The organism is Alcaligenes sp. WGS1538 (assembly GCF_043187505.1).
GTDB lineage: Bacteria > Pseudomonadota > Gammaproteobacteria > Burkholderiales > Burkholderiaceae_B > Alcaligenes.
In genome coordinates this window covers 1,803,620-1,861,290 of record NZ_CP171109.1, presented here as the reverse complement: position 1 = coordinate 1,861,290, position 57,671 = coordinate 1,803,620, and the positions used below count along the sequence as shown (strand labels likewise).

At 59.9% G+C, this 57,671-nt stretch carries 30 protein-coding genes; 3 read left to right on the top strand and 27 right to left on the bottom strand.

The window, feature by feature from the left end:
- Nucleotides 1-95: 95 nt before the first annotated feature.
- Nucleotides 96-431, bottom strand: coding sequence for an STAS domain-containing protein (locus ACF3ND_RS08670; protein ID WP_394065672.1), 336 nt, complete (start codon nucleotides 429-431; stop codon nucleotides 96-98).
- A 34-nt stretch (nucleotides 432-465) separates the two neighbouring features.
- Nucleotides 466-1,950, bottom strand: a complete 1,485-nt coding sequence (locus ACF3ND_RS08665) for a glutamate-cysteine ligase family protein (protein WP_394065671.1) — start codon at nucleotides 1,948-1,950, stop codon at nucleotides 466-468.
- A gap of 163 nt (nucleotides 1,951-2,113) precedes the next feature.
- Between ACF3ND_RS08665 and ACF3ND_RS08660 the strand changes: the two genes are divergently transcribed.
- The 3 genes from ACF3ND_RS08660 to ACF3ND_RS08650 all read left to right on the top strand — a co-directional run bounded on the left by ACF3ND_RS08660 (nucleotide 2,114) and on the right by ACF3ND_RS08650 (nucleotide 4,634).
- Complete coding sequence (locus ACF3ND_RS08660; RefSeq protein ID WP_394065670.1) at nucleotides 2,114-2,692, top strand: hypothetical protein; 579 nt, start codon at nucleotides 2,114-2,116, stop codon at nucleotides 2,690-2,692.
- A gap of 244 nt (nucleotides 2,693-2,936) precedes the next feature.
- Nucleotides 2,937-3,530: an RNA polymerase sigma factor gene (locus ACF3ND_RS08655; RefSeq protein ID WP_394065807.1), complete on the top strand. Its 594-nt coding sequence runs from the start codon at nucleotides 2,937-2,939 to the stop codon at nucleotides 3,528-3,530.
- A 288-nt stretch (nucleotides 3,531-3,818) separates the two neighbouring features.
- The gene (locus ACF3ND_RS08650; RefSeq protein ID WP_394065669.1) at nucleotides 3,819-4,634 is read left to right on the top strand and encodes a universal stress protein; all 816 of its coding nucleotides are present in this window, start codon (nucleotides 3,819-3,821) and stop codon (nucleotides 4,632-4,634) included.
- A gap of 119 nt (nucleotides 4,635-4,753) precedes the next feature.
- Here ACF3ND_RS08650 and ACF3ND_RS08645 read toward each other — a convergent pair whose 3' ends face one another.
- The 25 genes from ACF3ND_RS08645 to ACF3ND_RS08525 form a co-directional block, all read right to left on the bottom strand.
- Nucleotides 4,754-7,411 (bottom strand): hypothetical protein, encoded by a 2,658-nt coding sequence (locus ACF3ND_RS08645; RefSeq protein WP_394065668.1) that lies wholly within the window; start codon nucleotides 7,409-7,411, stop codon nucleotides 4,754-4,756.
- 141 nt (nucleotides 7,412-7,552) lie between these two features.
- A complete protein-coding gene (locus ACF3ND_RS08640; RefSeq protein WP_394065667.1) occupies nucleotides 7,553-8,692 on the bottom strand; it encodes a hypothetical protein in 1,140 nt (379 codons plus the stop codon).
- A gap of 194 nt (nucleotides 8,693-8,886) precedes the next feature.
- On the bottom strand, nucleotides 8,887-10,068 hold the full coding sequence (locus tag ACF3ND_RS08635; RefSeq protein ID WP_394065666.1) for a hypothetical protein: 1,182 nt from the start codon (nucleotides 10,066-10,068) through the stop codon (nucleotides 8,887-8,889).
- Nucleotides 10,069-10,173: 105 nt separating this feature from the next.
- Nucleotides 10,174-11,316, bottom strand: coding sequence for a hypothetical protein (locus tag ACF3ND_RS08630; RefSeq protein WP_394065665.1), 1,143 nt, complete (start codon nucleotides 11,314-11,316; stop codon nucleotides 10,174-10,176).
- 283 nt (nucleotides 11,317-11,599) lie between these two features.
- On the bottom strand, nucleotides 11,600-12,580 hold the full coding sequence (locus tag ACF3ND_RS08625) for a hypothetical protein (RefSeq protein ID WP_394065664.1): 981 nt from the start codon (nucleotides 12,578-12,580) through the stop codon (nucleotides 11,600-11,602).
- A gap of 187 nt (nucleotides 12,581-12,767) precedes the next feature.
- A complete protein-coding gene (locus ACF3ND_RS08620) occupies nucleotides 12,768-13,817 on the bottom strand; it encodes a hypothetical protein (RefSeq protein WP_394065663.1) in 1,050 nt (349 codons plus the stop codon).
- Between the two features lie 138 nt (nucleotides 13,818-13,955).
- Nucleotides 13,956-15,197 (bottom strand): hypothetical protein, encoded by a 1,242-nt coding sequence (locus ACF3ND_RS08615; RefSeq protein ID WP_394065662.1) that lies wholly within the window; start codon nucleotides 15,195-15,197, stop codon nucleotides 13,956-13,958.
- 190 nt (nucleotides 15,198-15,387) lie between these two features.
- Entirely contained in the window at nucleotides 15,388-16,695 is a 1,308-nt protein-coding gene (locus ACF3ND_RS08610) for a hypothetical protein (RefSeq protein WP_394065661.1), read from the bottom strand.
- A 261-nt stretch (nucleotides 16,696-16,956) separates the two neighbouring features.
- Nucleotides 16,957-17,931, bottom strand: a complete 975-nt coding sequence (locus ACF3ND_RS08605; RefSeq protein ID WP_394065660.1) for a hypothetical protein — start codon at nucleotides 17,929-17,931, stop codon at nucleotides 16,957-16,959.
- A gap of 388 nt (nucleotides 17,932-18,319) precedes the next feature.
- Nucleotides 18,320-19,876: a hypothetical protein gene (locus ACF3ND_RS08600; protein ID WP_394065659.1), complete on the bottom strand. Its 1,557-nt coding sequence runs from the start codon at nucleotides 19,874-19,876 to the stop codon at nucleotides 18,320-18,322.
- A gap of 174 nt (nucleotides 19,877-20,050) precedes the next feature.
- Nucleotides 20,051-21,649 (bottom strand): hypothetical protein, encoded by a 1,599-nt coding sequence (locus ACF3ND_RS08595; RefSeq protein WP_394065658.1) that lies wholly within the window; start codon nucleotides 21,647-21,649, stop codon nucleotides 20,051-20,053.
- Nucleotides 21,650-21,835: 186 nt separating this feature from the next.
- Complete coding sequence (locus tag ACF3ND_RS08590) at nucleotides 21,836-24,487, bottom strand: hypothetical protein (RefSeq protein ID WP_394065657.1); 2,652 nt, start codon at nucleotides 24,485-24,487, stop codon at nucleotides 21,836-21,838.
- A gap of 219 nt (nucleotides 24,488-24,706) precedes the next feature.
- Nucleotides 24,707-25,177 (bottom strand): type III secretion system chaperone, encoded by a 471-nt coding sequence (locus ACF3ND_RS08585; protein WP_394065656.1) that lies wholly within the window; start codon nucleotides 25,175-25,177, stop codon nucleotides 24,707-24,709.
- A 312-nt stretch (nucleotides 25,178-25,489) separates the two neighbouring features.
- Nucleotides 25,490-28,141, bottom strand: coding sequence for a hypothetical protein (locus ACF3ND_RS08580; protein WP_394065655.1), 2,652 nt, complete (start codon nucleotides 28,139-28,141; stop codon nucleotides 25,490-25,492).
- 273 nt (nucleotides 28,142-28,414) lie between these two features.
- Nucleotides 28,415-30,595: a hypothetical protein gene (locus tag ACF3ND_RS08575; RefSeq protein WP_394065654.1), complete on the bottom strand. Its 2,181-nt coding sequence runs from the start codon at nucleotides 30,593-30,595 to the stop codon at nucleotides 28,415-28,417.
- Nucleotides 30,596-30,639: 44 nt separating this feature from the next.
- Entirely contained in the window at nucleotides 30,640-33,144 is a 2,505-nt protein-coding gene (locus ACF3ND_RS08570; RefSeq protein ID WP_394065653.1) for a hypothetical protein, read from the bottom strand.
- A 92-nt stretch (nucleotides 33,145-33,236) separates the two neighbouring features.
- Nucleotides 33,237-35,768, bottom strand: a complete 2,532-nt coding sequence (locus ACF3ND_RS08565; protein ID WP_394065652.1) for a hypothetical protein — start codon at nucleotides 35,766-35,768, stop codon at nucleotides 33,237-33,239.
- A 341-nt stretch (nucleotides 35,769-36,109) separates the two neighbouring features.
- Nucleotides 36,110-38,788 (bottom strand): hypothetical protein, encoded by a 2,679-nt coding sequence (locus ACF3ND_RS08560; protein WP_394065651.1) that lies wholly within the window; start codon nucleotides 38,786-38,788, stop codon nucleotides 36,110-36,112.
- 256 nt (nucleotides 38,789-39,044) lie between these two features.
- The gene (locus ACF3ND_RS08555) at nucleotides 39,045-41,657 is read right to left on the bottom strand and encodes a hypothetical protein (protein WP_394065650.1); all 2,613 of its coding nucleotides are present in this window, start codon (nucleotides 41,655-41,657) and stop codon (nucleotides 39,045-39,047) included.
- Between the two features lie 272 nt (nucleotides 41,658-41,929).
- Nucleotides 41,930-44,542, bottom strand: a complete 2,613-nt coding sequence (locus tag ACF3ND_RS08550) for a hypothetical protein (RefSeq protein ID WP_394065649.1) — start codon at nucleotides 44,540-44,542, stop codon at nucleotides 41,930-41,932.
- A 271-nt stretch (nucleotides 44,543-44,813) separates the two neighbouring features.
- A complete protein-coding gene (locus tag ACF3ND_RS08545) occupies nucleotides 44,814-47,399 on the bottom strand; it encodes a hypothetical protein (protein WP_394065648.1) in 2,586 nt (861 codons plus the stop codon).
- 231 nt (nucleotides 47,400-47,630) lie between these two features.
- Nucleotides 47,631-50,117, bottom strand: a complete 2,487-nt coding sequence (locus ACF3ND_RS08540) for a hypothetical protein (RefSeq protein WP_394065647.1) — start codon at nucleotides 50,115-50,117, stop codon at nucleotides 47,631-47,633.
- 202 nt (nucleotides 50,118-50,319) lie between these two features.
- Nucleotides 50,320-52,014, bottom strand: a complete 1,695-nt coding sequence (locus ACF3ND_RS08535; protein ID WP_394065646.1) for a hypothetical protein — start codon at nucleotides 52,012-52,014, stop codon at nucleotides 50,320-50,322.
- Nucleotides 52,015-52,630: 616 nt separating this feature from the next.
- Nucleotides 52,631-54,169, bottom strand: coding sequence for a hypothetical protein (locus tag ACF3ND_RS08530; RefSeq protein ID WP_394065645.1), 1,539 nt, complete (start codon nucleotides 54,167-54,169; stop codon nucleotides 52,631-52,633).
- Nucleotides 54,170-54,462: 293 nt separating this feature from the next.
- Nucleotides 54,463-57,246, bottom strand: a complete 2,784-nt coding sequence (locus tag ACF3ND_RS08525) for an AarF/UbiB family protein (RefSeq protein ID WP_394065644.1) — start codon at nucleotides 57,244-57,246, stop codon at nucleotides 54,463-54,465.
- Nucleotides 57,247-57,671: the final 425 nt, after the last annotated feature.

Genomic DNA, 57,671 nt, shown 5'->3' with positions numbered 1-57,671 from the left:
AGAATGAATCCGTTCGCCGGTGCGGCGCCGGCATGGCAGCGAACTCACGAAGCCATGCCAAGACTCGTCGGCGGCAGATTCGAGAGACTGACGATTTACGGCAGCGCCGCGAACGCCTGCTCCCGGGTATCGCAGACTTTGAGGATCACCAGAAAGCCGCTGATTTCGAAGATTTCCTTGACATTGGGCTGAGCGCCGAACAATACCAGGGCGCCGCCGGACTGTTTCATTTTCTTGGCCAGCAGCAGCAAGACCCGCAGGCCGGCGCTGGAAATATAATTGAGCCGCGACAGGTCCAGCACGATTTTCTGCTCGCCTTTTTCAAGATGCGTCAAGAGATCGGCCTCGAAGGCCGCGGCGTTGGCGCTGTTGATCTGGCCCTCGGGCTGGAAAACCGGGACGGGCCCGGATTTATCGATGGCAATAGGCATGTCGGGTCTGGTGAGGGATGGAACACGTTTCAAATCATACGCGAAACGACGGCTCGATGACACAGACGCGCCGTTGCTCGCCGATGCGCGCCAGGCGATCCGGCCTTCCTGCATATGCCTGCCACAGCTCCAGCAGCCGGTCGGCCCCGGTGCGCCTGGCCTGCACGGCCTGTTCGGCATAAGCCAGCCAGCGCTGTTCGTCCTTGGGCAAGCCGGCTCGAGCGACCGCCAGCACGTCCTGCGCCAGTGCGCGCACCCTGTCGTCGTCAAGGGCGGCGCGGATAGCCGCGCCGCGCAGTTCCCGCAGCGTTTCCCACCCCCATTGGCGCCAGAGCTGCTCGGCCTCGGTCAGATTGTTCAACAAGCCCAACTGCACCGCCGAGGGTGCGACCGGCGCCGTTGCGGCAATGTCGCGGCCCAGCTCGTCGATCAGCTGCGCATCCGCAAAGACAGCCCCGGGCGCGCGCCCCTCGATATAGCCCATGGCCCCGCAGGACTGCAGGAGCGTCTCTATTCCACCGGGACGATCCCAGGCTGCCAGCAAGGCATCCAGCGGAGGTTCTTGCTCCACCTGATAGCGCCAGCGGGCATCCAGAAAATGGGCGTACTGCGCATAGACGAAGTGGCCGCCCCTGGGACGCATCACCAAAGGCGTCGCCGTCGGTCCGCTGCGCCCCTCCCACGAACCGGAGCGCAGGAATTCGTTCAAGGCTGGATCGCCATCCAGATAAACCGAGGCCGCTGATTTGTAGCCCTGCCCCAGCTCCAGTGGCAGGGCGCGCGATGCGGTCTGCGCGCCGAACATCCACCGATAGTGATCTCCCAGGTCATCAAAAGGCCTGGCAGGCATGCGTTGCAGGAAGTGATCACCGCGGAAGCGTGAGTGCTCAAACATCCGATCCCAGATCGTCAGCCGGTTTTCCTTGAGACCCGTTTCGCGGCCGGCTTCCAGCGGACTGTTCGCAAACATCGCAATCAAGGCAGGCGCCAGCGCCAGCATCGTATTCAAGGCGGAAACGGCCTGACCCACCTCCACGGACGTGCAGGGACCATTCTGCGCTTTCGCATCAATGCCAACCTGATGCGCCCAGCCCCGATACCCCACGAGCTCCTGATAGATAGGCCTATCGACGCGCACGGCGGCATACCATTGCGGGTCCAGCGGGCAGTCGGGATGTTCGGACGCATTCAACAAGGCGGCGCCCTCGGCATCCAGGGCTTGAATGACATCCTTGAGTTCCTGATTCACCAGGCCGGCCAGATGATCCAGGCAGCCCGCGCCCCCCGGAACGGGCGCAAAAGCCGTCTCCAACAGGTTATAGCCATTGTCCAGGCCGCTGCATCCGGCCTCGGTGTCCAGACCGATCGTGCGCCCGTGCAGTTCAATGCGCTCGACCTGCTGCCCGTGCCGGCGCTTCACCTGCGCCAGCGCCTCGAAATATCGAGTGACGGCATGACTGCGACCGTCATGCTGACTGATGACCCCCATCTCCATTTCAAGTCCGATTCGCCAAGCCATTTGGGACGGTTCTCCTGTTACTGGTATATTGAAGCAGGATCGTAACGATCCCCGTTTACGGATCGACTGGAACCTTTTTCCGACCCGCTTTCACTAAGATACAAAAGCTGACTTTTGCCTTTACGCATTCGACGTACTAACGACAGCCTGGTCCGACTCACTTATGAACATCAATTCTTCTGTCCCTCAGACATCCCGTGAACGTCCTGATCTGGCAGACTTTGCCTCGGCCGCCTCACGCGGCGAAGCGGTGTATGCCTCGTCGAAGGGACGTTCCCTGCAAATTCTGGGTACTGGCACAACCCCCAATGGACGGATTGTTGCTTGGGTCGAGCCGGACATCGACACCACCCAGCTCTTTACCGACGCGCTGGCGCACAGCCACGGCATGGGCATCGCCAATACCGTTGCCCGGGAACTGGGCCTGATCTCCAATCCCGGCAAGCCCTTGGCCTCGCGTACCGTCACCCAGGCGCTGGAATTGGCTGAAACAGTGGCCCAGGTCCTGGCGGGCGTCGACTTCGTGACCCAGTTGAGCCATTCCGCCAAAGCCCTGGGAACCGGCTTCACGGCGCTGTGTCAAGAAATGGATATCAATATCTCCGACCTGTCGGCGGAACAGCGCAAACACATCGACCAGGCCATGCATGAAAAATTTGAACAGGCCGCCGCACAGGGAATAGGTCCGGTTTCGGACGACACCGCCCGGGAATGGCTGCGCGCGATTCTCAAGATGCAATGAACCACCCGGCACCGCATGGCCTTCTGGCGCTCTTGTTTCGGCCAGCAGCCGGCTTTGCGTGCAAGCGGCCCCGCCTGTCGGGCAAACCCTTAACATAAAGTAAATTCTTGAAATATACAATTTCGTGATGTAATGTTCCGGCACAGAGCCCTCACTTTTCGTGATGTAATGTTCCGGCCAAACGGCCTCACATTTTTTAGCCCGCTGATGATCAGCAACAGTACGTTCCGGCGCCCTCATGACAATACTTCCTGATCCAGACCGCGAAGTACCCGGCAAAATGACCCAGCCGGCCCCAGCCAATGCCCCCGCCATGGCTGATGAGCGGCTGTTTCGCGAATTGGTGCGACAGCACAGCGACCGGTTGCAGCGCTTCATCATCATGCATATCGGCAACACCAGCGACGCCGAAGACCTTGCTCAGCAAGCCTTTGTGGAGGCGGCCAAGTCGTATCAGTCCTTCCGCGGAGAATCGCAGCTTTCCACCTGGTTGTACGGCATCGCCCTCAACCTGATCCGCAACCACCTTTCACGTGCGCCCGAGCGCCGCTATCACTTCGTCGACGAAAGCAGCCTCGACAGCGTCCCGACCGAAGCGACGTCTCCCGAAGAAGCCGCCTCTCAGACCCAGATGCTGCACCTGCTGCAGGAATCCCTGGACGAGCTGCCGGAAAGCATGCGCACCATACTGTTGCTCGTAGGCCTCGATGATCTGTCCTACGAAGAGGCGGCTGCCTTGCTGACGGTGCCCATCGGCACGGTGCGCAGTCGTCTTTCCCGGGCGCGCACCGCCCTGCGCGAACGACTGCGTGAAAAAGGCCTGACACTCAATTTTTAAGGCCTGCTCCCAACGGCTGGCGCGTGACCATCATCGGCTGACGGACGCCCCTGACAACAGCGTTTTTCGTAGCGCTTAGTAACGGCCATGCGCCAAAAGTTCTCTTTGAACGTTGCATTTTTTTATTGTCCGTTACGCTTTTGTCATTTCACGAACCAATACGTTGCAGACAAAACCGTCAAACCATGCGTACAACTATCTGAATGGCGGCGGATTTCGCGCTCCCCTGCCTGGAAATCGCCCGGATTTTCATTGAGCGCCGCCGCAAGCGCCTTTCGGAGGCTCGCTATGTACGAACGCATACTGGTTCCACTCGATGGGTCCCGTTTTTCCGAAGAAATCATTCCCTACGCGACGTCCCTGGCTGCCGTTCACGGTACGGAACTCGTGCTGTTGCGCGTGGTCCGCAAGGGCGTCGGTCAGGACCAAGCCTTGGATGCCATTGAGCCGTTGCCGACGACCCATCCTGCCCGCGAACTATGCCTGCGGGACGCGGGCGAAGTCGCCCATGCAATTCTCGGGGAAGCCCGACGCGGGCCGCCCACCCTGGTGGCAATGACGTCCCATGGGCGCTCGGGTCTGGCGGAAATCATATTTGGAAGCGTGGCCCAACGCATCCTGCGCGGCGCCCGCGACCCGGTGCTTCTCTATCGTCCGACCGGAACGGATAGGCCGCAGGCGCCCTTGAAATTACGCAGCGTGGTGGTGCCGCTGGACGGCAACACGCGGCACGAAGCGATAACCGGCCATGCAGCCGAATTTGCCCGCTGGGCGGATGCGGACATGGAAGTGGTCAATGCCGTTGATGCCGACGTCGGGGCCGACATGGCCCCGGAGCATGGAAACGAGATAACCATGCTCGAATCCAGCTACGTCCGCTCCAGGGCGGCCGAGCTTGCCGCGGGCCACGGCATGCCGGTGTCCTGGGAGGTGCTGCATGGCGACCCCGCAAGGGCCATTGCAGAGCATGTCGCCAAGCGCCGCGATGTCATACTGGCCATGGCCACGCGACGCAAGGACGTGTTCGAAGCGGCTTTTCCCGGCAGCGTGGCCTTGAGCTGCCTGCGCAAGGCCGGCGTACCGATACTGATGCGTCTGACGTGAACCACCCCGGCCGTCATTGAAAACCCCGGCTCCTGGAACTGGCCTGCCCCTCCCCGTCCAGGAGCCGCTCACGCATGCGGCGGAAAAACCGGCAGTCATTCCGCCTTAAGGTGCGCTTCTTACACCGTTACGACTATTTCGCGCTTGACGAGCTCGAAATGGTGCCGAAACTGCGGCAGCCCGATCACCCTGGCCTCTTGTACGTCCGCCGATACATGCAGGACATAGCGCACCTCGGCCCAACTGGTCCATGGGTTCATGGTTATGACCGCATCCATGCCATCGGGCTGCCTCGCAGGAACAGCAGTCAAATCCGAAAACCGGACTGTCGACCTGACAAGGAAGTCGCCGCTTTCGATTTTCGCCACATCGAACACGACAGGCCCCGCCCCCGCTACATGAACGACGGTGCCGTCACGCAACTTGAACGGCGAATCCATGCCCATGTGCTTCAGCCCCCTGGCCACGGCGGCGTGTGTGTCTTCATGACGCATCAGGTGCATCAGCGCCTCAGCCTGCGGACCCGCCACCTCCACGAGCGCGTCCAATGCGCTCTCCAGGGTATGACGTCGATTCTCAAGTACTGAAGAGCCGGGCCACATGAAGCGTATGGGCTGCTCGCCGCTTCCGCTTCCCCGCACGGAGAACAAGATGCCGGCATCCTCAATCTCCTGCGCGCGAAGCCGTTCACGTACTGTCAAACCCTGATCGCTTTCATTTGCGGGCAACGCAGCCTCCAGAGCAACCGGGACAACGACGGGAAGAAGCGCCTCCAGCTCAGGCACCATCCTCGCCCGCGCCTTATCCGTCGCAAGCAGGGCGATTTCGTTGGCCGTCAAGCCATAGGCAACCCCATATAGTTCGCGCAAGCCGGGATAAAAAGTTCCTGGTGGAACGCGAGCACTCGATTCCGCTTTTTTGGGTGTCGACACGTGTTTATGCAACCCGCCAATGGCATCAGGATGGCTTTCCTGCGCCATGACCATCAGCCGCTGATGCAATGCCTCGCCCATGTCGTTCACCAAATAGCAGGCGGCGTCAAGCTGCTCCTTGGTCATTCTGCCGCCCTCTTCAAAGTCACCCTGAACAATAATCCCTTCCAGCTTGGAGGCGGTCGCGGAGTATTTGCTGGCCAACCCTCTTAGCAGCTCCATGTGCTTCATCGCATCCTGCTCCATGAATGCGGGGGCCTCGCGAAACAGCTCGCCTACCGCCCGCTCGCACATGTCTCGGACCAAGCCCCGGCGATCGACCAGAGCCGGTCCGCCGTCATCGAAATGCCCAAGATCTTCCAACTGCCGGATATAGTCCAACTCCACATCGGACAGGTCCTGAAGCCGCCGCATGAGCAGCGGCATGTCCATCGGATCCTTGGACAAGGCCCAGAACACGCCTCTCGCGCCCGCGTTGAATCGTTGGCGCAGAGGCTCCATCCGCTCCACGACGATTTGTTTGATGGCTTCAAAATCCAGCGTCAAGCCCAAGGGATGCAATTGCGTCGCGCGGCGCAGATTGACAAGAGTGATGTCATCGAGTTCGCGCAAAGAATCCGCATTCAGTGCGCCTTCCCGGTTTAGCCGCTTATTCCGGAACAGGCTGAAGCTATCCTGGAGCTGTTTGCTCACGCTGTAGACCATCTCCTCAGGCAACGCTCTGTAAGTCCGCTGGATCCGGTCCAGCAAGGCATTCATGTCAAGCAAAACCCGGGACGCGACAAGTCTTTTTCCCAAACTCACCGCAGACATCAGGGCAAGTTCCAGCCTCAGCATTGAAGGGTGGAGCCGAGCGCAGATCTCGCGCTCCAGCGCCGCGCGAAGATGGACCAGCATGGAGAAGGGAAGGTAGTCCTCGAAGTTAAACTGAAGCTTGATCAGCCATAACTCCTTCTGGGCCAGCGACGGATCATTGTTTTTTTTCTCCTTGGCCGCCTGCGTCGTCCGTGCGTCCCACCTGCGCGACAAAGCATCTTCGGCCGCGTCCAACGCATCAGAATGAATTTGAGCCAGCAACACCTCGAACTGATCATCAGGCAAAGACTGAAGATAGACATCCAACATATGGACGATCGATGCGCGGTTTTGTGTCCCGCTGGAATCCAGCATGGCCAGACCGGAGTACAGCTTGTCCAACTGTATCTCCAACTCCTGGGCGTCCAACGAAGAAGCGAACAGCAACCGGCCAATTCCCCACAAGGGGTTCAGCACAACCTCCTGGGCTGAACGCAGCTCGAGAGCCGCCTCAATCTGCTGAAGCAGATGAGCCGCCTGCTCCCGCAGACCAGGGCTCACTTGATTCAGCACCGCATTGCGAGCATCCGCATGGCCTAGAGCTCCATGGCGAAGGGCGACGAGATCCAGATAGTCCAATTCACTCATGTATGCGGTCAGGGCCTCCCGCCCTCCCGGCAGGGCGGCAAGATCACCCCGTGAAATCTTGCTCAGCCTCGCCAGGTCTTGTGCGATCGCCGCCAGCGCCCTGGCGTGGCCCGTCGGGGCCGTGAGCCTGCCCAGCAAATCGCCGATGCTCCGGCTGTTCGCGCGCACCTTGAGCAAGATCTCGCGCTGCTTGCGCGCTTGCACGGGCGCGCCGCTCAAGGCAAATTGGAGGTTGGCCCATGAGCTGGAGACATTGGCAGCCGCGCCAGGGGGAGCGACAGGCGCCGTGCCGCCCTGGCGCGGCGTGAAGCGCAGGTTACCGACTGTTCCGAGGGGGCCGACCGCCAGGTCTTGCCGCCGCACGCTCTGAGTACCCGTCTGGCCAAGTGGTTGGATATCCATGTTGATCTTCCTAGAAAAAATCAGCCTCCCACAAGACTTCAGTAACTGACGGGCTCTCGGCGTTCCTCCGGCAGCGACCCTGGCGCACCCTGACTCCGCTGACCTGCTTCGCGGCCGGCGGGCCCGCGCCGGGCGCGGCTGTCAAGCCTTTGACTCTCCCGGTTGACCGCTTGCCACCGCATTAATGATATTCATGCCTCTATGCGTCAGCTGCCGCATCTCATCCGCCATCTTCCGGGGCATCCATCCGTACGGCCTATGTTGATGCCAGAGATAGATCACATCGGAAATGACCCATTCGGCGTCAAGCTCATCCTGCGCCGCCTCCGCCCGATCCATTCCTTTTCGCAATTGCTCCAGTTTAGGTCGTGACCGCACATACATTTCCTGCCCCAAAGCCGCCTTCAGACGATCCAGCATGACGAGGGCCTGGTGCTTGCGTGAATCATCATCGAGCTGGGACAAGGCGCTGTGGGCAGCCGCCAGTCTTTCAAATCGCAACTCCATCAGCCAGACTTGCAAGTCGTACTTCCATAAATAGCGGAAATAGTCGTCCAGCATGGACATGGCCGGCAGACGGCCGGCAACCCCGCTGAAGTCCAGCATGGCCAGGCCTGTATGCCACTTGACCAACTGATCTCTCAACGCCTGGCCATCCACAGCGCCGGCGGACAGCAGCCTGACAAGCTCGGAAAGCGACTCCGTCACGGCTGCGTCGGCCAATCGCACCCTCAGGGCATTCTCCATCTGCTCCAACACAGCGGCGGCATGCTGCTGCAACTTGGGCTCAACCCGTGCCAGCACCTCGTCGCATGCGCCGGGACAACCCAATACCCCATCACGCAAGGCGGCGAGATCGGCGGACGTCATTCCGGCCAGATAGACTAGCAGGGACTGTTGCCCTCCCGGCATGGAGAATAAATCTCCCTGCGACAGCCTGCCGATCTGCCCGAGCTCCCCGGCAATTCTGTCCAAGACGCCGGCTTCAGTGAACCGGGCCGTCAAGCTGCCCAGCAAATTGCCGATGCGGCGGCTGTTTATGTTGATCTCGTTTTGATAGGCGCGGGCCATGCGCGCCTCCTCGGGCGCGCTGAAGCGGAATGTCAACTTGTCCAGAAAGTCGCGCGCATGCTGAACCAATCCTATGCGGTCCGCACGTACCGTGCCGCCGTCCTTGGCGCCGAACCGCAGGTTGCCCACGGTCCCCAGCGGACCCGGCGCCACTTGGTTCTGCCACGCTTGAATCAAGCCTCGCGTCGGCGTGGTGCGTTCAACGTTCATGGTGATTTGCCCCCATAAAATCAGGTCCCTGTACTGAAGAAACAGCACGCGGCACGCGCTGCAATGGCATCCGCGCTCCCGGAACGGCGCAGCCGCCTTCGCCGCAAACCTGATTGAGTAACCGAAGCATGCCAAGCGTTCCTTCGACCTCAGGCCCTGCGCATCACGGACTCGACTTCATGATGACGCCAGTGTCACGGCCTCCAACCGGCAGGCCTGCGGATTGGAGCGGGCGCCCGAGGCGGAACGTAATTTGAAGGCAAGGCGCACCATGCCATGAAGACACTCTTGGTGCGGAGCCTCTGCATCTCGTTGCGCGTGTTTTCCGGTATCCAGCGATAGCGATGCTCGCTGCCCCGCCGCAGGCGCTCCAGCTCGTAAGTAAACTTGAACGCGGCGCGCTGGTCTTGCGCCGCCTCTATCCGCCTCATTTTCTCTTGCAACTGCTGCAGGTCAGGTCTGATCCGTAGTTCTATTTCGCACTCCAGGGCCGCGATGAGAGAATCCAGCGCGCTGAGAGCCTGCTGCTTTTGCAGAGAATCCCGGCGCAAGGACAAGCTTTTACGGGCGACATGCAGCCTGTCGCAGCACAGCGCCGGCACCAGGGCCGCCGATTCGGTGCAGATCAAGGAACCGAAATAGGCATTCAACACGGAGACCGCCGCTGCATGAGCGTTCGTTCCGCTGCTGACGAAGTTCTTCTGTAGAGCCAGCAATTGAATGGCCAGCTCGTCTTCGTCCAAGGACGAACTGAGCGGCATCCGCGAAATCCGCGACAAAGGCTCCCGTGCGACCTTGCATGCCAGCTTCCGATCCGCGGCCTTCCCGATCAGATGCAACACGTTATCTGCACACCGCCTGACATTCCCGGATTCCCTCAGCAGCGCGTCTGATAACGCCTTCCGCGATTCAGCATTGCCCAGTACGCCGTCACGCAGGGCGGCGAGATCCTGATAGTTCATCGCATCCAGATGAACCTCCAGGAATAGCGGCCACCTCGTCAGCATGCTTGATTGGCCCAGCGATAGTTCATTGAGTTGCCGCAACTCTCGGACGACTCTTGCCTGGGCCTTGGCATCGCACGCCGGCGCTGTCAGGCTGCCCAGCACATTGCCGATGCAGCGGCTGTGCTTGCGGACCTTCTTTGCATATTCGCGCACTCCCCGCTCGTACGCGGTCGGAAAGCTGAGGTGAAACTTCAGCTCGCTCAGAAAACCACATATGTACGCAAGTACGGCGGCGGGCCGGCTGGCGCGAGGCGTACCGCCCTGCGTGGCGGTGAACCGCAGATTGCCCCAGTCTCCCAGGGGGCATGGAAATAGATACCTCGACTGCAAGTTCATGATATTTGGCCGGCCATGTTCTTGAACAAGCATGAGGACTCTCCTTGCGGCAACGAGGCTCGGATACCGAAACCTATAAAGCATGAAAGAACTGAAATATTGGCACAACAATGAGTGCTGACTGCAGAGCAAATAAATTCAACCTGTCGGGGCTGGCGTCAGGGCCGTATCGGCAACAGCTTCCAGGTTCAATCCCAATCGGTGCAAGCTTGAGGCGCGCCGCAGGTTCTCCAGCGTGTCCACATCCAGTCTGCGTAAGGACGCTTCACTCAACGGGCCTGCGGGGTTGCATTCAGGGTCCCGGAACACGTCCAGGCTGTTGCGCACCAGGTTGCTTACGCTTTCCGCCAGTTCTTTGGACAGCGCCCCACAGGCCTGTTCGGTACGCCTCACCAGGACGTCCAAGGCGCGCAAAGCCTGGGATGCGTGAAACGGCTCGCCCGCGTTCACCGCCGTCAGCAGGGCAAGTTCCACCTGCGTCAATGAAGGCTCAAACAACTTGTCGACCTCGCGCTCCAACAACTGGTGGAGGCGACTCAGCACGTCGAGAGCTCTTTTTCGCTCGGAGTGGTTGGAGATGGAAGTCAAGGCCTCCTTGACGTCATCCAGCCTTCGGGACCTCATTATGATCAGCAGCGCCTCCAGCTTCCTGGCATCCTCTGGCAGGGTGGGCGGCAACCTGGAAATCTGCGCCAGACGCTCCGGCAGGACATTCCGGATCAGTCCCTGCCGCAACACCGCCGCCATTTCGTCCAGCAGCCTGGCCGCTTGAGCGCGCAAACCCGCGTCCACCCGGCACAATATGGACTTGCGGGCATCCGCATTGCCCAAGGCCCCGGAGAAAAATGCAAAAAAACGTACATCGTCCAGCTCCCTCAGGCAAGCGGCCAGGGATTCCCGCATGCCCGGCACGCCGGCCAGATCGCCTCGAGACAATTCGCTGAGCCGCGCCAACTCTGCGGCAGCCCTGGCCCGGGCCCGGAGCTCGCTTGCCGGCATCGCCAGATCGCTTAAAAATGCATGAACTTGGCGGCTGCTGAGGCGCTCCTGGCCCAGGACCTTGTCCTGCGCCCTTGGTTTGGCAGACGCGCGGTGGGCAGAGAATGTCAGGGTCGCCAACGCACAGCCCAGGCGTGAGAATCCATGGACGCGACCGCCTTGCACCATGGCGTCCTCCTCCACCCGGAACCGCGGCGTGTCGCGTGTTTGCGCCGATCCCGGATCCCGGACACTTCGCGACGTACCCTGGTCGCCAGGCTGATCGCAAGATTGAATTCTCATCACAGTTTCCCTAGTAAATCAGGCTTCTTGTCGGGCCCGGGCCCGCGGCGCCCTCGCCCGTCGCACCGGCCTCGTCTGCGCTCCTGCTCAGCGGCTGGCTGCCGTGTCGATTTCGAGACCAGCAAACATCGGGCGTGACATGGGCTCCATCCACAGGCCTCGTCACAGTTCGCGTGGACAGTCGCCGGCCGGAGGGCGGATCCGGTGCCGGATGTGCGCCTTCCGCAGCGATGGGACTACAATCAGCCTGCGGGGATGCGGGCTGATCCAGGGCTGGCAAAGATCAGAACTGCGTCCCGCCGCCCTCTTCCAGGAGCTCGACCTCGGCATAGGCCACGGACCACAGCGACGCGCAGAGCCGGTGCAATATGGCTTGGACCTGTTGCGCTTCCGACTCGTTGCTGATCCTGGACGAGAGTACCTGCTGAACCTTATCCAGCGCTCCAAGCATCATCCGCTTACGCAGCCCCGCCAGCGTGGCCGGGGCCAACGATACGAGACAGATATCCATGCCATTGCCGCCCCCCAGTCCCGAGCTCGTCCGTTTGGCATCGAGCTCATTCACGCATCTGGCCAACTTGAGCAATGAAGCCTTCAACTTGTTTCCGTCTACGCGAGCACTGGAGAGCAAATGGTCGATCTCATCCAGAGACCTCTTCGCGGACTCTCTCAGGCAGCGCTGATTCAAAGTCCGTATGATTCGGTTTAGCAATTGGGCGGCCTGTTCATTTGAATCAGCAGGCTCGATCATGCTCAGCATTGCTTGGCAGGCATCTTCATCGTCCAACACACCTAGGTGCAACGCATCGAAATCCAAGATCTTCAGTTCATCCACGTACGTGATCAGGCAATAATCCAGGCCCTTCAGTTCGTCCAGATCGCCATTCGACAGCTTGACCAGTTGCTCCAATGCCTTGGCGGTTCTGGCCAGCCCTTTCCCATCGCCCGCCGGAGCCGTCAGCCGGCCCAGCAGATTGCCGATCAGAAGGCTGTTGTTGCGCACTTCATACCGGTCCTCGCGTTGAGCCCGCAGATCGGGCGGCGCGCAAATGACACAATCTTTCAGATCGGACAAGCGCTTGACCAGCGAGCGCCCCGCGCCAGACAGGGCCACGTGGACGTAACCGGCACGCGCCGTGCCGCCTTCCTCAGCGGTGAACTGCAGATTACCAATGGTTCCCAGAGGGCAGGCTTCCAAATCCTTGCGCTCCAACTTAAACCGCCCGACGGTCAAGACGCCGGAAACAAGAGCTTGAGTAAGCAATTCAACCCTCCTCGAGAAAAACACAGGCCCATACATCTACGCATGGAGGAAAATAGTGATACTTCACGACGCGAGCGCACCCTGAAGCTAGACATGCAAGCGACCATACCTAGCGCTTGGGTAACTGACGACTACCAGACGTTCCTTTGTCGGCCAGCTCGGCTCCCATCGGAGCAGGGGCGCCGGCCTACACCTCAAGCCCTGAGTGGATCACGCGCCACAGCGCCGCGCGAAGCTGATCCAGCGTCAACCGCATCTGCCGCGCTGCCGAGGAATTGCTGGTCTTGGACAGGATCACCTGCTGGGCCTCTTCCAGCCGCCCCGACCGCAACTGAGTCCGAAGCCGCTGCAACGACGTGGCAGGCAAAGACCGGAGGCAGCCGTCCAATGCACCGCCGGCGCTCGGCCTCGAACTTGCCTGCCTCTCGGCCCCGAGCTTGTTCATGCTTCTCGCCAGCCTGAGCACCGCCTTTTTCAGCTCACCCCTGTCCACGTCGGGGACCTGAAGCTGATCGGCGATGACACCCAGAGACTCCCGCGCAATCTCTCTGGCCCGTCGACGATTCAGGGCCGTCGAGACGCAATTAATCAATTCGCACGCCTGCTCATACCCATCAGCAGGTTTGATCTTGTTCACCACCGCCATGCACGCGTCTTTATTGCCCAATACCCCTTGGCGCAATGCCTCGAGGTCCGAGTCCTTCAACTCATCCACATAAATAGCCACGCAATAGTCCAGCCCCTTCAACGCGATCGACTTGCCGTCCGGCTGCCTGACGAGCTGTTTCAATGCCTCAGCGGTCCTGACCCGCCCTTCGAAGTCACCCGCCGGCGCCGTCAGACGGCCCAACAGATTGCCGATGAAAAGGCTGTTATTGCGTACCTGGTACCGATACTCGCGCAGCGCCCGCTTTTCAGCCGGCGTCGACATGAAGTAGTCTTTCAAGTCGGACAAGCGGTGGACCAAGGCCCGTCCTATGCCCGACAAGCTCGCGCGAATGCAACTGATACGCCCCGTGCCGCCCTGCTTTGCAGTGAACCGCAGATTGCCAATGACCCCGAGGGGACTGATTTCCAGATCGTTACGCTCCAGCTCGGGTTGGGATGCCGACGGGTGGGCGGGAGTATATGCTTGGGTACGCACGCGGCTCTTTCTCAAAAAAAAAATCAGGCCCTTATACCGCAGCCTGAGGAAACGTCCGAACGATTCACGTCGCGAATGCCTGAGCAGCACCATAGAGACGTGCCTCGGCTGAAACTCAACGTTTGAGTAACCGATAAACGCCAGACGTTCCCTTATCCGCAAATTCAACGCCGCAAATGGAGCTCAAGCGCGCCCGCATCCCGTTTCACGGACAATTTGCGGTGCTCACGCTCAACCCGGCCTCCAACCGGCGTCGACAAGCTCTTCCAGTTCCAATCCCAGCGAACGCAGACACCATGCGTTGCGCAAGTTAGCCTCCGTGGCGCCATCCAGCCTGCTCAGGGAAGCCGCATTCAAAGGGCCGTCGGGATTGAACGCGGGATCCCGGTACAGGATCAAGTTGTCGTTGACCAGCCCGCGCACAGTCGCGGCCACCTTTTCGGGCAGCCATCCATAGGCCTGCCGGATCTCGGCCACCAGGGCGTCCAGATCACGCAAGGCCTGGGATCCGGCAAGCTGATTTGCCGCATGCCTGGCCTGGACCAAGGCGAGCCCGAGTTTTCCAAGAGGAAGCTGAACCCGTTTGTCGATTTCGTTCCCCAAGTGCGTACGAATACACTCCAGCATGCGGAAAGCGCGCTGCCTGTCCTCACCATTGTCGAGCCGCCACAGAGCCTGCTGAGCGGCGTCCAATATTCCGCCTTGAAATACGGACGAACGCTCCTCCAGTTGATCCTGGGACAAGGAGCGGAAATAGAGGCCCAGCAAGGGTACGTTCGGCGGTTCCTCGGCATCCGGCACGGCCAGGTCCATGGATAAAGCGATCAAACGGCTCGCCAACTCCCGCTCATTCACAGACAGGACGCACATCAGATCGCAAATTTGCGACAAGGGCGCATGGATGAGCTCCTGGGCCCAGCGTTGATTCACGGCTTCCGCAACCTGGGCGAGTACGGCGATCGCCTGGCTTCGCAGGGCGGAAGGAATCTGGTTCAGCACCATGCCGCGAGCTGGCGCATTGCCCAGCACCCCGCCCCGCAAGGCATCGAGGTCAGGACGCTTCAACTCCCCCGCGTAGGTGAAGAGCGCCTCCAGCCCTCCGGGCAGATTATCCAGATTTCCTTGCGCCCATTTTCCTAGACGCTTGAGTTCCCGAGTGATTCCGATCAGTCCTTTGGCATCGTTCGCCGGCGCCGTCAGCCTTCCCAGCATGTCGCCGACCCGCCCGCTGGCGGCATGTACATTCTTCAGGAAGTCGCGCTGTTGCCGCTCCTCCGGCGTCGAGCGGCCGAGGCGAAGCCTCAGATTACGCCATGTACCGCTTGCATACGCGGCGCCGGCACGGCCGGCGCGCGCCGTGCCGCCCTGCTCTGGACTGAACTGAAGATTGCCCACGCGTCCCAGAGGACCAGACGCCAAGTCCTGCCGCTGTATGTTCTGCGCGCCTACCTGACCGAGGGATTGGATAGTCATGATGATCTTCCTTGCAAGAAATCACCTCCCGCGAGGCTTGGGTAACCCGCGAACAGCGTCCGTTCCTTGTCGGGAAAGTCCGGCCGCCACCGACTCGTTCATGAAAAACGCCAAAGCCCGGCGCGATGAGAAGTCGGCCAGGCCCCCACGCACCAGCACCGCCTGATGCCAGTGCCCTATCCAATTGCCTTTATTCCGGCTGCGCCCGCGCTTGAACCTCGCTTCTCAAGGATGCATGCAGACGATCCAGCATGACGCGAGCTTGCGGCTGCTCCAGGAGAAATTCCTGGAGGGATTGCGGCTTAACCGGAATCTGTTCATTCTGCGGCGGGGAGTGTTCGACCAGATTCGTCTTCTTTGAATCCAATACGCGCAGCAACCCCTGTGCCTGGTCGATGGGCAAGGACTGGAGATAGACATCCAGCAGGGACGGGGCAGGCGGACGGCTCCCGCCTCCGTTGAAATCCAGCATGACCAGGCTCGTATGCAGCTTGATCAGTTCCGTCTGCAGCTCCTGTCCATTCACCGAGGAAGAAGACATTATTTCTTCAATCTTGTTCAACGGCTTCTGCACCACTTCGTTGGCCAGACGCTGATTCACAGCAGCCGCGATCTGGCTCAGCACGCGCTGCGCCTGAAGTCGGAGTTCGGGCTCCACTTGATCCAACACCTCTTCCCGGGCGCTCCAGTGACTCAGTATCCCGTGCCGCAGGGTATTTAGGTCGGAATAGTCCATGGCGTCAAGATGGGTGGTCAAAAGTTCGCGCTGCGCCGGCAGTCTAACCAAGTCTCCCTGCGTAAGCCTGCTCAATTGCGTCAGTCCTTGAACAATTCGAGCCAGGTCTTCGGCACCGAGCGCCGGCACTGGCGACAGCCAGTCTTGAGCTCGCCCGGAGCGGGCCATGGCGTCCTCGATCCGCGACTTGGTCAGAGACTTGACCTCGATCGGCGGCCTGCGCAGCTTCGAATTCCTGTCAAGGCCTGGCTGCTCCTTGGCCTGGCCGCTCCGCTTTGCATTCTGCCCCTTCGCATCGCTCCTCAAGACCGGACGCTTCGACCATTGTTTCAACCCCGCCAAGCCTTCCTCCCGGCTCATCGATTTCCACTTCGCCCGAGAATGACGCAACAGGATCAGGAGCTCGGCTTCGGCCTGCTGTTCAGACTGCGTCAACTCCTTGGCGATTCTGGCCATGGCCTGGCTGTCGTTCGCGCGGGCCATCAGGCTGCCCAGCAAGCCGCCAAGCGTGGGAGCGAATTCCGGAACATCAATCATGTTCTTGTGCCGGGGCCGTGCTGGCGTGGAGGAAGGGCAGAACCAGAATTTCAGATTGCGCAAAAGATTGCCCAGGCGCGACAACACGCCCGGGCTGCTCACACGTGCCGCGCCGCCCCGCTCTGCCTTGAACGTCCGCTCGCCGATACTTGCTCTCGGACCGGGCGGCGGGCCCTGCCGCCGCACATCCATGGTGTCTGTCTGACTGAATGATTGAATTTTCATATTGGGCTCTCTCGAAAAAGCCCGCGTATCGAAGCAAGGACCCGCAACCCGGACGACCCGTGCCGTCAGTGCAAGCACATCGCCGCGCCGGCGCAATCGCTCGCATGCGGAAGTCTGGGAAAGTGTTCGATACCGGACGCTATGTTTTCTGTATGCTCAGGGCATCACCGGCTCGACCATGCCCCCCCGAACGGGGGACTCAAGTCCACGTTCCGGGGGTGGCTTCAACGCCGGGGGACACCACAACTAAAGAGCTTTCTTCTACCCTTTGACTAGCTGGGCGCGCTCGCTCTTGTACGCATGCATCCATCTCTCCAACGCCGCGCACAAGCGATCCAGAGCAGCAAGAGTCAACTGCCGTTCCGGGTTATCGCCGTACCAACCTGAAACCAATGCCCGGATGTCATCGAGACCGCCCTCTCCCGGCTTGCGTTGCAGTTTGCTCAGCAGCAGGTAGTGCAACTGACGCTTGGGCAAGGACTGCAGGCAGAAGTCCAGGTCACCGCGGCCATCCAGCTCCGTGCCGTCTTTCCCGGCGGCGTTGACCCGATCCAGACTCTTGCCGAAATTGATCAGCGACGTCATCTGCCCGGGCCGGTCCGAAACGGCGAGCCCATCGGCAAACTCTCCCAGCGTCTCCTGCGCCGCTCGCAGCCACATGTGCGCCGAAATCTCGCTCAACACCCGTTCCGCCAGGCGTCGCGCCTGTTCAGAAGGAATCTGATTCAACATTTCCTGGCGCGCGTCCTGATCGCCTAGCACCCCACCATGCAGAGCCTTGAGGTCTGCGGCTGTCAACTCTTCCAAATAGATGGCCACGCAATATTGCCAGCCGCGCAGCTTGCTCAAATCGCCCTTCGATAGTTCGCTCAACTGCTCCAGCGCCCGGGCTGTTGCGGCCCGACCCTCTTGAGCATGCGCCGGGGCGGTGAGCCTGCCCAGCAAATTGCCAATATAGTGGCTGCCTGCATGAGCTTGGCCGACGTACTTGCGCGACGCCCGAGCTTGCCCCGGGGCGCCGTTGAAGCAAGCTGTCAGATCGTTCAATAGATTGGCCAACGAGCGCCGCAGGTTCGACAACATCACGCCGGCGCGACTGGCGCGCGCCGTGCCGCCCTGCTCCGGCTGGAACGCCAGATTGCCAACTGTCCCCAGAGGGCAGAAGCCCAGGTCCTGGCGTTCCAGTTCAGGCTGTACATTCATCCCGGGGGGGAGGCTAAGAGCGACAATAGCCAAGGCAATCTTCCTCAAAAAAACAATTTACATATCACGAAAGCCGGATCAAGAGCGTTGGAAGCTTCCGTCGCATTGCATTCACGCGGCATGCGGACGCGATCGCCGGCGCCGGAATTTTTGAGTAACCAAAACGCGCAGGATGTTCCCTTGTCCGCACATTCGGCGGCTCATCGGCTCGCTCAGGCGAAAGCCCTCCGACGCATGAGGCAACGGACACACTCTGGAGATGGTTCAAATCCTCAGCGCCTGCTTGATTGGACATCCAGATCAAGCAACAGGCTTTCGTCGACGGAGCGGTTGATCCGGTCATGGGCCAGCCCGGCCGCGGCCGGGCGCCCCTTGAAGCCATTGCTGATCACGGCAATACACTCTGCAGCTTGCATCCGCCCTACGCGACGCCCATCACGGCCAGTACGCGCTGCATTTTGGCGCCACTCTCGTCCATGCGCTCGGCAAACTCCCGGGCTTGCGAGAGGCTCTCGGCATCAAGCGGCTGATGCTCCGCCCCCTCCATCACAAGGTTCAAGTGCGTATTGCTCTGCAAAAATAAGAACGCGGCCTGGCCCAGTCTCTTCAAGGCGGCCTTGTTCAGGGGATTGATCGGCAGCGGACTGGCGGGCGGGCCTTCTGCTTGATTCGGACTGTTCTGAAACAGCTTCGTGTCGACGTCGACTCGAATCCGCCATTTCCTGACGATCTCTTCAAGCAGCGGTTCGATGGTCTGTCTTTTCTGGTCAATCTTGACGCTGAGTTGCCGCGGCACTTTGATCGCGATGCGGCTTTTCTCCGCGGGCGCGGGCGCCGGCGCTTCCACCTGGCCGGGCTGGAACCATGCATTCAACTCGACGGCCGGGCTCCCGGAACTCTCCTTGGCCGGCGACAGAGCCGTTTCCATATCTTGCAGCCTCGATTGCCGTGGATCCTTGGCCATGTCGAGACTTTCCTCCGCAAGCGCCGGCTCTTGCTGCCGCTCAGGCTGGACCCGCGCATCCCGCTCGCTCTTCAACCTTGTGGTGATGCGGTCCAACATGATGAAGGCGGGATTCTTTGAAGCATCCTCGGTCAGCGGACGCTCCTTTTGCACCTCCTCCAGGTTCGAGATCGACTTTTTGGTCAGCAGCGCCTCCAACTGCTTCTTGGGCAGAAGCCGCAGATAACTGTCCAGCGGGTCGCCATCACTTTCCAACACCGTCAATTTCCGGCTGTCCTGGAACTGTTGCAGTCCTTTGGCCAGCCTGATCAGCGGCTCCTCCAATTTCTTGCGGTCCACCGGATTGGCGGACAGCAGATCGCTGATCAGCGTAAAGGGCTCCTGCACGACCTTTTTGGCAAATTGCCGGCTGAGGGCCTTCGCGATCTGATTCAACACCTGGGGAGCCCGGTCTTGCGCCCAGAACGAAATCTGAGCCACCTCGTTCAGCACCGAAGCGCGAGCGGCCGGACAGCCCAACACCCCATTGTGCAGCGAAATGAGGTCGGCATCGGACAGTTCGTTAAGGTAGAAACCCAGGGACTCGCGCCCGCCCGTCAGATTGGCCAGATTGCCCCTCGACATCTCGGCGAGCTCCGCCAGCTCTTGAGCGGTTCTCAAATCGGCACGGACGTCATCGGCCGGCGCGGTCAGGCAGCCCAGCAAATTGCCGATGCGGCGACTGCTGCTACGAGCCGCCATGAATTCAATGTGTTCCTCCTGGCCATCCGCCTGCTTGAAGGTAAAGCAGTACATCAGATCGTTCGATAGCTTGAGCAATGCGTGCCACGCGTCCGACAACATCACGCCGACCCGGCTGGCGCGCGGCGTACCGCCCTGCTCCGCCCTGAACTGCAGGTTGCCTACCGTCCCCAGAGGACAGGCTCCCAAATCCTTGCGCTCCACCACCACTTTCCGCTCCTGCGGGAGATAGGCCAGAACAGGATTATTGTCGGCTTGCTTAATGATGATCATGGTAGCCATCCTCGAAAAAATCAGGCCGAATGCAAACACTGGAACTCAGCAACGCCGGCTATTCACATCACAATCGCATCCACACCGTCTTAGACGCGCAATAGCCTTGATCTCAGGCAGTAAGTAACCGCTGGCCAGCACACGTTCCGTTCCAGAGCATCTTTCGCCTCCACGCTATGAAGCCAGGGCACGGGCCAGCAGGGCTACGGCCTGTGTCCTCTCCGGCCCCTCGCTAATCAGCCTCAAGGCTTTGCGGGCGGCATCCAGCCTTGGAGCTTCCAGGCGATTCAGCAACGCTTCCGGCCTGACCTTCTCCTTGGCCTTGCGCTCGACGAATTGACTCACATGCATCCGGACCCGCGCCAGGCCCTCCTCGTTGAGCGCCTGGCGGTCCAGCTCCAATCCCAAACGGTGCAAATGCGAGGCGCTATGCAGGTACCAGAGAGCAGCGTCGCTCAAGCCCTGCAGCGAAGCCCTGTTCAGCGGGCCCTCCGGATTGTTCAGCGCATCCCGGAGCTGATTCATTTGGGCGCCGACCCATTTTCGCACTGCCGTAACTGCCGTTTCATCAAGCGCTCCGTCCGTCCGCATCCGCGTCTCCACTCTGGCGTTCAGCAGGTGCAAGTCCTTCGACTTCGAAAACATGCTCGCGGACGTTTCCGCTGAAGCCAGCTTGCCTGTCAATCCAGATTGAACCCGAAAGTCATACTCGCGCTTCAAGGCGTCGTTGATACGGCCCAGCATGAGGCAGGCCGGATTTTCCGGATCGTTCTTGTCACGCTCCAGGGCATACTGAATGTCGGCCAATCTTGATGACTTGTGTAAGGTCAACAAGATCTCCAACTGCTCCTCAGGGATGAAACGCAAATAAATGTCCAACGGGTCGCCATCAGCTTTTACAGCGGTCAATTTCCGGCTGGCCTTGAACTGTTCCAGACCTTGGGCTAGTCTGATCAGCGGCTCCTCCAGTTTCTGCGCATCCAGTTCCCGCGCATCCAGTTTCTGCGCATCCAGTTTCCGCATACGCTCCGAAATGGCGAATAATAACCCCACGAGCAGCCCGAAAGGCTCCTGCACGACTTTTTTGACAAATCGCTGGCTGAGGGCCTTCGCGATCTGATTCAACATCTCGGGAGCGCGATGCATGGCGTGATGCGAAATTTCAGCCACATCCTGAAGCACGGCGGAGCGGGCGGCCGGGCAGCCCAAAGCCCCGTTGTGCAAGGCGATGAGATCCGAGTCGGTCAATTCATCCAGGTAGAATGTCAGGGCTTCCCGCCCGCCTGTCAGATTCGCCAGATCACCTTTAGAGCGCTCGACCAGTTGCACCAGCTCTTGGGCTGTCCTGAAATTGGCCAAGCTATCGTTCGCGGGAGCCGTCAGACAGCCCAGCAAGTTGCCGATATCACGGCTGTTGACACGAGCTTGCGTCAATTTCACGCACCGCGTGTGGTCCAACCCTCCGGTCAGCCAAATCTTCACAGTGGACAGATCGGCCAATGAACGCCGCATATCCGACAACAATGCACCTACGAAGCCGGCACGCGCTGTGCCACCTTGCTCCGCCTTGAAATGCAGGTTGCCGATGACTCCCAGCGGGGGACATTCCAGATCCTGGCGTTCCACCACCAGCCTTCGCACCTGCGAGCCATGCGCAAGAACAATGCCGGCCTCGGCTTCCCCGGGCCGATCATAAGGCAGGATAGAGCTGGCGTCGGCCTGCCTGCGCCAGGCACATGAAAAGTTAGAATCTCCCACCGCTTGCCTGATCATGAACGCCGTCCCCAAAAAAATCAGTTATCTCTGCCCAAACCGCGATACCAATTACATTGGCGGCATGCACTCCGGCTCTGCATCACATCTGGAGAAAAGCGCCGCTGTCGCCGTTTCAAGGCGTCAGTAACCGCCGTGCAATCGTCGTTCCACTGCCCGCGAGGTCGGCGCGCCTGCTCCGCGGCCTTAATCGAACATCGACAGCGGATGGACGGCCTGGCTGCGTAAATTGAGCGCATTGTCGACAGTGATCTGCGCGTCGTCGAAGTGATGCCGGAATTGCGGCAGTTCGGCTGTCTTGACCTCGCGCGCATCCGCCGACACAAGCAAGGCATACTGAATCTCAGCCCAGCTGGTCCACGGATTCATGGTGATGGTCACGTCCGTACCGTCTGGCGACGTTCCCGGAACGACGGCGAGGTCGTGATACTTGACTGTCGCTGCGATGAGAAAATCGCCGTCCTCGGTTTGTGCAACATCGAACCCAAAGCTGGCTCGGCCCTCCACCTGAACAACCGTACCGTCGGGCAGCTTGAAAGGCGAATCCATGCCCATTCGCCGCAAGCCTTGCGTCACGGCGCGGTATATGTGCTCGTGCTGCATCAGCCGCATCAGCGCCCCGGCCTGCGCGCCGGCCACCTTGCCCAGCACATCCAGCGCCTTCCCCATGCCATGAACGTATTCGCCGTGTGATGGTCGAGCCGGCCAGGTATATCGTACGGGCTGCCCGTCCGCCCAGGCCCCCCGCACGGACAAGTAAAGGCTGCGGCGCTCAAGGCCATCACGGAAACCCTCGCTCAACCAAAACTCCGTCTGCGTTCCGTCCACCGGCAACATGACCGGCGCGGCGAGGCTGGCCGAAGCCAGCGGGCGCGCTTCCAGGGCAGGCATCATCGACGCTCGCAGGGAATCCGTCACGAGCAGGGAAACTGTCTGCCTCCCCGGATCATAGTCCACCCCGTACTGCTCTCTTAAAATCGAATAAAAGATGGCCGGCAACATGCCGACGGTCGGCTCCGTAGACGGAGCCAGGGGCGCGTCCCGTCCGCCGGTCGAGTCCGCAAGATCTGACTGGGCCAGTTCCAGATTCCGCAGGAACATCACATCGCTCATGCCTTCCAGAAGATGATAGTTCGCCAAGAGATGCTTTCTGACAGCACGGCCGCCCTCCGCATAGTCTCCCTGGGCGATCGCCGCATTCAGTTCGGCCGCGGTCGCGATGTACCGGTTTGCGACCTTCCGGAACAGATGACTGTAAGGCAGTGCGCCGTCCACCAGATGAGCATGACCTTCATGAACCAGCTCATCCAGCGCACGCCTGCACATCGTTCGAGCCAGGCTCCGGAAATCCGCCGAACCCGGACCGTCGGCCCCGAACCGCCCTGATTCTTCCAGTTGCCGGATACGCCGCAGTTCCAAGCCGGACAGATCGGCAAAGCGTCGCAAGAGCAGCGACAGGTCCAGCGGCTCCGAAATCAGCATGCGAACTACGGCTTTCAAGCCCTCCACCACCTGCAGGCTGAGCGCCTCGACCCGCTGCAGGCCGACGGTCCTGACCGCCTCGAGATCCAGTTCCAATCTCAAAGGTTCCAGCAAGCTCGAGATTTGACACAGGTGATTGAGCGTATGGTCGTCCAGGGCCTCGAGGGAGCTGGCGGTCAGCGGGCCTGCCGTGTTGCTCCGGGCATCCCGCAGCAGGTCCGCGCTGTCATTGGCCAGCCTGCGCGCCTCTTCGGCCAGCTCCCCTGGCAAAGGCGCATGTATCTGTCTTGTCCTGTTCAACAAGGCGTGCAGGCCGCGCAGGACCCGCGACGCGGCGCGCCGGCTCTGCGCTCCCCTCGCTTGGCCGAGCTCCTGTTGCAGCACCAGCAGTTCAGGCCGGGCCCGTGCTTGAACGGCGCGTGTCAGGGACATGCGCAAACGCGTCAGCATGATGAAGCATGGAAGCCTGCATTCCACCCGGGGCGCCGGGTTCCCGAACATATGCAGCAGGATGGCGCGGACGGCGTCCAGTTTTTCGGGCCGCAACTCGAACAACAAGCGCCTTGCCGCTTCGCTGTCCAACGATTCCAGATAGATGTCCAACATGCCGGCGGCGCTTGCGCGTTCCCCGGCCCTGTGCACGTCCCCCACGCCCAGCCGCCTGTACAGGCTGAGCAAATGGAGGCGCAGCCCCTCCCCGTAGCCGCGCGCCTGCGCGCCGGTCAGCCCCCAGGCCATCCGCGACAGCATTCTGGCCAGCTGCGTGAGAGGCTCGCCCACGGTTTCCCGGGCCAGCTTCTCATCCAGAGCCTGCGTCAGCTGATTCAGCACGCCCAGGGCCTGTGCGCGTGAGCCGTCCGGAATCCGCCCAATCAGCGCATGACGGGCCGCCGTATGCCCCAGCAACCCTTCGCGCAGACTAGCGAGGTACGGATACGCCATTTGATCCAGGTAATCGGTCAGAAGCTCCCGCGCCCCGGGAAGCGTATCCAGATCGCCCCGCGACGCTTCTCCCAGCCTCACCAGCGCCCGGACGACGCTGGACCGAGCCTCTGCATCGAAAGCCGCCGGCGCCATCCGGTCGAGTACTATGCGAACGAGCTCTTTTCTGTCCGGACCCCGATTGGCGGCCTCACGCCGCCCCCTGGCGGGCGGAGATACGCGGCCGGCGGACATCTCCACGCTGGCTCCCGCCATGCGGCGGATACCGGACCATACGCCTGGAAGGCCGGCGCGGACCGCTCTCCCCTGCTGTATGCTGAACCGCGAAGCGTCGCCGGCTCCTGAAGAACCCGATGCCGAGGCCCTTCCGGGCATGCTCCTGGATTCCATCTGGCCGAGAGGGCGAAAATTCATGATGATCTTCCTCGAAAAAAGCCACCTCACGCCAGAACTCTGTAACCTGCCGGGGGCGGCCGTTCCCTGGTCCGGAATCTCGGGACGCCAAGGGGCCGCCCACGAAAAAAGCCCCTTGAGCATGAAGCCATGTCCATGCTCAAGGGGCGGTTCGAATTCCGGCCCGATGCCCTGGCTGCCGACGCGAAACCCTATTTCGACAGACAGCGTCGAAAAAAATCAGGCTCGCATGCCGAATCCCGGATCAGGCAGGCCGGTCGGGGTCGCCATCAAGGCATCCGAATCGCCGTCGATGTCGGAACCGGCCAGACGCCGCTGCCAATCCAGGGCTACGGGCACCATGGACTCGAGCACGGAGCGCAACTGCGCCGTATCGGCATAAGACAGTTCCAGGCAGCGCGACAGAATCAGCTCTCCCGTGACCTCGTCCAGGCCAAGAGTGGCGCCCAAGGTATCATGACCGAACACATTGGCCGCCAGCATGCGGCGGTACACTTTCTGACGCTGGGCCGGATCCGTGGGCGACTGGCCCAGCACCACATAGCATTGCAGGGCGTCGATCATCGGATCATGCTCCAACTGCACCGTAGGACCGCTCTCGAAGACCAGCGACAACGTTCCCGCCTCGCTCAAAGCCAACGGCGTACCCGTTTCCTGCCCGAACAGAGAAATCAAGCTGTTAACATCCATGGGTCGTCCCCCTCTCCATAAATAGCGCTATCGCCGTCGCGTCAAGCCCCGGCCTGAGCGCCCGAGCTTTCGCGTCACACTACACCGGCGCCTGCTGCGCCGCATCCAAGCAGCCCCGCCCGGCTCCGCCGACAACGGCGAAACCGGCGCGAAAGCGCGTGGTCAAGATATGAGTAACCGGCGGATGAATAACGTTCCCTCGTCCGCACGCTTGGGAACACGCGGCCAGGACAGCCCTCTCCCCGACACCGAGGCACAAGCCCAAGTGCCGGGGAAGGGTTCATGACTGAAGCAGGTCAGGCTTGCAGGCTCTTATTCTACGAATCCCACAACCTCCAGATGATGGCGGAACTGCGGCAGACCCACCATATCGAACCGCAGCCCATCCGGTGATGCCTTCAAGGTGAACTCGACCTCGGCCCAACTGACTTCTTTATTGAATAAAGCATGCCCTTCGACGCCATCTGCGTTCACCGTCCGACTTACACTAACTGGAGAAGTTCTGGCCTTGAACGCAATGGTAAAACCGCCGTCCTCGTCTCGCACCAATTCAAAATGCAAGTCCTGACCGCCAGAAAGCCCAACGCAGGCAGTTCCATCCTCCAGCCTGAACGGCCCGTCCAGTCCCATCGCCGGCAGTACTTTCAAAACACCAGCGTAGAGCTGCTGGTTCAACATACGCGACAGCGCCTCAAGGGCCGGACCCGCTACCTGATCCAACACGTCCATTGCCTCCCCCAGAAGACGCTTGCGAGCCTCTTCATCCATCCCTGCGTAGTTCGACCAGGTAAAGCTCAACAATTGACCATTTGTCCCCACCCCTCGGACGGAAAAAGTAGCGCAGGGCCGCTCAAGCGTATCCATAATGAATTGTTTAACCACCGCATACGTTTTTTGAGTCCCCCCTACAGGCAGCGTGACGAGTTCGGGAATATGTGATGTTGGTTTAGGTGCCTTTATTAGCTTCGGCACCATCAGAGCGCGAACCGAATCCGTCAACAGCACGGCAGCCTTGTCTTCCCGCGGGTCATAAGCCACTTCGTATTGCGTCTGCAGTGCTTGATAGAAGGCATCGGGCAGGGCGCTGACGGCCAGGGGTCTTGGCCTGGACGACAGGCCGCCCATGCGCTGCGGCCTGAATGCCTCTTCCAGCGCGCCGGACATGCTGCTTAAGAGCCGGCGCGTCGTGCCGATCTGCGCCATGATCTGCTGGCCGCCCACTTTATAGTCATCCACAGAAACGGACTTATCCAAAGGCTGCTCGACACGAGCGTATTCCACGACCTCGCCCAGAGCCTGCTCGACACGAGCAAACTCCTCTTCCTGCAGCTTCAGCTCAAGCATGTTCGATTGCATTGCTCTCCACTGTTCGGGCGTGGCGGCGCGACGCAGCTCGTCCACTGCCTGCTCGGCGAGGTCTCCAAGCTTTTCCATTCCCGGACCATTCAGACCCAAGGCGTTCAGTTCCTGGATGCGCAGCGCTTCCACGCGAGACAGTTCCCGCAATTTCAGAACCAGTGCCCTCACATCGACGGAATCGCCGGTCATCGCCTGAAACACATCGTTCATGCCCTGGACGGTCTGCCAGCCCAGCGCCAGGACTCGCCTCTGGGCCGCATCGGCCGACGCATCGAGCTGCAGGCCCAGGTCGTGCAAGCGAGCGGCTTGGCGAAGCTTCTCCAGGGAAGCGGGATCGAGCCTGCGCAGGGAGGCTTCATTCAGCGGCCCATTCGGATTATTCTTGACATCCCGAAGCACCTCCTGGGCATGACCGATCACATTGCGGGCGTACTCGTTCATATCTTTGGGCACCCAGCCGTAGACCTGTTCGGTTTCAGCCAGCAGCGCGTCGGTATCGCACAAGACCCGGATCGCCAGGTTCCGGTCGTCCCCGCTTCGCGCCAAATCCACGCGAGCCGCTATTTCTTCCCAGTTCGCGCGTGCCTGCATCTCGCGCCCCAAGGCCGTACGGAGGCTCTCCAACATGGCAAGAGCCTGTTTTTTCTCTGTTTCACCGACACCCTGCGACAACGCCTGATCCGCCTCCACCAGCTTGTCCGCGCGAAACGCAGCAAACAGCTCCAGCGCACGATCCCGGGACAAAGAGCCGAGATAGACTTCCAGCATGCTCTGACCCTGCGGATTCTGCTCCGGCGTCTCGCACTTTTCCATGACGCCCTCGTTGCTGGAGAGCCTGAACAACTTATTCGAGGCGTCCACCATCGCCAGGGCGCCGGAAAGTTTAATCAACTTATCCGCCAGCTCCTGCCCATCCACGGGCTGGGTCGTCCCGTCCACCGACACGGGCGACAGCGCCCGGTCAAGCTCCGCCAGAGGCCCGTGCACGACATTTACGGCGAGCTGCTGATCAACGATCCCCTTGATCTCACTCAGGATGGCTTCTGCTTGATCCTTAAACTCCCCTTGTTTTCCAAAGGACTCCACCTGCGCCAGCACCTTTTCGCGTATGCCCGGCTGCCCCAGGACGCCGAGACGCAAAGCATGCAGATCCACATCATTCAATGCGCTCAAATGCGCAGACAGGGCCTTCCCCCCCCTTCCAAGCAGAACGCTCAAGCCTTCTCCTGCGGCGTGTTTATCCTTGCCGATCCGCTTGCAGATCTGCACAAGTTCGCGGGCGATCCCCCGTTGAGCCTTGCTATCGTTCGCCTGCGCCGTCAGCGCACCCAGCAGACTGGCGATACGCAGGCTATTGGCGCGGGACTGGATCACGGCCTTGCGCTGCGCCCGGATTTCCTTCGACACCCAGCTGACGGCGATTTTCAGCCTGGCCAACAAGTTTTCTATGCGCGCCCGCAGCACGCCGAAGCGGCTGATACGCGGGGTGCCGCCCTGCTTTGGCTTGAAGCGCAGATTGCCGGTGCTCCCCAAAGAGCCGGGCGCCGGTTTCTGATCCTGGTGCGATACCTGCACACCCGCCTGGCTGAAAGACTGAATAGTCATGATGAACTTCCTAGAAAAAAAATCAAGCTTGCACGCTCAAGCTTGAATCAGGAACCTGGTTCCCGTCGCTGTGGTACTCCCCTCGCCATAAAGGCGTGCGTTCTCACCGCTTCAGTAACCGATGGTCCGCTCGCGTTCCCGTATCCTCGAGACCGGCGCGACCGGGCATCGGCCCTCCATGCTCCAAGGCGCCTGGAGCGGTTTCCTACAGGGCGTCAAGACCGCAAGGTCGTGACGCCGCGGTAGCCGCTCGAGACACTCTTGGCTGTTTTTTCAGCGAGCTGCGGGATCAAAGTAATGCCGGAACTGCGGCGCCCCGACGACGTTGATCCGCTGGACATCCGGCGATACATGCAATGTGAAATGCACTTCGGCCCAACTGAATGTTTGCGGATTGGTGTTGATGAGGACGCTTGTGCCGTCGGGGCGAACGCCCTTGAGATTGCGGATGCCGAAGACTCTGAGCGTGGTCGCAAGACGAAAACTGCCGTCTTCATTGCGCACCACGTCAAGTATCAATGCGCCCAGGCCTTCTGGATGGACGACGGTACCGTCATCCAGCTTGAAAGGCGAGTCCCGGCCCATTTCCCGCAAGCCCTCCGCCACCAGGCGCGATATTGCCGCAATATTCATCAAGCACGTCAGCGGCTCGGCCGCCGAGCGCGCCACCCGGGTCAAGGCATCCAGCGCGTTGCCCATGAGGCCGGCGCGGCTCTGGCCCGACATGTGGCTAGGCCATGTGAAACGCACAGGGCGGCCGCCTTCCTCGGCTCCCCGGACCGACAAGAAGATGCTGTCGCGTCGAAACCCGTCCTCATAGAAGGCTTCGCCCACCAGAAACCGTTTATCCGCCCTGCCCACAGGCAAGGTGAGCCGCCGGGCGGCGCGGGAACTGCTCGAGAGCAGCTTTTCCAGCGCCGGCGCCATCTTTGCTCGGATCGGGTCCGCCACGAGCACGGCGACGCTGTCTTCCGCCGGGTCATAGGCCACTCCGTACTGTTCCTGCAAGGCCCGGTAGAAAGCGCCGGATCGTCTTCTGGCGATCGGATCCAGGCTTGCCTGGCTCTCCAGCACCGCATATCGGGCGAACAATGTATCGACGAACTCTTCGTACGGCACATCCGGCAGTGGTTCGCTGGGCTCGTCCAGAATGGCCGCGGCAGCCGGGTTGGGAGTCATCCGGTTGATCAGGTCCACGTACAAGTCGATATCGGCGCCGGAAGCCCCCCTTCCGGACAGCAAATCCGTCAATAGCCGATCCATTTCGCTGATCATGCCGTTCAGCAGGTAGCGCGTCGTGACGAGTTGCTCCATGATCCGTGCGCCGCCTTCCCGATAGTCCTCCTGGACAATGACTTCCTCCAGCCTGGACGCGACCCTTCCGAACAGGCCCTCCAGATCGGCAAGCAGGGGCATGTGCCGCGTCGCATCGTACGCAGTGAAGGCCTGATGAGTGCTGCGAGCCAATTCTTCCGTCGCCAGTTGGCACGTTCTTTTCGCCATGGCCCGACGCTGCTCCGGCTCCGGGACGCCGTCGGCAAACTGCCCCAGCTCCGCCAACTGTTCGATGCGCTGCTGTTCCACGCCGCTCTGATCCCGCAGCAGCCGCATGAACACCGGCACGTCGATCGCCTCCTTGGCCAGCATCCGCAGCATGTCCATCGCATACTCGATGACTTGCCAACTGAGTGTTCCGACCCGGCCGTAAGCCACGGCATCGGCTGCCTTGAGATCCAGGTCCAGGCCCAGGCAGTGCAGGCACGAGGCCCGGCGCAGATTGACGAACGTGGCATCATCCAAGCCAAGCAGCGAGGGCACGTTCAACGGTCCGTTCGAATTGCTCTCGGCGTCCCGGAACAGGTTCAGGCTGCTCCTGGTGATTCTGCGCACATCCTCGGCCAGGGCGCCGGGCAATGGGCCGTAGGCTTGCAGATACTTGTCCACCAAGGCGTTCAGATCGGATAAGGTCCTGGAGGCGGCAAGCCTGTCCTGCACAGTCACCGCCTGAGATAGCCTTTCTTGCAAAGCCCTCAGCTCAGGCTGAGCCCGCGCGTGGATCTCGCGGCCCAGCGAGACGCGCAAACGATCCAGCATGGCGAAGGCCTGGATCTCCGAGCCATTATTGACCAAGGCCAGCGCCTCCTGAAACAGACGCTGATCGGGATCCGCCGGAGACGCCAGACTGTACAGCAGAATGCCGGCCCGATAGATGCTCTCGCGGGCCTGAGCCCAGGTCTCGCGATGCGCGCGAGCCTGCGGGGACTGGGGACTGACGATAAAACCCGGACTGGCCGCCATGCCTTCTGTTCTCGTCAAGCCGCCGGAACCGCCGCGCGCCGCGCCCCCCTGGTCCGTAATGAACGGCAGATTGCCCACGGCGCCTGCCGAACCCGACACCCGGGCACGCTGCTGCCCGCCCTGAGTGTCCGTCCGGCTTGGAGATCGAATGTTCATGGTGATTACCCACAAAGAAACAGCCAGAGCCTGAGATTATCTCGCTACTCCATGATTTCCAGGACGTCGAAGTGGTAGCGGAATTGCGGCAGGCCCGCTAGCTCGACCCTCGACGCATCCGGCGCCGCTTGCATGCAGTAGTGAACCTCAGCCCAGCTAGTTTCCGGATTCATGCACAGGGTGACGGCCGCGCCGTCCGGACGAAGGCCCGTCGCGTCCCGGATAGCGGTGAACCTGAATGTCGTCGCGATGGTGAAGCTGCCATCCTCATTGCGCGCCACATCGACCTCCAGCGCCCCCTCCCCCTCGGGATGCACGGCCGTATCGTCTTCCAGCCTGAATGGCGGCTCCACGTTCAACGCCCACTCCCTGTTCAGCAAGCAAGTGGCGATATGTTCATAATTCATCCAATCCGCCAAGGCTGCCGCCACCGGGCCTGCCACCCTTGCCAGTGCCTCTATCGCTTCTTCGGCGACGCGCGGAAGGTCCTCAGCCGCCACCTGATCAGGCCATATGAATCGCGTGGGCAGACTGTCCGCCCCCGTTCCGCGTACGGACAGACGCATGTCATGCCGGATCAAATCCTCCACCCGGAGCGGATCAGCAAAAGAAACCTCCTCTGCCTCCTCCAGGAAGGAATCAAGTGTCTGGATACGATACCCATGCGCGGGCGAAGTCAACCGCGCACTATGGGCGGCATGGCTGCGCCGCCCATCCGTCAACAGGACGGTCGCCGCGTTCTTCGACGCGTCGTAGTTCACCCCATACTGCTCCCTCAAAGCCCAATAAAAGTCCTTGGGCAAGGGCGCCGCCGAATAGATGAGATCCGTCCCTGTCAGGTCCAGTATCTTGTCGTACAGCGCTCCCACCATGCCGCTCAGCAGATGGTAGGTCGTACTGACCTGCTTGCTGATGTCCAGTGCGCCATGCTCGTAGTCCTGTTCATTGACATGGGTGCCCAGCTCTATCATGACGGCGCAGAATTCTTTCTGCAGGCTTTCAAGCAGGTCCATATGCCGCATCGCGTCGTGCACAATGGCAGCCTGCCCGCCCCGCAACAGTTGGCTCATCACCCGTTCGGACAGTTCCTGGGCCATCGTCAGGCGCGCATCCGCGCTTAACCCGCCGACGAACTGCCCCAGATCCGCCAATTGCTGAATGCGTTGCAATGCCACGCCGGACAGCCCTCTCAAGCGCTGCACCAACTCCACCACATCGACCGAGTCCTGAGACAGCAGCCTGAATACATCCATGATGCCCTGGAGCGTCCGCCGGCTGAGCGCTTCAACCCGCTGCAGACCGATGGAATCGGCCGCTGCGCGATCCAGTTCCAAACCCATGGGACGCAACGAACTCGAAGCCTCGCGCAAATGCTTGAGGGTGAAATCATCCACCTTGCTCAGGGAGGCGCCATTCAAGGGGCCGTGCGGGTTGCCTTGCGGATCCCGAATCAGGTCCAAGCCGCGCGCGACCAGCCGGCGCACTTCCTCGACCATCTCTGGCGCCAGAGGCCCGCAGTCCTGCCGGCATGTGTCCACCAGCTTGCATAATTTATGCAAGGCATGGGAGGCGGCGAGCTTATCCTCGGCCTGTACCGCGCGAGCCAGCCTGCCTTCCAATTTAAGCAGGGCAGGCTTGGCCTGCGCGTGAACCTTGCGACCCAACAAGGCGCCCAGGCTCTCCAGCACGGCAAGAGCTTGCTGCCGCTCCGACACATCGCTGATCTTTGACAGGATCCGCCGTCCGCCTGCCAGCTTATCGGGTCGCAATCCGGTCAACAACGCATCGGAACGCTCAACGGGCAAGGATTGGAGATAGATGTCCAGCATGGACACGAAAGGCAAGCCGTCCTGCGGCAGCTCGGCTTCCAGCATGGCCAGGCCGGCATGCAGGGCGCTCATGGGCGCCTCCAGCTTCCGCCCGTCGACAGGCGACGCGGACAGCGCGGCGGCGATCTGCGACAAGGACACCGACACGGCCTCCTGCGCCCAGCGGGGGTTCAGGGCCGATATCATCTGCTCCAGCACGCCCTGCGCCCATGCGCGCAAGTCAGGCGGAATCTGTTCCAGCACTGCGTTGCGGGCGGCCGCCTGGCCTAGCACTCCGTCGCGCAGAACGTCGAGTTCGGCAAATTCCATTTCTCCCAGGCGCGCGGACAACGCCTCCCACCCTCCAGGCAGATTGGACAGGTCGCCCCGCGAACGCCTGGCCAAGCACTTCAGGCCCTGCGCTATTCTCGACTGGGCCGGGGCGTCATCTGTGGGCGTCATCAGGTTGCCCAGTAGACTGTCCATCTGCCCGCGCATCTCACGCATCTGTTCCACTTCGGTATGCCCGGCCCGCCCTTGTTCGGGCTCAGACTCAACCCAATAGATCAGACTGAAGAGCAAGCCGCCCAGGCCCAGGAAGTCATCGGGGGAGGCGCCGCGCGGCGCGCAGCCCTGCCCTGAGTTGAACCGCAATTCGCCAATGGCGCCCGGTGACCCGTTATTCATGCTCTGCCGCCGCGGGACCAGAGTGTCTATTTTGGCAGGTGGTTGAATCTGCATGCTAGCGTTCCTTGAAACAGTCAGGCCCAAATACCAGAAGCTGCAACTGGGATGCGAAACGCTTGGGCAACGAATGCATCCCAGGCGCACCATCACCCGCGGCCTTCCGCCTCCTGCTCAAGGTGGTAGCGGAACTGTGGCGGTTCAACCAGGACCATCTGCGCAGCGTCCGGCGACACATCCACGGTGAACTGAAACTGAATCCATCTGAAGACGTCCGGATCCAAGCTTTTGATCGATCCAGCCATAGCGTTTGGCCAGGTTGCAAGCCCGACGGTGAACCCTTCGAACACGTATTTCACGTGGATACGAAAGCTGCCATCCTCGTTCTGCTGCACATCATATAGTTGACTTGTTTGACCATCCATCGGTTGAATACGCGTTCCGCATTGCAAACGATATGGCTGATCCTCACCCATATCGTGCAGCCCCCCCAACACGCGGCAGCCTATCTGTTGATTCAGCAGACGCGTCAACCCTTCCAGCGACCCGGGCGCCACCTGGTCCAGCACATCCAATGCTCCTCCCAGAGCAAGCTTCCTTTCTTCAAAAGCCATATCGCGCTTCGGCCAGGTAAAACAGAAAAACCGGCCGTCCGCCCCGGCCCCCCGGACAGACAGACAAATGGAGTTGCGTTCATGCGCGTCCCCAACAAAGCTGATGTGCGCAGAATACGTTTTCGGGACTCCATTCACAGGCAGCACGATCTCAGCGGTCTCCTCTGCTCCCTGGAAAGGCTTTTCCAGGATAGCCTTCACCATGAGGCGGCGCATCGAGTCCGTCACGGGCACGGCGACCTCATCTTTCTCGGGATCATAGACCACCCCGTATTGCTCGAGCAGCGAGCGTTGGAGAACCCCGGACATCGCGTCTGGCGCCGAGCGAGATGGCGGCGCGAATGAATAATCGGCTTCATCCCCCGCGCACATGTCTGCCAAGACATTGCGCATGCCGGACAGCAGTTGCCGGGTCGCGTGGAGATGTTTCATGATCACGGCCCCGCCGACTTCGTAGTCGTCCGAGGCAATGAGCTTCTTCAGCCGCGGCGTGACCTGCGCAAACATCGTTTCCACGGTCTGCAGCGCGTGAATATTCGACGGCGACAGGCTCCGGGCCCTGGGCATGCGTGCACCGTACAATTCTTCCAAGGCCTGCTTGCAGACGCTTTCGAGCCTGCTCGCCTCATCTTCGGAAGGGGACTGCGCCGTGCTCTCCGGCATCTGGACTCGCTGCAGCTCCAGATCGGATAAATCCCGCATTTGCCGCATGAATGCCCGCATATCGACCGGATCTCCGGATAAGACCCGGAACGCATCGCGTATGCCTTGGATGACTTGCCACTCCAGCACCTGGCGCCGTCGCCGGCCCGCATCGGCCGGCTCCACAAGCTCCAGCCCAAAGGGCCGCAAGCGCGGGAGATTGCGCAGATTGATCAGTGCGGCGTCATCCAGCTTGCGCAAGGAATCCTCAGTGAGCGGCCCATCCGGATTGCCTTGACCATCCCTGAGCAGGCTCAGGCAATTGCGGACCACTTGTCGCGCTTGCTCGGGCAAATCTTCAGGTGCTGTTTCTCCTGTCTGCTCCACCTGCTCCAGCAGGTCATTCAGCTCGCACAGGACTTTGCAGGCGGTCAACCGCTTTTCCGCTTGCCCAAGCTGATTCAGGGCCTCATTGAATCCCTGCAATTCAGCCTGGATCCGCCGACACTTCTCGCGCTCCAGCGACTGCGAAATGTATTCCAGCCATCCAAACGCCTGCGACTCATCCCGGCTCATGCCGACATTCGACAGAAGTTCTTTGCCGATATTCAATCGTTCAGGCCGCAATGCGCTCAGCATGTCCTGCAAGCTCTCCTTGGGCAGAGACTGTAAATAAAAATCCAGCGTCTGACTGATAGGCGGGCCCTTCGATTTGTCATAGCCCAGCTTGAGGACACCCGCATGCAGAACCATCAATTGCTCCGCCAATGCTTTCCTGTCGACCGATGGACTAGAAAACAGCTCCGCCATCCTTTCCATGGGTTCCTGCGCGATTTTCCGGGCCAATTGCTGATTCCGCATCGCCTTGACCTGATTCAACGCCGTCTTTACTTGCTCCAGCACCTCAGCCGACTGCGGGCGGATGTCAGAAGAAACCTGGTTCAGCACCGCCTCGAAGGCATGCGGCTGGCTTAAGGCTCCGCCGCACAGGGCAAGAATATCTTTATGCTGCAACTCATCCAGATAGGCATCCAAGGATTCCTGCGCTCCCGGCAGCATGCCCAGATCCCCCCCCGAGAGCTCGGCCAGGTCGCTCAGCGCCTGGACAATGCGAGGCCGAGCCCTGGCGTCGCCGGCCGGGGCCGTCAAGCTGCCCAGCAGATTGCCGACGCGACGGCTGTTTTCCCGGACGTTGCTGACGGAATCGCGCTGCGCCCGCGCTCGCCCGAGGACGCGGCCAACCAAGAATTTCACATTGGTCCATAGCGCGTGAAGCTGCGCGAGCACGCCTGGACGGCGGGCTCGCGCCGTACCGCCCTGTGCCGGGCTGTACCGCAGATTGCCGAAGATTCCCAGGCAACCGTGCGCCAGCTCCTGTTGCAGCGCGCTCCGGGCCGCCGCCGGACTGGAAAGCGGAATAGTCATGTGATCATCCTTGAAAAAGCGCGATGCGCGCCTGGGCCGGATCGACCTGCAACAGTCCCAGGCGTCGCGACATGACCAGGTCCCCGCGGCCGCATTCCGACCTAGCGGGGAGCCGGATCTCTACCCGAAAAAGATGAACGGCCTGCGTCCACCGAAGCAGCTCGTTTTCTGTTTGTTCGCCATCATGTTCAAGCGTCAGTAACGAAGCGACCTTCATCGTTCCTTTGCCCGCCGAGCTGCGCACCTGTGCGCCCGAGCCATGCAAAAACCCCCGCCGCCTGGAACCAGGTCCAGACGGCGGGGGCCAGTTCACGCCCGTAGCAGATAAGAGTCAACGTCCCTTATTCATGAATGCTCTCGAGCTCGAAATGGTGCCGGAACTGCGGCAGGCCCACCACCTTGATCTGTCCGCCATCCGGGGAGACGTTCACGGTGAAGCGGGCCTGAGCCCAACTGGCCGCATCCGGGTTCAGGGTCACGAATACCAGCGTGCCGTCCGGCCTTACGCCCCGGGCTTTGCGGATGCTGGAGAAGGTGACCGTGGCCTCCATATCCAGGCTGTCGTCCGCGTTCTGCTTCACATCAAAGTCCAGCTCCGCTTTGCCATCGGGATGAATGGCCAGGCCATCGGCCAGTGTGAACGGGGCATGCACGCCCATCCCCCACAGGCCCTTTATCACGGCGCCGGCCATGTACTTGTAATTCATGAGACCGGTCAGCGATTCGATGTGCACGCCGGCCAGCCGGTCGAGCGCCTGCAGGGCCGCTCCCATGGCCTGCAGGCGAGCATCGGGCGACGCCGGATCCGGCCACATGAAGCGCACCGCCCGGCCGTCCGCCGCGCCGCCCCGCACGGACAAGGAAATGGCGCCGTGCTCGATGCCATCCTCATGGAACCACCGGCTCACAACAAACTCCCGTGGCTGGCCATTGATCGGCAAGACGATCTTCCGGTTGGAACCAGCGCTGGCCAGGACGCCCCGCTCCAGCTCAGGCGCCAGGGTTGCCCGCGCCGCATCCGTCACGACCACGGCTGCCCGGTCGGCAGCCGGGTCGTAGGCCACCCCGTATTGCCCTTGCAAGGCCGAGTAAAAACTGCCGGACAGGACTTCAAAATCCGAGAGTGTGCCTAACAGAGCCAGCATCTGCTCGCACAGCTCGATGGTGGCTTCCGAGTCATCCCGCTCTATCATCTCCGGCAGCAGGCCATACAGAGTCTCGACCATGACGCTCAGCAGCCGGTACGTTGCATCAAGCTGCAAGCCGATCTCCATACCGCCGTCTTTGTACGCCTTCTGGGCGAGGGCGGGCTTCGTGCTGGATACGATCTTGCCGAATGCCACTTCCAGGCTCTTGAGCAGGCTCATGTGCCGCATCACATTGCGCACCACAACGGTCTGGCGGGTGCGGGAGAGTTGATCCACCGCCTGTGCGCAGGTCTCTCGAGCCAGGGCCAGGCAATCGCTCTCTTTCAGGCCGCTGGCGAACTGCCCCAGCTCCACCAGGTGCAGAAGGCGCTGCAGCTCCAGGCCCGACAGATCCCGCAGTTGCCGCAAAAGCGCGGGCATGTGGACCTTTTCCCCGGCCAGCGTGCGCAACACGTCCATCATGCCTTGGACGGCCCGCCGGCCATGCCCTTCCACCCGCTGCCGGGCAATTTCATCAGCCGCCGCCAGGTCCAGCTCCAGGCCCAGGGGATGCAAGCGCAAGGCCTGGCGAAGATGACCGAGGCTGGCATCATCCAGACGCTGCAAGGAGTGTTCATTGAGCGGCCCGGCAGGATTAGTCTTCGCATCGCGCAGCAGATTCAGGCCGGTCTTGATCAGGCTGCGCACGTCCTCAATGAATTCATTCGTCAACCCGCCAGCAATTTCTTCAGTCTTGTTCACTAGGAGGTCCAGATCGCTTAAGACCTTGGAGCCCGCGCGCCGGTCCTGCGCCGCCTCGGCCTGCATCAGCTTTTTGCCGACTTGACGCAATGCAGGTTGAGCTTGTACGAAAGCTTCTTTTTCTGCCCACATCCCCAAGCACCCCGCCATGCTACTGGAATTATTGTAAGCCAGTAATTCCCCTATTTCGCTGCTCGATGGCAACGGCCGCCCGAACATCATCATGTGAATCTTAAGCAATTTGGCATACCACAATCCAGACAACATGCTTTGGGCCGTACTCTCAGGCAAAGCCCGAAAATAGGCGCTCAACACGTCTTCACGCGGCATGCGCTTCCCTTCCTCGTTCAGGCCCAACTCGTACAGGCCCGTGTACAAGATGTTCAACAATTCCGCGATCTTGACCTGATTATCTTCCAACTGCTCGATAGAGGACAGGGATATTAGCGTGCAAAGCTCCTCCAGAGGCTCCTGGATGAAGACGTTGACAAAACGCTCATCCAGGGCTTTGCGAATTTGCTTGAGCACGCCGGCGGCCTGGTCGCTTATGTCAGGCGAAACCTGTTTCAATACCGCTGCGAGCGCCGCTTCTCGACCCAATACCTTGGTACGCAGCGCCAAAAGACTTGCACGCTGCAATTCATCCAGGCTGCTGCTCAGCGACTTCCATCCTTCGGGCAGACTGATCAAATCGCCTTGCGACAGCTCGCTGAGACGCGCCAGTTCCTTGACTGCCTTGCGCGACCCCTGGGGGGCCTCCGCCAGCGCCGCCAGACTGCCCACCAGCGCGCGCACGAGCAGACTGGTGGAGTGTGCTTGAGTCACCGCATCAGGACGCGAGCGCAGCTCTGGAAATATACGGCTGACGAAAAATTTCAGCCCGTTCAGCAGGCTACCCATGCACGGCCATGCGCCAGCGTCGCTGTCCGGCCGCGTGGCGCTAGCGTTGCCGTCCGGCCGCGTGGCGCCAGCGTCGCTGTCCGGCCGCGTGACGCTAACGTTGCCGCCACGCGGCTCGACGCCCGGCTCAGCGCTGAATCGCAATCCGCCAGCCATCCCTGCTGAAATGGGCTTCAGACCGTGCCGCTGCAGATTCTGAACGCTCGCCTGGCCAAGGGGTCGAATAATCATGAAGGTCTTCCTCGAAAAAACCAGGGCTCTATGCCAGAGCCCGGATCTGGAGCGCTGATGGCTTGCGCCAAAGCGTCATCCACATTGCCAAAGTGGCGCAACCACCGCCATGTCCAACCTTCAGTAACCAGCGGATACGGTCCGTTCCGTGTTCAACAGAACCAGGCCGAGCCATGCAAAAACCCCCCGCCGCCTGCACCCATGGCCAGACGTCGGGGGCCTATTCAAAGCCGTCACGAATAAAGGTCAAGGGACCTTATTGCTGAATGCTCTCGAGCTCGAAATGGTGCCGGAACTGCGGCAGGCCCACCACCTTGATCTGCCCGCCATCCGGAGACACGTTCACGGTGAACCGGGCCTGAGCCCAACTGGCGGCATCCGGGTTCAGGGTCACGAATACCAGCGTGCCGTCCGGCCTTACGCCCCGGGCTTTGCGGATGTTGGAGAAGGTGACCGTAGTCTCCACGTCCAGGCTGTCGTCCGCGTTCTGCTTCACATCAAAGTCCAGCTCCGCTTTGCCATCGGGATGAATGGCCAGGCCATCGGCCAGTTTGAACGGGGCATGTGCGCCCATCCCCCACAGGCCCTTTATCACGGCGCCGGCCATGTACTTGTAATTCATGAGACCGGTCAGCGATTCGATGTGCACGCCGGCCAGTTGGTCGAGCGCCTGCAGGGCCGCTCCCATGGCCTGCAGGCGAGCATCGGGCGACGCCGGATCCGGCCACATGAAGCGCACCGCCCGACCGTCCGCCGCGCCGCCCCGCACGGACAAGGAAATGGCATCGTGCTCGATGCCATCCTCATGGAACCAACGGCTCACGACAAACTCCCTTGGCTGACCATCTACAACCAAGGCGACCCGCTGGGCGGTGTCGGCGCTGGCCAGGACGCCCCGCTCCAGCTCAGGCGCCAGGGCTGCCCGCGCCGCGTCCGTCACGACCACGGTCGCCCGATCGGCAGCCGGGTCGTAGGCCACTCCGTACTGATCCTGCAAGGCCGAGTAAAAACTGCCGGGCAGGACTTCAAAATCCGAGAGCGTGCCCAACAGACCCAATGTCTGCTCACACAATTCGATGGCTGATTCAGAATTATCCCGCTTCATCATCTCCGGCAGCAGGCCATACAGGGTCTCGACCATGACGCTCAGCAGCCGGTACGTTGCATCAAGCTGCAAGCCGATCTCCATACCGCCGTCTTGGTACGCCTTCTGGGCGAGGGCGGGCTTCGTGCTGGATACGATCTTGCCGAATGCCGCTTCCAGACTCTTGAGCAGGCTCATGTGCCGCATCACATTGCGCACCACAACGGTCTGGCGGGTGCGGGAGAGTTGATCCACCGCCTGTGCGCAGGTCTCTTGAGCCAGGGTTAGGCAGTCGTTCTCCGTCAGGCCGCTGGCGAACTGCCCCAGCTCCACCAGGTGCAGAAGTCGCCGCAGCTCCAGGCCCGACAGATCCCGCAGTTGCCGCAAAAGCGCGGGCATGTGAACCTTTTCCCCGGCCAGCGTGCGCAACACGTCCATCATGCCTTGGACGGCCCGCCGGCCATGCCCTTCCATCCGCTGCCGCGTAATTTCATCAGCCGCCGCCAGATCCAGCTCCAGGCCCAAGGGGTGCAAGCGCAAGGCCTGGCGAAGATGACCGAGGCTGGCGTCATCCAGACGCTGCAAGGAATGTTCATTGAGCGGCCCGGCAGGATTAGTCTTCGCATCGCGCAGCAGATTCAGGCCGATCTTGGTCAGGCTGCGCACGTCCTCAATGAATTCATTCGTCAACCCGCCAGCAATTTCTTTAGTCTTGTTCACCAGGAGGTCCAGATCGCTTAAGACCTTGGAGCCGGCGCGCCGGTCCTGCGCCGCCTCGGCCTGCATCAGCTTTTTGCCTACTTGCCGCAATGCAGGTTGGGCTTGTACGAAAGCTTCTTTTCTTGCCCATGGCCGCAAGGTACATAGCAGGCCCTGGGATTTTCCGCAAATCAATGCTTCGTCGGGCGTTGACGTGTCCCATCGTGACAGCATGAAATGAATGTCCATCAATTTAGTTTTACGCAACCCGAACAGCATCCTCTGCGCCGTGCTCTCAGGCAAAGTTTGAAAATGAGCGTGCAACACGTCTTGAAACTCCAAGCGCCTCCCTCCCTCGTTTACACACAATTCGCACAGGCCCGTGTACAAGGTACTCAACAGTTCCGCAATCTTCGAACGTTCATCCTCCACCTGCGCATTAGAGGACAGGGACAGGGACAAGTCAGAAGACAGAGACAATAGTGTGCAGAGCTCCTCCAGAGGCTCCCGGAGGAAAACGTTGACAAAGCGCTCATCCAGGGCCTTGCGAATTTGCGTGAGCACGCCGGCGGCCTGGTCGCTTATGTCAGGCGAAACCTGTTTCAATACCGCTGCGAGCGCCTCTTCTCGACCCAATACCTTGGTACGCAGCGCAAGAAGACTTGCACGCTGCAATTCATCCATGCTGCTGCTCAGCGACTTCCATCCTTCGGGCAGACCGATCAAATCGCCTTGCGACAGCTCGCTGAGCCGCGCCAGTTCCTTGACTGCCTTGAACGGTTCCTCGGGGGCCTGCGCCAGCGCCGCCAGACTGCCCACCAGCGCGCGCACGAGCCGCTTGACGGTGGGGGCTTGAGCCGGGGCGGCCTGCTGCGTTCGTGCAGGTGGAAGCGCATAGCTGACGAGAAGCTTCAGGCCGTTCAGCAGGCCGCCCCGGCGCGACGCCGCCCCCGCATGGCCGCCGCGCGGCTCGGCGCCCGACTCCATATTGAAAGTCAGATTATTGGCGCCGTGCGCAGGCCCAGGTTGCGGGCCTGGCGGCTGCAGACTCTGAGCATTCGACTGGCCAAGGGGGGCAGTGTTCATGAAGGTTTTCCTTGAAAATGACAGAACCATACGCCAGCCAACGCCCCATGCCGAAGCCCGGATCAGAGCCGCCGAGGGCTTGCGCCAAAGCGTCATCCACATTGCCAACGTGGCGCATCCGCCGCCATGGCCAACCTTCAGTAACCGGCGGATACGGTCCGTTCCTCGCCCCGCAGGACCAGGCCGAGCCATGCAAAAACCCCCGCCGCCTGCACCCATGGCCAGACGTCGGGGGCCTATTCAAAGCCGTCACGAATAAAGGTCAAGGGACCTTATTGCTGAATGCTCTCGAGCTCGAAATGGTGCCGGAACTGCGGCAGGCCCACCACCTTGATCTGCCCGCCATCCGGAGACACGTTCACGGTGAACCGGACCTGCGCCCAACTGGCGGCCTCCGGGTTCAGGGTCACGAATACCAGCGTGCCGTCCGGCCTTACGCCCCGGGCTTTGCGGATGTTGGAGAAGGTGACCGTAGTCTCCACGTCCAGGCTGTCGTCCGCGTTCTGCTTCACATCAAAGTCCAGCTCCGCTTTGCCATCGGGATGAATGGCCAGGCCATCGGCCAGTTTGAACGGGGCATGCACGCCCATCCCCCACAGGCCCTTTATCACGGCGCCGGCCATGTACTTGTAATTCATGAGACCGGTCAGCGATTCGATGTGCACGCCGGCCAGTTGGTCGAGCGCCTGCAGGGCCGCTCCCATGGCCTGCAGGCGAGCATCGGGCGACGCCGGATCCGGCCACATGAAGCGCACCGCCCGACCGTCCGCCGCGCCGCCCCGCACGGACAAGGAAATGGCATCGTGCTCGATGCCATCCTCATGGAACCAACGGCTCACGACAAACTCCCTTGGCTGACCATCTACAACCAAGGCGACCCGCTGGGCGGTGTCGGCGCTGGCCAGGACGCCCCGCTCCAGCTCAGGCGCCAGGGCTGCCCGCGCCGCGTCCGTCACGACCACGGTCGCCCGATCGGCAGCCGGGTCGTAGGCCACTCCGTACTGATCCTGCAAGGCCGAGTAAAAACTGCCGGGCAGGACTTCAAAATCCGAGAGCGTGCCCAACAGACCCAATGTCTGCTCACACAATTCGATGGCTGATTCAGAATTATCCCGCTTCATCATCTCCGGCAGCAGGCCATACAGGGTCTCGACCATGACGCTCAGCAGCCGGTACGTTGCATCAAGCTGCAAGCCGATCTCCATACCGCCGTCTTGGTACGCCTTCTGGGCGAGGGCGGGCTTCGTGCTGGATACGATCTTGCCGAATGCCGCTTCCAGACTCTTGAGCAGGCTCATGTGCCGCATCACATTGCGCACCACAACGGTCTGGCGGGTGCGGGAGAGTTGATCCACCGCCTGTGCGCAGGTCTCTTGAGCCAGGGTTAGGCAGTCGTTCTCCGTCAGGCCGCTGGCGAACTGCCCCAGCTCCACCAGGTGCAGAAGTCGCCGCAGCTCCAGGCCCGACAGATCCCGCAGTTGCCGCAAAAGCGCGGGCATGTGAACCTTTTCCCCGGCCAGCGTGCGCAACACGTCCATCATGCCTTGGACGGCCCGCCGGCCATGCCCTTCCATCCGCTGCCGCGTAATTTCATCAGCCGCCGCCAGATCCAGCTCCAGGCCCAAGGGGTGCAAGCGCAAGGCCTGGCGAAGATGACCGAGGCTGGCGTCATCCAGACGCTGCAAGGAATGTTCATTGAGCGGCCCGGCAGGATTAGTCTTCGCATCGCGCAGCAGATTCAGGCCGATCTTGGTCAGGCTGCGCACGTCCTCAATGAATTCATTCGTCAACCCGCCAGCAATTTCTTTAGTCTTGTTCACCAGGAGGTCCAGATCGCTTAAGACCTTGGAGCCGGCGCGCCGGTCCTGCGCCGCCTCGGCCTGCATCAGCTTTTTGCCTACTTGCCGCAATGCAGGTTGGGCTTGTACGAAAGCTTCTTTTCTTGCCCATGGCCGCAAGGTACATAGCAGGCCCTGGGATTTTCCGCAAATCAATGCTTCGTCGGGCGTTGACGTGTCCCATCGTGACAGCATGAAATGAATGTCCATCAATTTAGTTTTACGCAACCCGAACAGCATCCTCTGCGCCGTGCTCTCAGGCAAAGTTTGAAAATGAGCGTGCAACACGTCTTGAAACTCCAAGCGCCTCCCTCCCTCGTTTACACACAATTCGCACAGGCCCGTGTACAAGGTACTCAACAGTTCCGCAATCTTCGAACGTTCATCCTCCACCTGCGCATTAGAGGACAGGGACAGGGACAAGTCAGAAGACAGAGACAATAGTGTGCAGAGCTCCTCCAGAGGCTCCCGGAGGAAAACGTTGACAAAGCGCTCATCCAGGGCCTTGCGAATTTGCGTGAGCACGCCGGCGGCCTGGTCGCTTATGTCAGGCGAAACCTGTTTCAATACCGCTGCGAGCGCCTCTTCTCGACCCAATACCTTGGTACGCAGCGCAAGAAGACTTGCACGCTGCAATTCATCCATGCTGCTGCTCAGCGACTTCCATCCTTCGGGCAGACCGATCAAATCGCCTTGCGACAGCTCGCTGAGCCGCGCCAGTTCCTTGACTGCCTTGAACGGTTCCTCGGGGGCCTGCGCCAGCGCCGCCAGACTGCCCACCAGCGCGCGCACGAGCCGCTTGACGGTGGGGGCTTGAGCCGGGGCGGCCTGCTGCGTTCGTGCAGGTGGAAGCGCATAGCTGACGAGAAGCTTCAGGCCGTTCAGCAGGCCGCCCCGGCGCGACGCCGCCCCCGCATGGCCGCCGCGCGGCTCGGCGCCCGACTCCATATTGAAAGTCAGATTATTGGCGCCGTGCGCAGGCCCAGGTTGCGGGCCTGGCGGCTGCAGACTCTGAGCATTCGTCCGGCCAAGGGGGGGAGTGTTCATGAAGGTTTTCCTTGAAAATGACAGAACCATACGCCAGCCAAAGCCTCATGCCGAAGCCCGGATCAGAGCCGCCGAGGGCTTGCGCCAAAGCGTCATCCATACCTGCCAAAGAACGCATCATCGCCGCGTCAGAAAGTCAGTAACCGATGAATACGTGTCGTTCCTCGCCCCGCAGGACCAGGCCGAGCCATGCAAAAACCCCCGCCGCCTGCACCCATGGCCAGACGTCGGGGGCCTATTCAAAGCCGTCACGAATAAAGGTCAAGGGACCTTATTGCTGAATGCTCTCGAGCTCGAAATGGTGCCGGAACTGCGGCAGGCCCACCACCTTGATCTGCCCGCCATCCGGAGACACGTTCACGGTGAACCGGACCTGAGCCCAACTGGCGGCCTCCGGGTTCAGGGTCACGAATGCATCTCTGCCGCCGGACCCTATTCCCGGAGCCTTGCGGATATTGGAAAAGGTGACCGTGGTCTCCATATCCAGGCTGTCGTCCGCGTTCTGCTTCACATCAAAGTCCAGCTCCGCTTCGCCATCGGGATGAATGGCCAGGCCATCGGCCAGTTTGAACGGGGCATGTGCGCCCATCCCCCACAGGCCCTTTATCACGGCGCCGGCCATATATTTGTAATTCATGAGACCGGTCAGCGATTCGATGTGCACGCCGGCCAGCCGGTCGAGCGCCTGCAGGGCCGCTCCCATGGCCTGCAGGCGAGCATTCGGCGACGCCGGATCCGGCCACATGAAGCGCACCGCCCGGCCGTCCGCCGCGCCGCCCCGCACGGACAAGGTAATCGCGCCGTGCTCGATGCCATCCTCATAGAACCACCGGCTCACGACAAACTCCCTTGGCTGACCATCTATAACCAAGGCGACCCGCTGGGCGAGGTCGGCGCTGGCCAGGACGCCCCGCTCCAGCTCAGGCGCCAGGGTTGCCCGCGCCGCGTCCGTCACGACCACGGCCGCCCGATCGGCAGCCGGGTCGTAGACCACTCCGTACTGACCTTGCAAGGCGGAGTAAAAACTGTCGGGCAGGACTTCAAAATCCGAGAGCGTGCCCAACAGAGCCAGCATCTGCTCGCACAGCTCGATGGTGGCTTCCGAGTCATCCCGCTCCATCATCTCCGGCAGCAAGCCATACAGGGTCTCGACCATGACATTCAACAGCCGGTACGTTGCATCAAGCTGCAAGCCGATCTCCATACCGCCGCCTTTGTACGCCTTCTGGGCGAGGGCGGGCTTCGTGCTGAATACGATCTTGCCGAATTCCACTTCCAGGCTCTTGAGCAGGCTCATGTGCCGCATCACATTGCGCACCACAACGGTCTGACGGGTGCGGGAGAGTTGATCCACCGCCTGTGCGCAGGTCTCTTGAGCCAGGGCCAGGCAATCGTTCTCCGTCAGGCCGCTGGCGAACTGCCCCAGCTCCACCAGGTGCAGAAGACGCCGCAGCTCCAGACCCGACAGATCCCGCAGTTGCCGCAAAAGCGCGGGCATGTGAACCTTTTCCCCGGCCAGCGTGCGCAACACGTCCATCATGCCTTGGACGGCCCGCCGGCCATGCCCTTCCACTCGCTCCAGGCCCACCGCATCGGCCTGCGCGGACTCCAGATCCAGACCGTAGGGACGCAAACGCAAAGTCTGACGCACATGACCAAGGCAGGCATCATCCAGGCGCTGCAAGGAGTGTTCATTGAGCGGCCCGGCAGGATTGTTCTTCGCATCGCGCAGCAGATTCAGGCCGGTCTTGATCAGGCCGCGCACATCCTCAGCCATTTCCTTGGATATCAAGCTGGAAATTTCTCGAACCTCAAGCACCAAGGCGTCCAGATCGCACAAGGCTCTGGCGCCGGCGCGGCGGTCCTGCGCCACCTGCGCCTGCGCCAAATTTCTGCCCACTTGCCGCAACGCAGGCTCGGCCTGGGCGTAAGCTTCGTTCTTCACCCACAGCCTCAGGTACGCGATCATTGATCGGGACTGGTTGTAGATTAATGCTTCACTGTTCAATCGCTCCTGCGAGCTCAGCAGCATCAAACGTGCGCTATACAGTTGTCCGTCTCGTAAAGCAAACAGCATCTTCTGCGCCATGCTTTCAGGCAACGTCCGGAAATAGGCGCTCAGCACCTCGTTGAGCGGCGCATCCTTTCCGTTCTCGATCCGACTCAACACGGTCAGGCCCGTATACAAGGTGCTCAATAGCTCCTCGAACCAGAACTGCTTGTCTTTCAATTGCGCGGTACAGGCCAGCAGCCTGCCAATCTCTTCCAAAGGCTCCTGAATGAAAGCGCTGACAAAGCGCTCATTCAGAACCTGACGAATCTGTTTCAGCACGTCGGTCGCTTGGCTGCTTAGGTCAGGCGGCGCCTGGCTCAATACCGCCTCGAAAACCTCCGCTCGACTGAATACTCCGGTGCGCAAGGCGATGATATCCGCATAGGTCAACTCGTTCATGCAGGCTGCCAGGGATTCCCGCCCCCCGGAAAGAGTGGACAGATCACCTTGCGACAATCCGCTCAGTCGCGCCAGCTCCGCAGCCACTCCGGACTGGGCCTGAACATCATCCGTCGAAGCCGCCAGCTTGCTTAACAAGCTGCGTATGAGCAGGCTGATGGTCGAGTTTTGCTCAACTGTTTCATACCACGATCGTGCGGTCGGAAACGCACTGTTGACGAGAAATTTCAGGCCGCTATGCCGCTCGTCGCCGCGTTGGCGCGCCGCGCTGGCGTTCCCGCCACGCGGCGCGGCGCCCCGCTCTGCGTTGAAGCCCAGACCGCCGGCCAGCCTGGCAGGATCGGGCCGCAGGTCTTGCCGCTGCAGACTCTGAGCGCCCTTCTGGCCAGGGGGTCGAATACTCATGAAGGTCTTCCTCGAAAAGGCCAGGGCCCTATGCCAACGCCCCGGCCAGGGCCGCGGATGGCCCGTACCGCGACAAGATATCCATATTGCCGGATTCGAAACGTCAGTAACTTATGACTACCAGCCGTTCCTCGACCGGAACGATCGCGCCAGTCCATGCCGCCAAAGCCCGGGATGTCAGGCAGTCTTCGGGGGCGGCCCACGCCTGGAACAGGCCGGTGTCAGAGGCCTTTATTCATGGTGCACCCGCTCAACCTCGAAATGGTAACGGAACTGGGGCAGATCGACGAGCTTGATCCAGTCGACCTTAGGGGAAACGTTCAAGGCGAACTGGACCTGAGCCCAGCTCGTGGCGTTCGGACTCATGATTACGGAAGCGACCGTGCCGTCTCGCCCCAAGCCCGGAGCCTTGCTGATATTGGAAAAGGTCACAGTGGTCGCCACCTCAAGGTCGCCCTTCTCGTTTTGCTTCACATTGAAGTCCAGGTGCGCTTCCCCTTCTGGATACACAACCATGCCGTCGGCCAGTTTGAAAGGCGCATCCAACTCCATTTCCCAAAGACCTCTTACCACGGCGCCGGCCATATGCTTGTAATTCATGAGGTGAGTCAGCGATTCCACATCGGCGCCGGCCAGCCGGCCGAGGGCATCCAATGCTTCCCGCATGGCTTCAAACCTATCGTCAGGCGTTACTGGATCAGACCACGCGAAACGTACAGGCTGACCATCCGCCGCGGCCCCTCGGATCGACAAAGAGATCCTGGGGCGCTCGATACCATCTTCGTAGAATTGTCTGCTCACGAAAAGCTCATCCTCGGTATCCTCCCGAGGCAGCATGATCGTCTCCACGCCGGGCTCTCCCACAAGCGCAAGCTTTTCCAGCCAGGGCGCCAGCACGGTACGCAGCGCATCCGTCTGAAGCACGGTGACTACGACGTTTTTCGGATCGTAGGCCACCCCGTACTGCTGCTGCAGGGCCGGATGAAAGGCGTCAGGCAGGACGTCGACGCCTGACGGGGTCGATCTATAGGACAGGTCCACGCCTGTCAGACTCTCCATCCGCTTGTACATCGCGCTGGTCATGCCGTTCAGAAGATGATGCGTCGTGCTCACTTGCCTGCTGATCTCCATGCCAGCTTTTTCATAATCCTTTTGAAAGAAAATGACATGCCCGACTCCCGTCGCGATGGCGCCGAATGCCGTCTCCAGATCCTTCAGCAGGTCCATATGGCGCATGGCGCCATGCACCATATCGATGCGGCCGTCGCGAAGCAATTGATTGATTATCTTCTTCCACGCCTTCTGACTCATGACCCGCCGGTCATCCGTACCCAGCCCTCCGGACGCGAACTGGCCCAGATCCGCTAGCTGCTGGACGTATTGGAGCTCCCTGCCGGACAGGTCCCGCAATTGCCGGATGAGCACGGACATCTCGACCCGATCCCTGGAGAGGGTGCGAAACACATCCATCATGGCCTTGCCAACCTCTGCGCCCAGCACCTGGACTCGCCGCAGACTGACAGCATCGAGGCCCCGACCGTCCAGCTCCAGGCCGAAGGACTCCAGCCCCTCGGCGGCGTGACGCAGATACTCCAGGGCAATGTCATCCAGCTTTTCCAAGGAAGCCTCATTCAGCGGCCCGTATGGCTTGTCCTGGAAGTCCCGGAGCTGATTCAGGCCGCTCGTGACCAGCCTGCTCACTTCCTCGGCCACTTCCTCGGGCAGGGGCCCATAAGACTGCCGGCCTTCGTCCACCAAGGCGCTCAACTCAAGCAAAACTTTAGACGCGGCACGCCTGTCCTGCGCGTCCAGCGCCTGAGCCAGCTTCTGCTCCACTTGCCGCAGCTCTGGCATGACCCGCGCACAGAATGCTCGCCTCGCCGATGCGCGGACGCAACGCAGCGCCTCGCGCGCCTGCTGCCGCTTTGCATCTTCCATCGACAATAAAGCCTGTTCGACGCCCTCCCGTTTTTCGGGACGCAAGGCGAACCATAGCGCCTGCACCCGATCCTGGGGCATGAAATTCAAATAGAGGTGCAGCAAACGCACGTCGATGGGCAGGCTGCTCAACTGCATATGCAGCCGCTCTCCATCAATAGGCGAGGCGGACAATAACATGGCCAGCCGCTGTACCGGCTCCAACAAAGTGTCGCTGACCAATCGCAGACGCAGAACCTGCGCCAGTTGCTCCAGTACGTCCGCCGCCTGACTGCGAAAAGCGGGCAGAATCCGCATCAGAACCCTCTTGCCGGCATCAGGCTGACACAACACGCCCTTGGACAGAGCAGAAAGGTCTGCAGCCTCCAGCTTGCTCATGTAGGTGAGCACAAACTCCCGCCCTCCCTGGAGATTGGCCAGATCGCCATTCGAACGCTTGCCGAGCCGCGCCAGCCCCCAGGCAATCCTGTACTGAGCGTCGTCATCGTCCTGCGGAGCGCTCAGGCTCCGCAGCACGCTGCCGATCAGCCTGCCACAAGCTGGCTTCTCCTCCAGAGCCTGGTGCTCAGCCGGAGCACCTTGATGCGCGCAGCTAGAGAAAGTTGGCAATTCGGTCGCCGCACCGTTCAAGCTTGACCAGGAACCGGGACGGCCTGCACGCGCCGCTGGGCACTGCCTTTCTTTGAACCGCAGCTTGCCGACATCTCCTGAAGAGCAGTCATCCAGGTTCTGCCGCGGCAAACGTATATCGTTTGCCTGGCCATGATTTTGTATCAGCATGATGGTTGTCCTTGAAACGATCAGACTCGGATACTGAAACCCATGAGTGGCGCAATCGCCGCCACGGCAAAGCCTCAGCAGGCCTTGGATACCGGCTGACCTGATCGCCTGCCGCACAGACTCCCGCATGACGGCTTCAAACAATTGGATCCTGGACGTTCGACAAAGCTCTGTCCGGCTTCCATACGATCTGGCGGATAAACTAGGCCGCCTGACTGTGAACTAGGGACTGGTGGATATAATTCAACATTTTCTGAGCGCGCTCCTTCTGCGGCGCGCCAAATGTGGTCAGCGCGTTCGAGCATCTGACCAATTCATTCCTGTCCGCCAGGGGTAGAAGACTCTTCAACTCAGACTCAGGCAGGGACTGGAAATGATCGGACAGCAACACTACGATCGGCGCATATTCACCTACCTCATTGACTGCAGGGACACTGAGGTCCAAGCCTGCGGCCAACCGCGACAACACCTTCAACAGCTCGTCTCCATCCACCGAGTCAGCGTCCAACTGGCGCGCGAGCCCCTCAAGAGGCCTTTCCACGTTTACGCGAAAGCCCCAATCCAGAGCCCGCGCAATCTGACTCAGCAGCCGGGAAGCCTGGTTGGGCAATTTGCCGGGCGGGAGCTGTTCCAGTATCAGTTCGCGACCAAATTCAAAACCTAGGATTCCTTTACTCATGGCATCGCTGAGGATGAGGAATCCGAGACCACTCAATTCATGATTCGTAGGATCAAACAGAAGGCTCAACGCTTTTTCCGGCAACCGAGTCAAATGTCCTTCCGACAAGTCGATCAGCAACCTCAGCTCTTCAGCGATGCGGCCCAATGCCCCGGTATCGTTTACTGGCGCCGACAGGCTGCGCAGAAAATTTCCCATCAGCCGTTCACTATCGCTGATCAAGGCTTTGCGCTGCGCCTGTGCTTGTTGGTTGCGTTCCAGGGCTCCACGAACAAGATGCAGGACGTCATAAACAGGCCCCCTGTCGTGACCAGCGACGATCAGCGCCCTCTGGCACACGCCCGCCCCTTCCTTGCTTCGCACAAACTGCAGATTATCCTGTAGATTCTCAGGCAAGGACTGGATGCAGCGATCCAGCATGTCGATCACCGGTGAACCTGACAAACGGGATAGATGCTTCGCCAAATCGTCCCCACGTTTGAAGACAAGATTTACTTCGCCCACCAGTTTGGCAATCTGCTTCAAAGGCTCTCGCCCGATTTGAATCAAACGTTTATCCAGAGCCTTGGCAATTTGATCCAGCACCCGGGACGCATTGTCGTAATCCTGCCCCGCAACCTGGCCCAGCATGAAGACGGAACAATCGGGGCTGTCCAGTAGAACTTGGCGCAGAGCCATGAGATCGGCATCGCTCGATCTGCGCAAATAGGCCTTCAGAGCCTCTCGCCCCCCTTTCAGATTTTCAAGATCCCCTTCCGACCGCTCGCCCAACATGGCCAGCGCCCTGGAATCGGGGAAACGACTCCTGCCGTCGTTCTTAAGCGCCTTCAGGCAGTCCAGCACATCGTCGACGCAACGTTTGTTCTTGCGAAGCGCTAGAACATCCTCGTAGCTTGCCCGCGCTTTCGGAGGCATGAGCCCCAGGGAATACGCCAGATCAGCGCCCAGCCTGACCAGAGCGCAATGTATATCCGCCAGTATCGCCCTGAAGCGGCTGGCACGTACAGAACCGCCCTTCTCCGCTTTGAATGACCACTTATTGGCGGTTTCGATAACGTGGGACGCCCAATCCTTCCGCTCCAGCTTAGCTTGACCAACAGCCGGATTCACATTGCCTATGGATGGACGAGTCATAACAGCTTCCTTAGAAAAAACAAAACCAGCGATCGCAACAAGATCGGACGAACTGACTATTCCCATGCGCAGTCCGATAGCCACATCTTGACCTTAAGTAACAGACGATCGCTCAATGTTCCGATTATTTTCTCGAGTTCAGCGCTTCGCCAGTTCGACCGCCCTGCCTTTGATGCTTGCGGCCATCCTCCGCATGGTCGCAAGCCTGGAACAGATGAGAATCCAGCGCTTTCCTCGGCGCGTACAACAAAACTGGCCAGGATTGCGGTGAGCACGAAGTCGACGCTTTGGGTAACTGCTTGACATCTTCCTCGCCCTTAAGCGCACATTGTCGGCTCGCCCGCACAGCCATATGAAAGCCCCCGGATTCTGGAGACAGACCCAGAATCCGGGGGCTTGAACAAAACTGGCGCAGACAGGGCCAGACCCCGTTGATCGCAGCTCGAACCGTATCGCGATCAGTGCATTATCAGGACGTCACATCATAATGACGCTGGAAATGCGGCAAGCGCGTCACTTTGATCTGATCGGCATTCTGTGGGACATTCACGGTGAACTGAGCCTGAAACCAGCTATCGGAATCTTGCCTCATTTTCAGAAGCCTGTTCCTGCCGCTGCTCGGCAAGGCCTCATAGGCTAGCTTGACATCAGCAAAGGTAACCGTCGTGATGATATCGATGCTGCCATCAACGTTTTTTTTTCACGTCGAATTTGAGCTCCGTTGTATCTCTCGATGGAAGATAGGCGGACAAGTCGACCACGTGCGCAAATGGGCCTGCTCCAGGAAAGGCGCGATGACGGCGCGATCCGAATCCGTCGACAGCAAGTAGGGTGAACTCCTGCCCGCTTGATAAACAATCCCGTACTGGGCCTCCAAGGTTTGATAGAAGGCGTGCGGCAGGATCCTCGCGGTCGGATCTGGACTTCTACACTCCGCCAGCTCGCACATCTCGTGGACCATGGATCGACATTCGTCCGTATCCAGACCGTCAGGAAACTGCCCCAGCTCCGTCAATTGCTCGATGCGTCGCATTTCCACATCGGCCAGTCCCCGCAGTTGTCGCATGAGCAGGGAAACATCGCCGGGGTCTTCGGCCAAAGTCCGCAGCATGTCGGTCATGCGACCGACAGCTTGCCGGCTGAGCGCCCCGACCCGTCCCAACGCCACCCCGCGCCCCGACTCGGTGTCCAGCTCCAGCCCAAGAGCATGCAAGCTCGAAGCGCCGCGCAGAAAGCCGAGGGACAGATCATCCAAGCGGTTCAGCGAAACCGCGTTCAGCGGGCCGCCCGGGTTGTTCTCGGCGTCCCGGATCAAAACCACGCCTTCATCGACCAGTTCGCGCACGTCCTCGAGCATGCCTTCAGGCAAGGGATCGCAGATCCGCCTGCTCTTGTCCACCAGCGCATTCAAATCCCGCAACGCCAACGATGCGGCGAAACGATCTCCATGCCGCGCCGCTTGCTTCAACCTCTCCTTCAGCAACAACAGATCAGGCTGGGCCTGGGCGCGGATCTCGCGATTCACCGCCGTGCGCAAACGATTCAGCATGGCCAGGGCCTGATGCTTCAAGTCATCGCTGAGCAGAGATAAGGCATGCTCGGCGGCATTCAGTTTTTGAGAGTGCAAGTCGCCCAGCAGCGCCCCCGAGTGTTCCAGAGGCAAAGACTGGAAATAGACGTCCAGCGTGGAATTGACCGGCGACCCGTCCTCCGGCCGGCCCGGGTCGAGCATCGCCAGACCCGTGTGCAGTTTGATCAGCTGCCCTCCCAGCTTCTGTCCATCCAGAGGCGACCGGGACAACAACTCCACGATTTCCGACATAGGCTCTTGTACGACGTCCCGGGCCACGCGTCGACTCAAGGCTGCCTCCATCCGAGCCAGTATACCGGCGGCGCGGGTCCTTGACTCGTCAGTCAGGAACCGTGCCAACACCGCATCACGCACGTCCTGACGCCCCAAGGCTCCCTCACGCAAAGCGAAGATGTCGCCGCGCTGGAGCTCTCCCAAGCACATGGGCAGAGATTCCAACCCTGCCTGGAAAGCGCGAGCATCTTCTTGGGACAGTGAGCAGAGACGCCGCAGTTCCTGGGCTATCCTGGACTGCTCTTCAGCGTCGTCCGCTCGTGCAGTCAGGCTGCTCAGGAAACCACCGACAAGATGCAGGCCCTTGCGATTTTGAGCCGAGGTTTCGCGTTGCGCCCGCTCTTCGGGTCGAGAGCGGCCAAGGCGAAACTTCAAGTCGGACACCAACGCGATGATTCGCGTCCACGCCCTGCTGAGGAGGCTGGCGCGGACCGTAGCGCCCTGTTCCGGCCTGAACCGCCGATTAGCGAAGGACGCCAGGAGCCTGGGCTCCGGGATCTCCTTCTGCCCTCGAAACAACGTTCGTGCAATTTCCCCCTAAGCTTGAGCGGAAGTTTCATCTTCAAAAATAAAATGGGCGGCAAAAAAAGCGTTCGCTTTCATGCCGCCCATTTCAGTCTTATTCGTCATGAAGCCATGGCAAACTGGACTTGAAGGATATCAGTTGATTAGGCTCGCGAAAACCCCGATCTCACGATGTTGATAATATCGCCTCGAGCAAGCAGACCGCTATCCACTACGTTACTCAGCATCACATTCATCATCAAACCACCGAAATTTACCGTTCCTAAATTCTCGGAGGCGGCGACAGCGAGCGCTGCACGGTTGGCGATCAGCTCCAGTTCCTCTCTCACCCCCATCGCAACGGTTTTGGCGCCTTTCAACTGAGCCAAACTCTGCGTAGCTTGTACGTATATATCTTTTACTTCGGTCTTTTCCTTAATCTCAGAAGAGTTTTGAGCCAATATACGTGCATCAAATGCAAATTTATCCCGTATCTTTTTATTTTCTTCATTAGCTCTGTTAATCGCATTTTGCAACATTATTTGGGAACGAGAAAAATTGGTCACGGTCGCAGGGATCTCAAGGCCAATTTTATTGGCGGCATTAAGAATTTCTTTGATCACCAATCCCGGATCTATATCTAAACCCATGATTCTCTTAGTTTCCAGGAGCAACTTTTCTCTATTGGTTAAAGTTTCACCTTCTTCTTTTGTCCCAATCGCTTCACGCCCTTTATCTGAGAGCACTTTTTCGTAATTTCTTACGAATACCTTTTCATTTCTTACTGCAGCCGCCAGCACCATTTTAAAAATGGCTTTACGCTGGGGGCGTGACAGAACCGCTGCATTGCCGAAGTCAATGGCAGTCAGCATGCCTTTTTCATTTATATCTGGCGAGAACATGATGTTTCCAGCATGCAGATCGCCGTGATAGAACCCTGTGCCAAAAAGCGCCTCCGTCACCCATTTTTTCGTCAGGGATCGGATTCCGTCAGTTAATTTCTCGCTATATTTCGAAGCTTCTTCAAAGTTTCCTTGTGAAATCTTTTTTTCCAGATCATCGAAGGCGGTTTTGACAGTCACGCCTGGCGCCTTGCTCAACAGCATGTAATTTTGCGAGGGCAGAATCTTGTCAACCAACTTCATTGCCTGCATATTCTCATAGCCGACATCATAAACCTTGGCCAGCTCTACAAAATTCGCCTCTTTCGTCAAATCCATTTCCACTTTGATTTGTTCGGAAATTCCTTCGAAAGTTTTTTCCATGGCAGGACTGACTTTTAATGCCTCTTTTTCAAGGAACTTTACCTCACGGTCAGCCCTTAGACGCACCCCCGGGCGCAATAGTTTAATCACCACTTCCTCGGGCTCAGGTTTGTCATTCCAGTGAACATTAGCCAGGAGCGTCTGACCCACCGACGCGGCTCCAAGGCTTCTCTTCACATCAATCTGCTGAATTTTTCCGCCCGAATTGACCACGATCTGCGTCAGCATCGCTTCCACGATGCGCTCATTGATCGGACTCAGATTCGTTTTCATGTCGTCGAGCGCCGTCTTCAAGTTACCTTCTTCTGCATTATCGCTCAGCAATTGCAGCATTTTCTGCATATATGGGCCGCTCGCCTTCAGGAGCGCCATCAGCTTTACTTCATCAGCATCGTTCGAACCCGCATTTTCCAGGAACGAGGCAAGCATGGCTCGCTTATCGACCGTCGCTTGGTTTGAAAAATAATTAACGAGGACATTTTCTATGAAAGTTTCAAAATCGCCTTTTTTTTCACCTTTTTTTGCAAGACTGATTTTCTGGAGCAGGTCGGCTCCACCAATTTTTGAAAAATTCAAGGTCTCGACTTCGTTGTCGATTTTTTCGGCAATATGATCATAAGAACTATCGTGCTGAAGCTTCAAGGCAATGGTGATGGTTCTAGGCGACACGAATTCATCTTTGATGCCTAACTGCGCTTTCACTGCATTCAAAAGCAACTTCATGCCTTCGGTCGATTCTTTGGGCAAGCCCGCGGTGTCAATAAGCTCCGGCCTTGTGTACAGCTCAGCCAATAGCTCTGGATTTTTCAAGAGCACAGACCGTACACGAGCCCCCGGCTCCTTGGTATCCATTCTCCATGCGTTTTCCGGAAAAAACAATTCAGCCAGAAATTTTCTGACTCGAATTTCGTCCTTGCTCTGCGGCTTCCTTAAATCCGTAATTTTTGGAGCTTCTGCCGGGTTCGTATAAATAACTTTTTTGCTTGCAGAATTCAAGCTGCTCTTCCAGGCAGCTATCATCTCCAAGCACTCCTGGTCGACGATTTTTTCGCTTACGCTATCCTTAGGATTGAACTGCTTACACAGTTCTTCTCCTGTTACCTTATTATCGATCAGACGAGTGGCAGCTTCCCTGATTTCATCTTTAGACATCAGATCGGTTCTCAAACCGACCACTCTAGACTCAAGAAACTGCGCGGCCAGTGAACGGGTTCCGCCTTCTTCGTCTTTCAGCGCAAGCTTGGCCAATTCAGGTCCATAAACATCCGCATTGGAAAGAATATCTCTCTTCAAGTTTTCGCGGATTTCACCCAAGGTCTTGTTCGGTATGTTGATTGTCTCGCCGCCCATAGAGACAGTCACACCTTTTCCATTTCTAGCTACCGAGATTTCAGCTTCCTGCCCTTCAATCAAGCTTTTGTAGTTAAACTTAAAGCCTTCTTCCGGGTTTTCAGCGCTCTGCATCGCCTTCAACAGCTCTCCAGCCAAATTGATAAATTCTTTTTGTTTTTGGCTTTTATTCTTTGCATGATAGATCTCGACGCCGATCGCGCCTATGCCCAGCGTCAAAATGCCCACGACCACCTGCAGGACGATACCCGCCTTGGACCGTTGATAATCTTTTGCGGCCACGGCCATGTTCCCATCGGAAGCCAAGCCTCTTTCTGCAAGTTTGAAACTCATGATGATTTTCTCCTAATAAATTACAAGCAGGATTTTGATATTTATCAAAAAATTGGAGATGGCTTCCCGCGCGACAAAATAAGGAATTCGCCTCATGTGCTTGTTAAGGCCTCTTGATGCAAGTTCCTCAATCGATTGGCCACTATCTTTAAAGCAATATCAGACCCCATCATTACAAGCCGTCGTGCTGATCTGGCCGCGGTTCTGGATCTGCATGATGCTCGTCCCGTGGAAAGATCAGGCTCGACCCTCAACACACCACGACGCGTCCACCGTCGCAGCAATGCATCAGTAACAGATCGCCTTTGAGCGTTCCTTGCAAGCTCGGTGTCTCATCGACACGTCTACCTGAAAAAAAGCGGTCTGGAATCATATCCAGACCGCAGGGTCAGATCCGATGCGCCTATCCAAAGGCATCCGCATAC

Coding starts and splice junctions, on each gene's coding strand:
- ACF3ND_RS08670 (WP_394065672.1), bottom strand. CDS start 431: ATGCCTATTGCCATCGATAAATCCGGGCCCGTCCCGGTTTTCCAGCCC.
- ACF3ND_RS08665 (WP_394065671.1), bottom strand. CDS start 1,950: ATGGCTTGGCGAATCGGACTTGAAATGGAGATGGGGGTCATCAGTCAG.
- ACF3ND_RS08660 (WP_394065670.1), top strand. CDS start 2,114: ATGAACATCAATTCTTCTGTCCCTCAGACATCCCGTGAACGTCCTGAT.
- ACF3ND_RS08650 (WP_394065669.1), top strand. CDS start 3,819: ATGTACGAACGCATACTGGTTCCACTCGATGGGTCCCGTTTTTCCGAA.
- ACF3ND_RS08645 (WP_394065668.1), bottom strand. CDS start 7,411: ATGGATATCCAACCACTTGGCCAGACGGGTACTCAGAGCGTGCGGCGG.
- ACF3ND_RS08640 (WP_394065667.1), bottom strand. CDS start 8,692: ATGAACGTTGAACGCACCACGCCGACGCGAGGCTTGATTCAAGCGTGG.
- ACF3ND_RS08635 (WP_394065666.1), bottom strand. CDS start 10,068: ATGCTTGTTCAAGAACATGGCCGGCCAAATATCATGAACTTGCAGTCG.
- ACF3ND_RS08630 (WP_394065665.1), bottom strand. CDS start 11,316: ATGAGAATTCAATCTTGCGATCAGCCTGGCGACCAGGGTACGTCGCGA.
- ACF3ND_RS08620 (WP_394065663.1), bottom strand. CDS start 13,817: ATGGTGCTGCTCAGGCATTCGCGACGTGAATCGTTCGGACGTTTCCTC.
- ACF3ND_RS08615 (WP_394065662.1), bottom strand. CDS start 15,197: ATGACTATCCAATCCCTCGGTCAGGTAGGCGCGCAGAACATACAGCGG.
- ACF3ND_RS08610 (WP_394065661.1), bottom strand. CDS start 16,695: ATGAAAATTCAATCATTCAGTCAGACAGACACCATGGATGTGCGGCGG.
- ACF3ND_RS08600 (WP_394065659.1), bottom strand. CDS start 19,876: ATGATCATCATTAAGCAAGCCGACAATAATCCTGTTCTGGCCTATCTC.
- ACF3ND_RS08595 (WP_394065658.1), bottom strand. CDS start 21,649: ATGATCAGGCAAGCGGTGGGAGATTCTAACTTTTCATGTGCCTGGCGC.
- ACF3ND_RS08590 (WP_394065657.1), bottom strand. CDS start 24,487: ATGAATTTTCGCCCTCTCGGCCAGATGGAATCCAGGAGCATGCCCGGA.
- ACF3ND_RS08585 (WP_394065656.1), bottom strand. CDS start 25,177: ATGGATGTTAACAGCTTGATTTCTCTGTTCGGGCAGGAAACGGGTACG.
- ACF3ND_RS08580 (WP_394065655.1), bottom strand. CDS start 28,141: ATGACTATTCAGTCTTTCAGCCAGGCGGGTGTGCAGGTATCGCACCAG.
- ACF3ND_RS08575 (WP_394065654.1), bottom strand. CDS start 30,595: ATGAACATTCGATCTCCAAGCCGGACGGACACTCAGGGCGGGCAGCAG.
- ACF3ND_RS08570 (WP_394065653.1), bottom strand. CDS start 33,144: ATGCAGATTCAACCACCTGCCAAAATAGACACTCTGGTCCCGCGGCGG.
- ACF3ND_RS08565 (WP_394065652.1), bottom strand. CDS start 35,768: ATGACTATTCCGCTTTCCAGTCCGGCGGCGGCCCGGAGCGCGCTGCAA.
- ACF3ND_RS08560 (WP_394065651.1), bottom strand. CDS start 38,788: ATGATTATTCGACCCCTTGGCCAGGCGAGCGTTCAGAATCTGCAGCGG.
- ACF3ND_RS08555 (WP_394065650.1), bottom strand. CDS start 41,657: ATGAACACTGCCCCCCTTGGCCAGTCGAATGCTCAGAGTCTGCAGCCG.
- ACF3ND_RS08550 (WP_394065649.1), bottom strand. CDS start 44,542: ATGAACACTCCCCCCCTTGGCCGGACGAATGCTCAGAGTCTGCAGCCG.
- ACF3ND_RS08545 (WP_394065648.1), bottom strand. CDS start 47,399: ATGAGTATTCGACCCCCTGGCCAGAAGGGCGCTCAGAGTCTGCAGCGG.
- ACF3ND_RS08540 (WP_394065647.1), bottom strand. CDS start 50,117: ATGCTGATACAAAATCATGGCCAGGCAAACGATATACGTTTGCCGCGG.
- ACF3ND_RS08525 (WP_394065644.1), bottom strand. CDS start 57,246: ATGAGTTTCAAACTTGCAGAAAGAGGCTTGGCTTCCGATGGGAACATG.